Source organism: Streptomyces macrolidinus (assembly GCF_023887685.1).
GTDB lineage: Bacteria > Actinomycetota > Actinomycetes > Streptomycetales > Streptomycetaceae > Streptomyces > Streptomyces macrolidinus.
Map to the genome: position 1 here is coordinate 1 of NZ_JAMWMR010000028.1, position 55,673 is coordinate 55,673.

At 70.8% G+C, this 55,673-nt stretch carries 53 protein-coding genes, 1 tRNA gene, 3 pseudogenes and 1 riboswitch (1 of these 58 running past the window's edge); of the genes and pseudogenes, 21 read left to right on the plus strand and 36 right to left on the minus strand.

What is annotated here, in order from left to right; genetic code table 11:
• Positions 1-115 precede the first annotated feature (115 nt).
• Positions 116-865, plus strand: coding sequence for a transposase family protein (locus tag NGF19_RS24875; protein WP_252427582.1), 750 nt, complete (start codon positions 116-118; stop codon positions 863-865).
• Between the two features lie 6 nt (positions 866-871).
• On the opposite strand, the gene NGF19_RS24880 is transcribed toward NGF19_RS24875, so the two are convergent.
• On the minus strand, positions 872-1,963 hold the full coding sequence (locus tag NGF19_RS24880) for an ISAs1 family transposase (protein ID WP_252427583.1): 1,092 nt from the start codon (positions 1,961-1,963) through the stop codon (positions 872-874).
• A 387-nt stretch (positions 1,964-2,350) separates the two neighbouring features.
• On the opposite strand from NGF19_RS24880, the gene NGF19_RS24885 reads away from it, so the two are divergent.
• Positions 2,351-3,769 carry a sugar porter family MFS transporter gene (locus NGF19_RS24885; protein WP_252427585.1) on the plus strand — a complete coding sequence of 473 codons (1,419 nt, stop codon included), beginning with the start codon at positions 2,351-2,353 and terminating at the stop codon, positions 3,767-3,769.
• Between the two features lie 202 nt (positions 3,770-3,971).
• Here the strand turns inward: NGF19_RS24885 and NGF19_RS24890 are convergent.
• A pseudogene (locus tag NGF19_RS24890) lies at positions 3,972-4,118 on the minus strand (IS1380 family transposase); the annotation flags it as partial.
• A gap of 1,072 nt (positions 4,119-5,190) precedes the next feature.
• On the opposite strand from NGF19_RS24890, the gene NGF19_RS24895 reads away from it, so the two are divergent.
• Together NGF19_RS24895 and NGF19_RS24900 are read left to right on the plus strand one after the other, a co-directional pair.
• Positions 5,191-7,830 carry a discoidin domain-containing protein gene (locus tag NGF19_RS24895; protein ID WP_252427587.1) on the plus strand — a complete coding sequence of 880 codons (2,640 nt, stop codon included), beginning with the start codon at positions 5,191-5,193 and terminating at the stop codon, positions 7,828-7,830.
• A gap of 189 nt (positions 7,831-8,019) precedes the next feature.
• Positions 8,020-8,840 (plus strand): annotated as a pseudogene (locus tag NGF19_RS24900) (ISAzo13 family transposase); the annotation flags it as partial.
• 4 nt (positions 8,841-8,844) lie between these two features.
• On the opposite strand, the gene NGF19_RS24905 reads toward NGF19_RS24900, so the two are convergent.
• From NGF19_RS24905 to thrC, 5 genes are all read right to left on the minus strand, one after another.
• The gene (locus NGF19_RS24905) at positions 8,845-9,969 is read right to left on the minus strand and encodes an NADH:flavin oxidoreductase (RefSeq protein ID WP_252427589.1); all 1,125 of its coding nucleotides are present in this window, start codon (positions 9,967-9,969) and stop codon (positions 8,845-8,847) included.
• A gap of 211 nt (positions 9,970-10,180) precedes the next feature.
• Entirely contained in the window at positions 10,181-11,803 is a 1,623-nt protein-coding gene (gene groL, locus NGF19_RS24910) for a chaperonin GroEL (RefSeq protein WP_252427591.1), read from the minus strand.
• A 323-nt stretch (positions 11,804-12,126) separates the two neighbouring features.
• Positions 12,127-12,330 carry a cold-shock protein gene (locus NGF19_RS24915; RefSeq protein WP_009339379.1) on the minus strand — a complete coding sequence of 68 codons (204 nt, stop codon included), beginning with the start codon at positions 12,328-12,330 and terminating at the stop codon, positions 12,127-12,129.
• Between the two features lie 415 nt (positions 12,331-12,745).
• Positions 12,746-13,021 (minus strand): MoaD/ThiS family protein, encoded by a 276-nt coding sequence (locus NGF19_RS24920; RefSeq protein ID WP_252427592.1) that lies wholly within the window; start codon positions 13,019-13,021, stop codon positions 12,746-12,748.
• Positions 13,022-13,091: 70 nt separating this feature from the next.
• Positions 13,092-14,411, minus strand: a complete 1,320-nt coding sequence (gene thrC, locus NGF19_RS24925) for a threonine synthase (RefSeq protein ID WP_252427594.1) — start codon at positions 14,409-14,411, stop codon at positions 13,092-13,094.
• 18 nt (positions 14,412-14,429) lie between these two features.
• Positions 14,430-14,573, minus strand: a riboswitch (SAM riboswitch).
• A gap of 271 nt (positions 14,574-14,844) precedes the next feature.
• Between thrC and NGF19_RS24930 the strand changes: the two genes are divergently transcribed.
• Together NGF19_RS24930 and NGF19_RS24935 are read left to right on the plus strand one after the other, a co-directional pair.
• Complete coding sequence (locus tag NGF19_RS24930) at positions 14,845-15,816, plus strand: glucosyl-3-phosphoglycerate synthase (RefSeq protein WP_252427667.1); 972 nt, start codon at positions 14,845-14,847, stop codon at positions 15,814-15,816.
• Between the two features lie 98 nt (positions 15,817-15,914).
• On the plus strand, positions 15,915-17,345 hold the full coding sequence (locus NGF19_RS24935) for an alpha,alpha-trehalose-phosphate synthase (UDP-forming) (protein ID WP_252427595.1): 1,431 nt from the start codon (positions 15,915-15,917) through the stop codon (positions 17,343-17,345).
• Between the two features lie 20 nt (positions 17,346-17,365).
• Here the strand turns inward: NGF19_RS24935 and otsB are convergent, their stop codons facing one another.
• Both otsB and NGF19_RS24945 read right to left on the minus strand, forming a co-directional pair.
• Entirely contained in the window at positions 17,366-18,217 is an 852-nt protein-coding gene (gene otsB / locus NGF19_RS24940) for a trehalose-phosphatase (RefSeq protein ID WP_252427596.1), read from the minus strand.
• Positions 18,218-18,312: 95 nt separating this feature from the next.
• On the minus strand, positions 18,313-18,540 hold the full coding sequence (locus NGF19_RS24945) for a DUF3263 domain-containing protein (protein ID WP_252427597.1): 228 nt from the start codon (positions 18,538-18,540) through the stop codon (positions 18,313-18,315).
• Between the two features lie 100 nt (positions 18,541-18,640).
• Between NGF19_RS24945 and NGF19_RS24950 the strand changes: the two genes are divergently transcribed.
• From NGF19_RS24950 to NGF19_RS24960, 3 genes are all read left to right on the plus strand, one after another.
• Positions 18,641-19,615, plus strand: a complete 975-nt coding sequence (locus tag NGF19_RS24950) for an ROK family protein (RefSeq protein ID WP_252427599.1) — start codon at positions 18,641-18,643, stop codon at positions 19,613-19,615.
• Complete coding sequence (nagA, locus tag NGF19_RS24955; RefSeq protein ID WP_252427600.1) at positions 19,605-20,747, plus strand: N-acetylglucosamine-6-phosphate deacetylase; 1,143 nt, start codon at positions 19,605-19,607, stop codon at positions 20,745-20,747. Before NGF19_RS24950 ends, nagA begins: the two co-directional genes overlap by 11 nt.
• A 126-nt stretch (positions 20,748-20,873) precedes the next feature.
• Positions 20,874-21,803 carry a 1-phosphofructokinase family hexose kinase gene (locus NGF19_RS24960; RefSeq protein WP_252427601.1) on the plus strand — a complete coding sequence of 310 codons (930 nt, stop codon included), beginning with the start codon at positions 20,874-20,876 and terminating at the stop codon, positions 21,801-21,803.
• Positions 21,804-21,816: 13 nt separating this feature from the next.
• Here the strand turns inward: NGF19_RS24960 and NGF19_RS24965 are convergent, their stop codons facing one another.
• Together NGF19_RS24965 and cdgB are read right to left on the minus strand one after the other, a co-directional pair.
• Positions 21,817-22,755 (minus strand): carbohydrate-binding protein, encoded by a 939-nt coding sequence (locus tag NGF19_RS24965; protein ID WP_252427602.1) that lies wholly within the window; start codon positions 22,753-22,755, stop codon positions 21,817-21,819.
• A 117-nt stretch (positions 22,756-22,872) separates the two neighbouring features.
• The gene (gene cdgB / locus NGF19_RS24970; RefSeq protein ID WP_252427603.1) at positions 22,873-24,633 is read right to left on the minus strand and encodes a diguanylate cyclase CdgB; all 1,761 of its coding nucleotides are present in this window, start codon (positions 24,631-24,633) and stop codon (positions 22,873-22,875) included.
• Between the two features lie 421 nt (positions 24,634-25,054).
• On the opposite strand from cdgB, the gene NGF19_RS24975 reads away from it, so the two are divergent.
• Complete coding sequence (locus NGF19_RS24975) at positions 25,055-25,630, plus strand: flavin reductase family protein (RefSeq protein ID WP_252427604.1); 576 nt, start codon at positions 25,055-25,057, stop codon at positions 25,628-25,630.
• Positions 25,631-25,690: 60 nt separating this feature from the next.
• Positions 25,691-26,206 carry a GNAT family N-acetyltransferase gene (locus NGF19_RS24980; protein ID WP_252427605.1) on the plus strand — a complete coding sequence of 172 codons (516 nt, stop codon included), beginning with the start codon at positions 25,691-25,693 and terminating at the stop codon, positions 26,204-26,206.
• Here the strand turns inward: NGF19_RS24980 and arfB are convergent.
• Positions 26,203-26,631, minus strand: a complete 429-nt coding sequence (arfB, locus tag NGF19_RS24985; RefSeq protein ID WP_252427607.1) for an alternative ribosome rescue aminoacyl-tRNA hydrolase ArfB — start codon at positions 26,629-26,631, stop codon at positions 26,203-26,205. The two genes, NGF19_RS24980 and arfB, sit on opposite strands and share 4 nt — an antisense overlap.
• A gap of 185 nt (positions 26,632-26,816) precedes the next feature.
• Here arfB and NGF19_RS24990 point away from each other — a divergent pair, with 185 nt between their 5' ends.
• Positions 26,817-27,392 (plus strand): TerD family protein, encoded by a 576-nt coding sequence (locus tag NGF19_RS24990; RefSeq protein WP_252427608.1) that lies wholly within the window; start codon positions 26,817-26,819, stop codon positions 27,390-27,392.
• A gap of 59 nt (positions 27,393-27,451) precedes the next feature.
• Here the strand turns inward: NGF19_RS24990 and NGF19_RS24995 are convergent, their stop codons facing one another.
• The 3 genes from NGF19_RS24995 to NGF19_RS25005 all read right to left on the minus strand — a co-directional run bounded on the left by NGF19_RS24995 (position 27,452) and on the right by NGF19_RS25005 (position 29,154).
• Positions 27,452-27,952 carry a hypothetical protein gene (locus NGF19_RS24995; RefSeq protein ID WP_252427611.1) on the minus strand — a complete coding sequence of 167 codons (501 nt, stop codon included), beginning with the start codon at positions 27,950-27,952 and terminating at the stop codon, positions 27,452-27,454.
• Positions 27,953-28,042: 90 nt separating this feature from the next.
• The gene (locus tag NGF19_RS25000; RefSeq protein ID WP_252427613.1) at positions 28,043-28,330 is read right to left on the minus strand and encodes a DUF397 domain-containing protein; all 288 of its coding nucleotides are present in this window, start codon (positions 28,328-28,330) and stop codon (positions 28,043-28,045) included.
• A complete protein-coding gene (locus tag NGF19_RS25005; RefSeq protein ID WP_252427669.1) occupies positions 28,312-29,154 on the minus strand; it encodes a helix-turn-helix domain-containing protein in 843 nt (280 codons plus the stop codon). The genes NGF19_RS25000 and NGF19_RS25005 overlap by 19 nt, the downstream gene beginning before the upstream one ends.
• Before the next feature lie 129 nt (positions 29,155-29,283).
• Between NGF19_RS25005 and NGF19_RS25010 the strand changes: the two genes are divergently transcribed.
• Entirely contained in the window at positions 29,284-30,228 is a 945-nt protein-coding gene (locus NGF19_RS25010; protein ID WP_252427614.1) for a bifunctional GNAT family N-acetyltransferase/NUDIX hydrolase, read from the plus strand.
• Positions 30,229-30,240: 12 nt separating this feature from the next.
• Positions 30,241-30,738 carry a hypothetical protein gene (locus NGF19_RS25015; RefSeq protein WP_252427616.1) on the plus strand — a complete coding sequence of 166 codons (498 nt, stop codon included), beginning with the start codon at positions 30,241-30,243 and terminating at the stop codon, positions 30,736-30,738.
• Positions 30,739-30,956: 218 nt separating this feature from the next.
• Here NGF19_RS25015 and NGF19_RS25020 read toward each other — a convergent pair whose 3' ends face one another.
• Positions 30,957-32,381 (minus strand): MFS transporter, encoded by a 1,425-nt coding sequence (locus NGF19_RS25020; RefSeq protein WP_289737840.1) that lies wholly within the window; start codon positions 32,379-32,381, stop codon positions 30,957-30,959.
• A gap of 194 nt (positions 32,382-32,575) precedes the next feature.
• Between NGF19_RS25020 and NGF19_RS25025 the strand changes: the two genes are divergently transcribed.
• A complete protein-coding gene (locus tag NGF19_RS25025; RefSeq protein WP_252427619.1) occupies positions 32,576-33,256 on the plus strand; it encodes a pentapeptide repeat-containing protein in 681 nt (226 codons plus the stop codon).
• Position 33,257: 1 nt separating this feature from the next.
• Here NGF19_RS25025 and NGF19_RS25030 read toward each other — a convergent pair whose 3' ends face one another.
• From NGF19_RS25030 to NGF19_RS25040, 3 genes are all read right to left on the minus strand, one after another.
• On the minus strand, positions 33,258-33,740 hold the full coding sequence (locus tag NGF19_RS25030) for a GNAT family N-acetyltransferase (RefSeq protein WP_252427620.1): 483 nt from the start codon (positions 33,738-33,740) through the stop codon (positions 33,258-33,260).
• A 72-nt stretch (positions 33,741-33,812) separates the two neighbouring features.
• Positions 33,813-35,219, minus strand: coding sequence for an NAD(P)/FAD-dependent oxidoreductase (locus NGF19_RS25035; protein ID WP_252427622.1), 1,407 nt, complete (start codon positions 35,217-35,219; stop codon positions 33,813-33,815).
• A gap of 10 nt (positions 35,220-35,229) precedes the next feature.
• Positions 35,230-35,895 carry a rhomboid-like protein gene (locus NGF19_RS25040; RefSeq protein ID WP_252427623.1) on the minus strand — a complete coding sequence of 222 codons (666 nt, stop codon included), beginning with the start codon at positions 35,893-35,895 and terminating at the stop codon, positions 35,230-35,232.
• Between NGF19_RS25040 and NGF19_RS25045 the strand changes: the two genes are divergently transcribed.
• Positions 35,882-36,796, plus strand: a complete 915-nt coding sequence (locus NGF19_RS25045) for an aminoglycoside phosphotransferase family protein (RefSeq protein ID WP_252427625.1) — start codon at positions 35,882-35,884, stop codon at positions 36,794-36,796. The two genes, NGF19_RS25040 and NGF19_RS25045, sit on opposite strands and share 14 nt — an antisense overlap.
• 57 nt (positions 36,797-36,853) lie before the next feature.
• Here the strand turns inward: NGF19_RS25045 and NGF19_RS25050 are convergent, their stop codons facing one another.
• The 7 genes from NGF19_RS25050 to NGF19_RS25080 all read right to left on the minus strand — a co-directional run bounded on the left by NGF19_RS25050 (position 36,854) and on the right by NGF19_RS25080 (position 42,247).
• On the minus strand, positions 36,854-37,186 hold the full coding sequence (locus NGF19_RS25050) for a TcmI family type II polyketide cyclase (RefSeq protein ID WP_252427627.1): 333 nt from the start codon (positions 37,184-37,186) through the stop codon (positions 36,854-36,856).
• A 32-nt stretch (positions 37,187-37,218) separates the two neighbouring features.
• Positions 37,219-37,698 carry an SRPBCC family protein gene (locus tag NGF19_RS25055; protein WP_252427628.1) on the minus strand — a complete coding sequence of 160 codons (480 nt, stop codon included), beginning with the start codon at positions 37,696-37,698 and terminating at the stop codon, positions 37,219-37,221.
• Between the two features lie 2 nt (positions 37,699-37,700).
• Positions 37,701-37,958: a phosphopantetheine-binding protein gene (locus NGF19_RS25060; RefSeq protein ID WP_252427629.1), complete on the minus strand. Its 258-nt coding sequence runs from the start codon at positions 37,956-37,958 to the stop codon at positions 37,701-37,703.
• Between the two features lie 97 nt (positions 37,959-38,055).
• A complete protein-coding gene (locus tag NGF19_RS25065; RefSeq protein ID WP_252427630.1) occupies positions 38,056-39,294 on the minus strand; it encodes a ketosynthase chain-length factor in 1,239 nt (412 codons plus the stop codon).
• Complete coding sequence (locus NGF19_RS25070; RefSeq protein ID WP_252427632.1) at positions 39,291-40,559, minus strand: beta-ketoacyl-[acyl-carrier-protein] synthase family protein; 1,269 nt, start codon at positions 40,557-40,559, stop codon at positions 39,291-39,293. The genes NGF19_RS25065 and NGF19_RS25070 overlap by 4 nt, the downstream gene beginning before the upstream one ends.
• Positions 40,556-41,005 (minus strand): cupin domain-containing protein, encoded by a 450-nt coding sequence (locus tag NGF19_RS25075; RefSeq protein ID WP_252427633.1) that lies wholly within the window; start codon positions 41,003-41,005, stop codon positions 40,556-40,558. The genes NGF19_RS25070 and NGF19_RS25075 overlap by 4 nt, the downstream gene beginning before the upstream one ends.
• A gap of 90 nt (positions 41,006-41,095) precedes the next feature.
• Positions 41,096-42,247 carry a SchA/CurD-like domain-containing protein gene (locus tag NGF19_RS25080; RefSeq protein ID WP_252427634.1) on the minus strand — a complete coding sequence of 384 codons (1,152 nt, stop codon included), beginning with the start codon at positions 42,245-42,247 and terminating at the stop codon, positions 41,096-41,098.
• Positions 42,248-42,489: 242 nt separating this feature from the next.
• Here NGF19_RS25080 and NGF19_RS25085 point away from each other — a divergent pair.
• Positions 42,490-42,870, plus strand: a pseudogene (locus NGF19_RS25085) (MerR family transcriptional regulator); the annotation flags it as partial.
• A 143-nt stretch (positions 42,871-43,013) separates the two neighbouring features.
• Here NGF19_RS25085 and NGF19_RS25090 read toward each other — a convergent pair.
• Positions 43,014-43,087, minus strand: a tRNA-Thr gene (locus NGF19_RS25090).
• Positions 43,088-43,313: 226 nt separating this feature from the next.
• Here NGF19_RS25090 and NGF19_RS25095 point away from each other — a divergent pair.
• The 3 genes from NGF19_RS25095 (at position 43,314) to NGF19_RS25105 (ending at position 45,923) form a co-directional block, all read left to right on the plus strand.
• Positions 43,314-44,438, plus strand: coding sequence for an ABC transporter ATP-binding protein (locus NGF19_RS25095; RefSeq protein ID WP_252427635.1), 1,125 nt, complete (start codon positions 43,314-43,316; stop codon positions 44,436-44,438).
• A 235-nt stretch (positions 44,439-44,673) separates the two neighbouring features.
• Entirely contained in the window at positions 44,674-45,126 is a 453-nt protein-coding gene (locus NGF19_RS25100) for a hypothetical protein (protein ID WP_252427636.1), read from the plus strand.
• 65 nt (positions 45,127-45,191) lie between these two features.
• Positions 45,192-45,923, plus strand: a complete 732-nt coding sequence (locus NGF19_RS25105; protein WP_252427637.1) for a nucleotidyltransferase family protein — start codon at positions 45,192-45,194, stop codon at positions 45,921-45,923.
• Positions 45,924-46,008: 85 nt separating this feature from the next.
• On the opposite strand, the gene NGF19_RS25110 is transcribed toward NGF19_RS25105, so the two are convergent.
• From NGF19_RS25110 to NGF19_RS25140, 7 genes are all read right to left on the minus strand, one after another.
• Positions 46,009-47,715: a DoxX family protein gene (locus tag NGF19_RS25110; protein WP_252427638.1), complete on the minus strand. Its 1,707-nt coding sequence runs from the start codon at positions 47,713-47,715 to the stop codon at positions 46,009-46,011.
• 149 nt (positions 47,716-47,864) lie between these two features.
• A complete protein-coding gene (rlmB, locus tag NGF19_RS25115; protein ID WP_252427639.1) occupies positions 47,865-48,806 on the minus strand; it encodes a 23S rRNA (guanosine(2251)-2'-O)-methyltransferase RlmB in 942 nt (313 codons plus the stop codon).
• 158 nt (positions 48,807-48,964) lie between these two features.
• Entirely contained in the window at positions 48,965-50,365 is a 1,401-nt protein-coding gene (gene cysS / locus NGF19_RS25120) for a cysteine--tRNA ligase (RefSeq protein ID WP_252427640.1), read from the minus strand.
• A gap of 42 nt (positions 50,366-50,407) precedes the next feature.
• Positions 50,408-50,815: a PPOX class F420-dependent oxidoreductase gene (locus NGF19_RS25125; protein WP_252427641.1), complete on the minus strand. Its 408-nt coding sequence runs from the start codon at positions 50,813-50,815 to the stop codon at positions 50,408-50,410.
• Positions 50,816-50,869: 54 nt separating this feature from the next.
• Positions 50,870-51,364, minus strand: a complete 495-nt coding sequence (gene ispF / locus NGF19_RS25130; RefSeq protein WP_252427642.1) for a 2-C-methyl-D-erythritol 2,4-cyclodiphosphate synthase — start codon at positions 51,362-51,364, stop codon at positions 50,870-50,872.
• Complete coding sequence (gene ispD, locus NGF19_RS25135; RefSeq protein WP_252427643.1) at positions 51,354-52,106, minus strand: 2-C-methyl-D-erythritol 4-phosphate cytidylyltransferase; 753 nt, start codon at positions 52,104-52,106, stop codon at positions 51,354-51,356. The genes ispF and ispD overlap by 11 nt, the downstream gene beginning before the upstream one ends.
• A gap of 389 nt (positions 52,107-52,495) precedes the next feature.
• Positions 52,496-52,978 carry a CarD family transcriptional regulator gene (locus NGF19_RS25140; RefSeq protein ID WP_003953493.1) on the minus strand — a complete coding sequence of 161 codons (483 nt, stop codon included), beginning with the start codon at positions 52,976-52,978 and terminating at the stop codon, positions 52,496-52,498.
• Positions 52,979-53,679: 701 nt separating this feature from the next.
• Between NGF19_RS25140 and NGF19_RS25145 the strand changes: the two genes are divergently transcribed.
• Entirely contained in the window at positions 53,680-54,288 is a 609-nt protein-coding gene (locus tag NGF19_RS25145; protein ID WP_252427644.1) for a copper chaperone PCu(A)C domain-containing protein, read from the plus strand.
• A gap of 86 nt (positions 54,289-54,374) precedes the next feature.
• Here NGF19_RS25145 and phoP read toward each other — a convergent pair whose 3' ends face one another.
• Together phoP and phoR are read right to left on the minus strand one after the other, a co-directional pair.
• On the minus strand, positions 54,375-55,046 hold the full coding sequence (gene phoP, locus NGF19_RS25150; RefSeq protein ID WP_469668354.1) for a two-component system response regulator PhoP: 672 nt from the start codon (positions 55,044-55,046) through the stop codon (positions 54,375-54,377).
• Between the two features lie 5 nt (positions 55,047-55,051).
• Positions 55,052-55,673, minus strand: partial view of a two-component system sensor histidine kinase PhoR gene (phoR, locus tag NGF19_RS25155; protein ID WP_252427646.1) — the 3' portion only. The gene runs 695 nt beyond the window's last position; the window shows 622 of its 1,317 coding nt (coding positions 696-1,317); its start codon lies off the right edge, out of view — the gene reads right to left on this strand; its stop codon occupies positions 55,052-55,054.

Here is a 55,673-nt window from a genome sequence, read left to right on the forward strand (position 1 = left end):
GAGCTTCTTCGAGTTGGCCACCGGTCGGGTGATGGACTGTGAAGCGCAACGAGCGAGGCCCCCGGACTGTTGATCGAGATGTCTGAAGTCTCAATCACGTTGCTCGGGGGCCTCGTTGGTCGTCCATCCTGCCGCACTCGACCTGCCTCACGCACTGGTGGAGTGGGTCACCATGCTGATCGTCACCCGTGAGGGCGACCGGCGCTGCAAGCTCCGTCCGTCCCAGCGCGCGATGGTGGCACTGGTGTACCTGCGCGAACACATCACTCTCGCGAAGATCGCCGCCGGGTTCGGGATCAGCGAGTCCACCGCTCACGCCTACACCAGCGCGGTCGTCGACCTGCTCGCCGAACGTGCACCGGGCCTGCTGAAGACGCTGCGCGAACACGAACCCGGCTTCGTCCTGCTCGACGGGACCCTCGCCGAGTGCGACCGGGTCGGCGACGGTCGGGCCGACCACTCCCACAAGCACCGGCGCCACGGTGTGAACGTGCAGGTCGTCACCGACCCCGAAGGCCGGCTGCTGTGGCTCTCGCCCGCCCTGCCGGGCCGCACCCATGACCTGACCGCCGCTCGCACGCACAAGATCATCCGAATCTGCGAGCGTCAGGGCGTTCCCATCCCGGCCGACCTCGCCTGCCAGGGCGCCGGCCCGTGGCTGACCACCGGCATCAAGCGCAGGCCCCTGCAGGGACTCAGCCCTACCGAAAAGTCCCGCAATCGGGCACTGGCCGCAGCGCGAGCGCCCGTCGAGCACGGCGTGGCGAGACTGAAGTCCTGGCGCATCTTCCGCAGGTCCCGATGCAGCCCCAACCGCATGACGTCAATCGCCAAAGCCATCCTCACACTGGAGCGGCAACGCTGAAGAAGCTCAGTGAACTTTGCAATCACCCTGGCGCCCCAGTGGCGGTATTCGGGGTAGCACTGGCGGGTGTTGTGCTGCGCCGTCCTGAACGCTTCGATCTTCGGGGATCCACCCTGCAATGCGTAGTGGAGTTCGCGGAAGAAGAAGGCGGTTCTCGATGGTCCACTGCCTACGCACGATCATCGCGAGGTGTTCGGGGGACGCCTGGCGGCTGGTGAGGTCGGTCAGCACGTAGACCGTCTCGCGGGTGCGTTTGCCGGTCTTCACGCAGGTCCGGTGACGGACGATCCTCGCGACCTGCGCGGCGTACGGGAAGTCGATGCCGAGGCCGGTGACGGTCAGGGCCTGCACCACCCGGGTCTCCAACCGCCCGTGACCGTGGGAACGGTCGTAGAACTTCGCCGTCGCCTCGTGCCAGGGCAGGGTCTTGAGCTGCGCATGCAGGGTCGGCTGGTTCTTCTTGACGGTGAAGGCGTAGTGCGCCTGCTTCTGCTCGATGAGGAAGTGGGCATGAGCGCGCTGGGTGTGCAGAGCATCGGCGGTCACCGTCACGCCGGTCAGGTCGTAGGGCTCCAGCAGGGCGGCGAAGCAGGTGATTTCGTTGGTCTTGTCCGGCACCCGCAGCTGGGTGACGGTCCGGCCGCCGCCGGTCATGGCGGCCAGCAGATGGGCGGCAGGGCTGTCGCCGGCGCGCGAGCCACGGACGCTCTTGCCGTCCACGGCCAGCGTGTCGGCCCCGGCCGGATCGCATCCGAGCAGGTCGGCCAGCCCGCCGGGACAGGTGCGCTGGACGACCCGGCGGATCGTCGCGCTGCTGGGCGCGATCCGCACGGCAAACGCCGTGGTGGTGCGGCCCCCGAGCCGGGCGAGGGTGTCCTGCGGCGCCTGACCGGCCCACTGCCCGATGGCCGCGAAGGACTTCGCTCCGGTGAGCACTGCCGAGCAGGCCACCAGCATGACGGCCACGAACGGGTGACGCCTCCCGCGCCGGCACTGCGGATCGGCCAGTGTCCGCAGCCGATCGGCCAGCGGGCCGATCACACGATGCTGACGGGTGGGCGACTTGACCAGACAGACAGTGGCAGACTGGCGGCACATCGAAGCTCCGTTGGGCGAAGGTGACTTGGGAAGGTCACCTGCACAACGGAGCTTCGTTGCGTACGTCGTGCCCCCACCGGACATCGTCACACCGTCGTGACCTGCACGCCTACAAGATCACCCGGACTTTGAAATCACCCTGACCCATTGGTGGGACGGCCGGGCCCAAGGCTGTCCCATGCTTGCCCAGCCTCGCTACACTCCCCATTGCCAGGCCATTGACCAGCACAAATACAAAAGTCCGGCTGGAGTATCAGGCCATCAATCGGAAATGCACTCGACATCCGAATCGGAGCTAATCGGCGTGAACCGGCACCGAATCGGCAAGCGGCACGTATTCCGCCCAGTCGGTGCTGTCAGTGCTGTCGGTGTGTCCGAGGAGTGCACGTGACGAGCAAAGGGCGGGCACCCCGGCCGGGGTCTGGAGCAGCTCGCCCCGATCACCTGGGGCCCCTCGTCTTCGCCTCCGCCGTGGCTGCCATGGGTGGATTCCTCTCCGGTTACGACAGTGCCGTGATCAACGGCGCGGTGGTGGCCATCCGGAGCCACTACGCCATCGGCTCCGTCACGCTTGCTCACGTCATGGCCATCGCCTTGATCGGTGCCGCAGCCGGTGCCGTGGTTGCCGGCCGCCTCGCCGACCGCGTCGGCCGCGTTCGCTGCATGCAGATCGCCGCGGCCGTGTTCACCGTCAGCGTCATCGGCTCGGCCTTGCCGTTCTCCCTGTGGGAACTCGCCTTCTGGCGCATCGTCGGCGGCTTCGCCATAGGGATGGCTCTGGTCAGCGGCGCCGCCTATATCGCGGAGGTCGCCCCGTCGGCGTACCGGGGTCGTCTCGGGAGCTTCCAGCCGGCCGCGGCCGTTGTCGGCTTCGCCGTCTCGCAACTGGTGAACTGGGGTCTGCTCAAGGCCGTCGGTGGCAATCAGCGAGGCAGACTGCTGGGCTTGGAGGCGTGGCAGGTCATGCTCGTCGTGACGATCGTACCGACCGCGGTGTACGGCCTGCTCACCTTCGCCATTCCCGAGTCCCCGCGCTTTCTACTCTCCGTAGGCCGCCGTGACCGGGCACGTGAGATCCTCGCCATGGTCGAGGGGAAGAACGTCGACCTCGACGCCAGGGTGGCCGAGATCGAGGCCGCGATGAAGCACGAGTACGGATCCACCTTCAAGGACCTGCTCGGCGGTGCCTTTCTCCTCAAGCCGATCGTCTGGACCGGCATCGGCCTGGCGGTCCTACAGCAGTTCGTCGGCATCACTCCCTCGTTCTACTACTGTTCGCTCCTGTGGCAGTCGGTCGGTGTCTGCGCGGAGGAGGCCTTCTTCTACTCGTTTCTGATCTCGATCGCCAACATCCTCGGCGTCGTGATCGCGATGTTCTTCGTGGATCGCATCGGCCGTAAGCCACTTACCACCATCGGATCCGTCGGCATGGTCGTCGGCCTGGCACTCAAGGCCTGGACGTTCTCCCATCCCCTGGTCGGCGGCATGCTGCCTGCCCCCCACGGCCTGATCGGCCTCATCGCCGCCCACGCCTTCGTCTTCTTCTTCTCCCTGTCCTGGGGTCCGGTCGTGTGGGTCCTGCTCAGCGAGATGTTCCCCGACAACATCCGCGCCGCTGCCCTGGGCACCGCCCTGTGCATCCATTGGCTCGCCGCCTGGGTCGTCACCTCGAGCTTTCCGACACTGGCCGAATGGGACCTCTCCATGACCTATGTCATCTACGCGATCTTCGCCGCGTTCTCTCTCCTGTTCGTCCTGAAGTTCGTCAAGGAGACGAAGGGCAAGACGCTGGAGGAGATGACCTGATACTCCAGCAGAAAGAAACAAGTCCGGCTGGAGTGCCGAGCGTCGATCTTGCATGCCGGTCCGTCGACGGAGTCGGCGGACCGTTTCGCCTTCTGTGGCTGATGGCGGGCAGGCCAGCGGCCCGGATGCCGCATCGGGTGGGCGCCGGGTGCGACTTCTCCAGGTCGGATGGTGCTGTTGTCGGGATAGAGAGCGCTGCTGGTCAGCCTGGGCTCGGCAATTGAGCGAGCCGGTCGACGGCGGCTGTCATGTCGTGGGTCCCGGGCCAGTGCTTCGCGAGGCGGAGGATGCGGCGGCTGGTGGTCACCAACTGGACAGCGGCGGAGAACAGCCGCAGTCGCTGGGAGCGGTACATGCCGTGAAGCCGCGGCTTCACCGCCGGGAGAGTGTATTAGGCCTAGCCGGCGAGTGATTTGTTCGCGGCAGTAGTGGCCCGCTCCAGAAGTCTTGGTGCACTGATGCCTATATATGCCTATCCAATCGATACGTCGAGCGGATAGAGGCGTGCGTTCAGGTACCCGGTAACCATCACAGCTGGAGGGCTGAGTGAAGAAACGAAAAGGCTGGACGACGGTAGGCCGATGGGCGGCAGTCACCGCAGCAGCGCTGACGCTCGCCGGAACGGCATCGACGACCGCGGCAGCTGATCAGGCACACGACCACATCGGCAGGCCGCCCTACTTCCGGTGCACGACGCTGGAGACCCAGCGCTTCGCCTCCGCGAAAAAACGAGGCTTCGCCTTCGCGGTAGGGCGACACTGCAGGGCCTTCAACGGGGCAACCCGAGAAGGGGTCATCTCCCGTGAGTTCCGCGTCGTGGGCCCTGTGAGAGCCGTACTCTGCACGCGCCCGTTCATCCCCCGCCAGGTCTTCGGCTTTGCGCAACTCCCGGATGGCGTCGTAGGCCTGAACTGCCGCAGCGCAAGGTAACGTCGCTGCGGAACGCCACGGCAACAGTCGAAGCATCATCCGCTCGCCGCTCCTCATGCAGGCGGGCCATGGCAGATCACCCGCTATAGGGGCCGCGCAATATTCGGACCCGTTCCACCTCGGAATGGATCCCCGAAGAACCGCGTTGGGGCGGCAGCGGCGTCCTGGACGACGGGCGCCGCCTGCTGGCGGCGGTCGGCCACAGGACGGACCGCGACGTCGTCGTCCCCCTGTGCGGAGCGCGCCTCACAACCGACCGCGCATTGAGGAGGGTGGCCCACGTCCCGGCCCCTTCTCTCGCCCCGCCGCCCCACGCGTTTCGACCACCGCCGTACCCCCCCCCCCCGGGCCCGCCCCCTCCCCGCCCTTATCTCCTCCCGACAGCCGGCCCCCGCCAGCCCACCGATCCGCCGCCGGTACATCGCCCCACCGACCCGCCGTTCAGCCGCGCGCCGCGCATCGGTTTGCGGCGCGCGCGTCCCTACGGTCGTATGGTGCGCCTCTCCCGAGTCTGCCTCCTCGCCGCGTCCCTGGTGTTCATGACGTCCCTGCTCGCGGGCACCCTGCTCGCGCCGCCACCCATCTCCTCCACGGTCGCCGCCGACCCGCCCGCCGCCGGCGACTGCGGCCACGACACCGACCCCGCCTGGGCCCTGACCTCCACCCGTCTCGGCGCGGCCGCCGGCTACGACCCGTACGTCGGCAACGGCTACCTGACCCACCGGGTACCGCCTGCGGGCGCCGGATACGCGGCAACGGGCGAGCGGACCGGCTGGCCCCTGTTCACCCCACGCTATGACGGCGCGTTCGTCTCCGGCCTCTACGGGCGCGAGAAGAACCTCGCCGGCGGCCGCGAGGTGATCGCCGCTCTGCCGAGCTGGACCACCCTCGACGTACGCGTCGGCAACGAGACCTACGGCTCCGAGACTCCCCCCGGCCGGATCTCGCACTACCGACAGACCCTCTTCCTCCGCTGCGGCCTGGTACGCACGTCGGTGCGCTGGACCACGTCCGACGGGCGCGCCACCGACCTCGTGTACGAGGTGCTGACCGACCGGTCCGACATGCACACCGGTGCAGTACGGCTGCGCATGACCCCGCACTGGAACGGAACCGCGACCGTTACCGCCCGCCTGGACCCCCGGGGCGCGCGCCGCATCGACCTCGGGCCCGACGGCACGTTCCGCACCCGGGGCACCGGAACGGCGGGGGCGATCGCCCAGACACTGCGCACCAGCGGACCCGGGGCACCCCGCGAGACCGGCGCCGAAGCACTCCGCGGCACGCGCCCAGTCCGCGCCGGGCGCACGTACACCTTCGAGAAGTATGTCGGCGTCGACACCGCACTCACCTCGTCCGCCCCGCGCACCACGGCGCGCGCCGCGTCCAGGCGCGCGGCCCGGCGCGGCTGGCCGGCCGTCCTCGCCGCGAACGCCACCGCCTGGCGGCGGGCGTGGGCGGCCGACATCTCCGTCCCCAACAGCCCCGACCTGCAGACATGGCTGCGTTCCGCGCAGTACGGCCTGCTCACCGCCACCCGGGCCGACTCCCGCGACAGCATCCCCCCGGCTGGCCTGACCAGCGACGACTACGCCGGCCTGGTGTTCTGGGACGCCGAGATCTGGATGCATCCCGGGCTGCTCGCCACCCGCCCGGAACTGGCCCGTCCGGTTGCGGAGTACCGCTACCGGACCCGCACCAGCGCCCGCGCCAACGCCCGCAAGCTCGGGTACCGGGGCCTGTTCTACCCGTGGACCAGCGCGAGCCGGGGTGACCTGTGGTCCGAGTGCCATAGCTGGAACCCGCCGCACTGCCTCACTCAGATCCACCTCCAGGGCGATATCGCGTTCGCCGCCTGGCAGTACTATCTGGCGACCGGCGACCGCGCTTGGCTGGCCGGACACGGCTGGCCGCTGCTCCGGGGAATCGCCGACTTCTGGGTCTCGCGGGTCACCGCGAACGCCGACGGCAGCTACTCGCTGAAGAACGTCGCGGGCCCCGACGAGTACAGCAACGGCGTCACCGACGGAGCCTTCACCAACGCCGTCGCGGCCACCGCCCTGCGCAACGCGGCCCGCGCCGCGCACCTGCTGGGACACCCCGCACCGGCCGCGTGGACGCGGGTCGCGAACGGCCTGCGCATCCCGTACGACCCGGCGCGGAAGCTGTTCCTCCAGTACGCGGGCTACCGCGGCTCAATGATCAAGCAGGCCGACGCGGTCCTGCTGCTCTACCCGTTGGAATGGCCGATGGAGCCGGGCGCCGCCGCGGCCACACTCGCCTACTACGCCGTCCGCACCGATCCGGACGGCCCGGCGCTGGCCGACTCGATCCACGCCATCACCGCGGCCACGATCGGAGAGGCCGGCTGTGTGACGTACACCTACCTCCAGCGCTCCGTGCGCCCGTTCATGCGCGGCCCGTACGCCCTGTTCAGCGAGGCTCGGGGCACGAAGGCAGGCGCTCTGGACCCGTTGGCCGGGGAACCTGCCCAGGATTTCCTCGCCGGGAAGGGCGGCTTCCTCCAGGTCTTCACCAACGGCCTGACCGGTCTCCGGCTGCGCGAGGACGGGGTACGGCTCGACCCGCTGCTTCCACCACAGCTCGGCCGGGGCGTCACCCTGACCGGCCTGCGCTACCGGGACCGTACGTACGACATCGCGATCGGCCCCCTGACCACGACGGTCCGGCTGACCTCGGGTGCCCCGTTCACCGTCCACACACCCACCGGCCCCCGCCTTCTCACCAGCACCCTCGTCCTCTCTACCCGCCGACCCGACCTCGCCGCGACGACAGACGCCGCGCGTTGCCGCCCGGCCACGGCGACTTCCGAGACCCCCGGTCTGTACGCGGCGGCTGCCGTCGACGGCAGCCCGGTCACCTCCTGGGCCCCTGCTGGCACGTCCGGGGCCCTGACGGTCGACCTGGGGCGCACGGCCCCGGTGACCTCAGTCGAGCCGGAGTGGACGGACGCCCGCTCCGTCCCGTACCGCCTGGAGATCTCGGCGACCGGCACCGACTGGCGGCCCTACCGCCCGGGTGCGACGGCCCGCCTGGTGCGACTGACGGTCACGTCCGAGGACCCGCAGAAGCCGGTGGGGGTACGGGAGTTGAGGGTCACCCAGCCGTGACAAGCGCCGACCGGCCACATCTAGCCTCAAAACCGCCAACTTAAAGGGCTCGCAGAGTATTAACCCGTAGCTTCCCGATATCTGACTCGTTGGCGTGCTATGAGCGCATCAGAGATTCAACGGGCTTCGCTGGCGGCCAAGTTCGAGGCGATCTTCCCGCAACTCGACGAGCGTCAGCGGCGTCTGCTGATAGGGGCGGAAGCCCGGTCGATCGGCCATGGCGGGATCAGGCTGGTCGCTCGCGCTTCCGGCGTCCGGGAGGCCGCCGTGTCGTTGGGAGTGCGTGAACTCGCGCCGGGGACGCGCCGTTGGGCCGTGCACGCCGACCGGGCGGGGGCCGCAAGCGCGTCGTCGACCTCAACCCCGCAGTGCGAAGCGCGTTGCTGGCACTGGTCGAACCCGACATGCGCGGCGACCCCATGTCGCCTCTGCGTTGGACCACCAGGTCGACGCGGAACCTCGCCGACGAGCTGACCCGCCAGGGCCACCGGATCTCAGCGGACACGGTCGGCGACCTCTTGCGTGAGGAGGGCTTCAGCCTGCAGGGCAATGCCAAGACCATTGAGGGCAGGCAACACCCCGACAGGGACAGGCAGTTCCACTACATCAACGAGCGGGCCAAGGGCCACCAGAACACTGGAGACCCGGTGATCAGCGTCGACACGAAGAAGAAGGAACTGGTCGGCGAGTACAAGAACGACGGCCGTGACTGGCGCCCCGCGGGAGAGCCGGTTCCGGTCTCCACCCACGACTTCCCCGACCCGGAACTCGGCAAGGCCGTCCCGTACGGGATCTACGACCTGGCCGCGAACACCGGCTGGGTCAACATCGGAACCGACCACGACACGGCCGCCTTCGCGGTCGAGTCCATCCGCCGCTGGTGGAACGGGGCTGGTCGAGCCGCCTACCCCTACGCGCGGCGACTGCTGATCACCGCCGACGCTGGCGGATCCAACGGCTACCGCACCCGCGCTTGGAAGGCCGAACTCGCCGCCTTGGCGGTCGAAACACGCCCTAGCTCAGCGTCTTCAGGGCCGCCGCGTCGTACGGCTTCAGTTCGTCGAAGCGGCCCCGCAGGACCTTCGCCGCCCACTCGGGGTCATGGAGCAGCGCGCGGCCGACGGCGACCATGTCGAACTCGTCCGACTCCATCCGGTCCAGGAGGTTGTCGATGCCCTTGACCGGGGCGCCCTCGCCCGCGAAGGCGCGGACGAAGTCGCCGTCCAGGCCGACCGAGCCGACCGTGATCGTCGGCTTGCCGGTGAGCTTCTTCGTCCAGCCCGCGAGGTTGAGGTCGGCGCCGTCGAACTCCGGGAGCCAGTAGCGGCGCGTGGAGGCGTGGAAGGCGTCCACACCGGCCGCGGCGAGCGGGGTGAGCAGGGCCTCCAGCTCCTCGGGGGTCCCGGCGAGCCTGGCGTCGTAGTTGTCGGACTTCCACTGCGAGAAGCGGAAGAGCACCGGGAACTCGGGCGAGACCGCCTCCCGTACGGCCGCCACGATCTCGGCGGCGAACTTCGTACGGGCGACGAGGTCGCCACCGTAGGCGTCCGTACGGCGGTTGGTGCCCGCCCACAGGAACTGGTCGATGAGGTAGCCGTGCGCGCCGTGCAGTTCCACGCCGTCGAACCCGATGCGCTCCGCCGCGGCGGCGGCCCCGGCGAACGCCGCGATCACGTCGTCCAGGTCCTGCCGCGTCATGGCCTTGCCCGTGCCCTCGGTGCCGTCGAGGCGGATGCCCGAGGGGCCGACGGCCGGGGCGTCCGGGAACGGCGGGGCACCGGCCTTGCGCACCATGCCGACGTGCCAGAGCTGCGGCACGATCGCGCCGCCCGCCGCGTGCACGGCCTCGGCAACCCGCGCCCAGCCCGCCAGTTGCTCCTCGCCGTGGAAGCGCGGGACGCGGTCGCTCTCACCGGCCGAGGCGTGGTCCACGTAGGTGCCCTCGGTGACGATCAGGCCCACGTCCGCGGCGGCGCGGCGCCCGTAGTACGACGCGACGTCCGCGCCGGGGATGCCGCCGGGCGAGAACTGGCGGGTCATGGGCGCCATCGCGATGCGGTTCCGGACCGTCAGACCGTTGATCGTCGTGGGGCGGGCGAGGATCTCGGCCGCGCGGGACGCGGAGGCGGAGAGGGACACGGGGAACTCCTAGCCGAGGGGAGGGGGTGAGCACGCCGGATACATGCATGCGCATACGGCGTTCGTCCATCCCAACGGCTTCGCGGTTCCCCGCATTCCGCGTCAGCGGGCCCGCGGGGTGTGATTCCGGATACGCCCGAGGGCGGCACCCCCTGTCGCCAGGGAGTGCCGCCCTCGGTCCGTGAAGGACGGGTCCGATCCTTGAGAAGGATCAGAAGTCCATGTCACCGCCCGGCATACCGCCCGGAGCAGCCGCGGCGGCCTTCTCCGGCTTGTCGGCGATGACGGCCTCGGTGGTGAGGAACAGCGCGGCGATGGAGGCGGCGTTCTGCAGCGCGGAACGGGTCACCTTCGCCGGGTCGATGATGCCTTCCTTGACCAGGTCGACGTACTCGCCGGTCGCGGCGTTCAGGCCGTGACCCGGGGTCAGGTTGCGCACCTTCTCCACCACGACGCCGCCCTCGAGACCGGCGTTGACGGCGATCTGCTTCAGCGGGGCCTCGAGCGCCAGCTTGACGGCGGCGGCACCGGTGGCCTCGTCGCCGTCCAGCTCCAGCTTCTCGAAGACCTGGGAGGCCTGGAGCAGGGCCACGCCACCACCGGCGACGATGCCCTCCTCGACGGCCGCCTTCGCGTTGCGAACGGCGTCCTCGATGCGGTGCTTGCGCTCCTTGAGCTCCACCTCGGTGGCGGCACCGGCCTTGATGACGGCCACGCCGCCGGCCAGCTTCGCCAGGCGCTCCTGCAGCTTCTCGCGGTCGTAGTCGGAGTCGCTGTTCTCGATCTCGGCGCGGATCTGGTTCACGCGGCCGTTGACCTGGTCCGAGGAACCGGCACCGTCGACGATGGTGGTCTCGTCCTTGGTGATGACGACCTTGCGGGCGCGGCCCAGGAGGTCCAGGGTCGCGTTCTCCAGCTTGAGGCCGACCTCCTCGGAGATGACCTCGCCGCCCGTGAGGATGGCGATGTCGCCGAGCATGGCCTTGCGGCGGTCGCCGAAGCCCGGGGCCTTGACGGCGACGGACTTGAAGGTGCCGCGGATCTTGTTGACGACCAGGGTCGACAGGGCCTCGCCCTCGACGTCCTCGGCGATGATCAGCAGCGGCTTGCCCGACTGCATGACCTTCTCCAGGAGCGGGAGCAGGTCCTTGACGTTGGAGATCTTGGAGTTGGCGATCAGGATGTACGGGTCGTCGAGGACGGCCTCCATACGCTCCATGTCGGTGGCGAAGTACGCCGAGATGTAGCCCTTGTCGAAGCGCATACCCTCGGTGAGCTCCAGCTCCAGACCGAAGGTCTGGGACTCCTCGACGGTGATGACGCCTTCCTTGCCGACCTTGTCCATGGCCTCGGCGATCAGCTCGCCGATCTGGGTGTCGGCGGCGGAGATGGAGGCCGTGGAAGCGATCTGCTCCTTGGTCTCGACGTCCTTCGCCTGCTCCAGCAGGGCGGCGGAGACGGCCTCGACGGCCTTCTCGATACCGCGCTTCAGGGCCATCGGGTTGGCACCGGCGGCGACGTTGCGCAGGCCCTCGCGGACCAGCGCCTGGGCGAGCACGGTCGCGGTGGTCGTACCGTCACCGGCGACGTCGTCCGTCTTCTTGGCGACTTCCTTGACCAGCTCGGCGCCGATCTTCTCGTACGGGTCCTCGAGCTCGATCTCCTTGGCGATGGAGACGCCGTCGTTGGTGATCGTGGGGGCGCCCCACTTCTTCTCGAGGACGACGTTGCGACCCTTGGGGCCGAGCGTCACCTTGACGGCGTCCGCGAGCTGGTTCATGCCGCGCTCGAGGCCGCGCCGCGCCTCCTCGTCGAACGCGATGATCTTGGCCATGTGAAGTGGTCCTCCCAGGACTGGGGGTGATGACTTCGGACCGCGCCCGCGCCCGCGACGGACGACCCCGGCCTGTGGTTCCTTGCCCCACCCGGCCACGGCCTCACCGACTCGGTCCTTCTTTGTCACTCTCACCTGGAGAGTGCTAACGCCAATGATTAGCACTCGCCCCCTCCGAGTGCAAGGCGCAGTCGCGAAAGCGGACTCGTTGGGGGGTGGTGGTCGGGTGACGGGAGGGCGTCGCGGGACAGACCGAGGGGCCCGTACCCCAGTGGGATACGAGCCCCTCGGCCCATCGAACAGTTCAGTCGTCGGCGCGCACTTCAGCCGGCCAGGCGAACCATGTCCGCCTGCGGACCCTTCTGGCCCTGCGAGATCTCGAACTCGACCCGCTGACCCTCTTCCAGAGTGCGGTAGCCGTCCATCTGGATGGCGCTGTAGTGGACGAAAACATCCGCACCACCGTCGACCGCGATGAAGCCGTACCCCTTCTCCGCGTTGAACCACTTGACGGTGCCCTGAGCCATGCCTAACTCCCCTATTACTGGCCCTTGCACAGATCCACACTTCGCGGATCCGGGTCAGACCTCACCCCCCAACGGTTGGGGGCGTGCGCCGGAACGCGTCGACCGCGGCTGAATGTATCTGTCCAACTGCCCTCTGCAACAGGTCAGTCGGACGAGAAATCCGGGCATGGCCGGTCGGGAATGTACGAAGAATTCGGCCGACTTCAGGGCAAGTCGGGCCCCTCAAACGGAGCGAATGGCGCAAATGGCCTGCCTACTTTGGCTATTTCTTGCCGTACCCGAAGACAGGAACTCAGAACGCCCGGCTGACAGGGTCCGAGCGTGTTCCCCAACTGTACCGTGCTCAATCCCCAAGAATGACCCCCTCCGTTTCGCGTGACGGAGGGGGCGGCATTCGGTGGCGGGAAGTCGACCCTCAGCCGCCGGCGACGGCGGGAATGATGGAGATTCCCGCGCCGTCCGGCGTCTTCGTCTGAAGGCCCTGCTCGAAGCGGACGTCGTCGTCGTTGACGTACACGTTGACGAAGCGGCGCAGCTTGCCCTGGTCGTCCAGGACGCGGGCCGCGATGCCGGTGTGGTTCTTCTCCAGGTCCTCGATGACCTCGGCGAGGGTGGCGCCCTGGGCGGCCACCTCGGACCGGCCGCCGGTGTAGGTGCGCAGGATGGTGGGGATGCGGACGGTGACGCTCATATGGGTGACCTCCGGTCTGGGTACGGCGGGTACGGCGAAGCGGGTCGAACAGGTCGGGTCCGGACCGGGTTCAGACGAGGCCGGACGCCTTGAAGGAGTCGAGGTTCGGACGGATCGTCGCGGTCGCGCCCGTACCGGCCACCGCGTCGAGGGTCTTGAGGCCGTCGCCGGTGTTGAGGACGACCGTCGTCTTCGTCGGGTCGAGGGCGCCGCTGTCGATGAGCTTCCGGGTCACGCCCACTGTGACACCTCCCGCGGTCTCCGCGAAGATGCCCTCGGTGCGGGCGAGCAGCCTGATCGCGTCCACGATCTGCGTGTCCGTCACGTCTTCCACCGCGCCGCCCGTACAGCGCGCGATGTCGAGGACATAGGGGCCGTCCGCCGGGTTGCCGATCGCCAGCGACTTGGCGATCGTGTCCGGCTTCTGCGGCCGTACGACGTCGTGGCCCGCCTTGAACGCGACGGACACCGGCGAGCAGCCCTCGGCCTGCGCACCGAAGATCCGGTACGGCCGGTCCTCGACGAGCCCGAGTTCGATCAGCTCCCGCAGCCCCTTGTCGATCTTCGTGAGCTGTGAGCCGGAGGCGACCGGGACCACGATCTGGTCGGGCAGCCGCCAGCCGAGCTGCTCGGCGATCTCGTACGCCAGGGTCTTGGACCCCTCCGCGTAGTACGGGCGGAGGTTGACGTTGACGAAGCCCCAGCCCTCGCCGGCCGGGTCGCCGATCAGCTCGGAGCAGAAGCGGTTCACGTCGTCGTAGGTGCCCTCGATACCGACGAGGTCGCCGCCGTAGATCGCGGCCATGACGACCTTGCCCTGCTCCAGGTCGTGCGGGATGAAGACGCAGGAGCGCAGGCCCGCCCTGGCCGCGGCGGCGCCGACCGCGCCCGCGAGGTTGCCGGTGGAGGAGCAGGACAGGGTGGTGAAGCCGAAGGCGCGCGCCGCCTCCAGCGCCTGGGCGACGACGCGGTCCTTGAAGGAGTGCGTCGGGTTGCCGGAGTCGTCCTTCACGTAGAGCCCGCCGGTGACGCCCAGTTCGCGCGCCAGGTGGTCGGCCTTGACGAGCTTGGTCCAGCCGGGGTTGAGGTTCGGCTTGGTGGCGACGTCCGCCGGGACCGGCAGGAGCGGCGCGTAGCGCCAGATGTTCGCGGGGCCCGACTCGATCGTGCGGCGCAGTTCCTCGGGCTCGTAGGCCGAGAAGTCGTACGCGATCTCCAGCGGGCCGAAGCACTCCTGGCAGGCGAAGACGGGGCCGAGCGGCACCCGGTGTCCGCACTCGCGGCAGGACAGGGCCGCGGCGGGGCCGAGATCCACGGGATGCGAGGTGTCCGCAGAGGTGGAGGCGGAGGTGGTGTGTGCGGAGGTACTGACAACTGACTGAGCAGCCATGTCCGGCGAGGCCCTTTCTCCTCATCTTCCTCATGACGCACTTCGTCATGAGACGGATTTGGCACCTTCCCTAGCCGGGAGCCTCGCGATCAACGACGAGTACCGACTGGAGGGTTGCCGGGGCTTCACCGGGCCGTTTCCCTCTGCCCCTCTGGATGAGCGGTATGGAGTTGTTTCTCTGATACACGCAGGCGACGACCCCCGGCTTCGGAAGTCCGTCGGCGTTGCCCAAGACTGTAACCGAAGGCCAGGTGGGTTGAGATAGTCGTCCGAAGCGCGAGATGGGTCACGCGGACACTTGTTCGTGGAGACTCTCGATCACCTCTCGATGATCTCTCGATCGCCTCTGCTGACCTTCTCGATGTCCCTGCCGATGTCCCTGCCCATGTCCCTGTCGATGTGCCTGTCGAACGTATGTGAGGAGCCGAAGACCGTGCTGGAAGAAGTCGAGCGCTGGCTGAGGACGCGCTCCTGGTCCGTGGCCGATCGCCCGCTTCACGCGATCATGGCGGCGAAACGGGACTCGGGTTCGTCGGTCAGTGTCGTGCTGCCGGCACTCGACGAGGAGGAGACGGTCGGCGAGATCGTCGCCGTCATTCACCGTGATCTCGTGGAGCGGGTTCCGCTGGTGGACGAGATCGTCGTGGTCGACTCGGGTTCCACGGACCGTACGGCCGAGGTGGCCGCGGCGGCCGGGGCGCGGGTGGTGCACCGCGACACGATCCTGCCGCGTATCCCGGCCGTGCCCGGCAAGGGCGAGGTGCTGTGGCGCTCCCTGCTCGTCACCAGCGGCGACATCGTCTGCTTCGTCGACGCGGACCTGCGGGAGTTCTCGTCGGACTTCGTCGTCGGGATCGTGGGCCCGCTGCTCACGGACCCGGACGTGGACCTGGTGAAGGCGATGTACGACCGCCCGCTGACCCTGCCCGGCGACCGCACCGGCGCCGCGACCGCGGCGGGTCAGGGCGGCCGGGTCACGGAGTTGATGGCGCGCCCGCTGCTCAACATGCACTGGCCGCAGCTCGCCGGGTTCGTCCAGCCGCTCGGCGGCGAGTACGCGGCCCGTCGCTCCCTGCTGGAGCGGCTCCCCTTCCCGGTGGGGTACGGGGTGGAGCTGGGCATGCTGGTCGACGCGCTGCATCTGGTGGGCCTGTACGCTCTCGCGCAGGTCGACGTCGGGGTGCGCATCCACCGCCACCAGGACGGCCAGGCGCTGGGCCGGATGGCCGCCGCGATCTACCGCACCGCGCAGCTCCGCCTGGCCCGCGGCCATCTGATCCGCCCGTCCCTCACCCAGTTCGAGCGGGGCGCGGCGGGCTTCGAGCCGCGCACCTACCCGGTGGACACGGAGGAGCGGCCACCGATGGTGGAGATAGCGGAGTACGTGAAGCGCACGGCGGCCTGAGCCTCGCGCCCGGCGGCCGACGCCCCTTTCCGGCCACGGCTTCGCAGACGGCCGAACCGCGCGTTTGGGCGTTTCGGGGCCGGGCTAGGTTTCCCGGCATGGCTGTCACAGAAGGCGCCCGCATCCTTGTCGCGTCCAATCGCGGCCCCGTCTCGTACACCGTGGAGGAGAGCGGGGCGCTCGTGGCCCGGCGCGGCGGGGGCGGGCTGGTGTCGGGTCTGTCGGCGATCGGTCCGGACGCGGACGCGGTCTGGGTCTGCGCGGCGCTGAGCGAGGGCGACCGCGAGGCCGTACGGCGGACCGGCGGGGCGCTGGACACCGCCGACACGGGCGGGCAGCGCGTCCGGATGCTCGGCATCGACCCGGGGGTGTACGCGGACGCGTACAACGGCGTCGCGAACTCGGTGCTGTGGTTCGTGCACCACATGCTGTACCAGACCCCGCTGGAGCCCGCCTTCGGCCGGGAGTTCCGGCGGCAGTGGGCGTCGTACGAGGCGTACAACCAGGCGTTCGCCAAGGCGCTGGCCGAGGAGGCGGCGCAGGGCGCGGCGGTCCTGGTCCAGGACTACCACCTCGCCCTGACGCCCCGGATGCTCCGCGGTCTGCGCCCCGACCTGCGCATCGGCCACTTCTCGCACACCCCGTGGGCGCCGCCGGAGTACTTCGGTCTGCTGCCGGACGACATCGCGGCGCAGTTGCTCGGCGGGATCCTGGGCGCGGACCGGGCGGCGTTCCTCACCCGGCGCTGGGCGGACGCGTTCACGGACTGCTGTCATGCGGTGCTCGGCCCGGGGATCCCCTCGGGCGAGCGCGTCGGTGTCCACGGGCTCGGCGCGGACGCGGAGTTCCTGCGGGAGCGGGCCCACAGGCCGGACGTGGACGAGTGGTTGGCCGTGCTGCGCGAGCAGATCGGCTCGGCGCCGGACGGGACGCCACGCAGGACGATCGTGCGGGTCGACCGTACGGAGCTGTCGAAGAACATCGTGCGGGGGCTGCTGGCGTACGAGGAGCTGCTGCGGTCGCGTCCGGAGTGGCGCGAGCGGGTCGTCCATGTCGCCTTCGCCTATCCGTCCCGGCAGGATCTGGCCGTCTACCGCGCGTACACGGCGGAGGTCCGGCGGGTCGCGGAGGAGATCAACTCCCGTTACGGCACGCCGGACTGGACCCCGGTGGAGCTGCATGTGAAGGACGACTTCGCGCGCTCCCTGGCCGCGTACCGGATGGCGGACGTGGCCCTGGTCAACCCCATCCGGGACGGGATGAACCTGGTCGCCAAGGAGGTCCCGGTGGTCTCCGACGAGGGCTGTGCGCTGGTGCTGTCACGGGAGGCGGGGGCGCACGAGGAGTTGGGCGAGGACGCGGTGACGGTGAACCCGTACGACGTCGTGGGGACGGCGGCGGCGCTGCACGAGGCCCTGTCGATGCCCGCGCCGGAGCGTGCCGAGCGGTCGAAGGCGCTGGCGGCCCGGGCCACGGCGCTGCCGCCCGGCCAGTGGTTCCTGGACCAGTTGGCGGCGCTGGAGGCGTGAGCCCTCCGAGGCAACTCGGGTCACTCCCGGTTCAGCCGCCGCGTCAGCGCCCGCACGAGGTCGACGATCCCGGCCGGGCCGTCCACCACCAGGTCCGCACGGTCGGCCAGTTCCCTGACCTCGTCGCTGCCGCTGCACACGAGCAGGCCCTCGACGCCGTCGGAGCGGAGCTTGTCGACGGCGGCGAAGGCGGCGAGGTCGCCGAGGTCGTCGCCCGCGTACAGGACCGCTTCGGCGCCCGTCTCGCGGACGTACTCCAGCAGGGCCACGCCCTTGTCCATGCCCGGAGGCCGCAGCTCCAGGACCAGTCGGCCGGGCTCGACGATCAGGCCGTGGCGGGCGGCGAGGTCGGTGAGGGGTCCACGCAGGGCGTCGAAGGCGGCCTGCGGGTCCTCGGCGCGGCGGGTGTGGACGGCGAGCGCGCGTCCCTTCTCCTCGATCCAGGTGCCGCGCCAGGCGCCGATCCGGTCCAGGAATCCGGGCAGTTCGGCGCGGACGGCGGCGACGCCGGGGGGCGGGGCGGGGGCCGTGACGGTGGCGGTGCGGGCGTCCCAGCGTTCGGCGCCGTAGTGGCCGAGGACGACGAGGTGGTCGAGGCCTGGCACGCCCGCGAAGCCGCCCTGGCGGACGGCGACCCCGGCGGGGCGGCCGGTGAGCACCGCGAGCGCGGCGACCTTCGGGGCGAGCGCCGCGAGGGCGGGGACCGCGTCGGGGTGGGGACGGGCCTGGTCGGGGTCGGGGACGATGGGGGCGAGCGTCCCGTCGAAGTCGAACACGAGGGCGGCCCGGTCGGGCCGCGTGAGGATGGCGTCGAGACCGTCACGCCCGGCGGGGGTCGCGGGCGTCGGCAAGGAGTCCGTGTGGCTGCCCATGGGTCGAGGCTAGTGCGCCCGCGCGCGGAGTGGCACCGAGTGCACACCCGTCCGGCGGGAGTCGGCCGGATGTGTGCCGTCCGGTGTGCGCCGCGTCAGCGTTCCTTGCGGCGGGACTCCCGGACGCGGCGCAGGCGGTTGACGGTGACCGGGGCGTGGGCGAGGGCCCTGGGGTCGTCCAGGAGGGCGTTGAGCAACTGGTAGTAGCGGACCGGGGCCAGGCCCAGTTGCTCGCGTATGGCGCGCTCCTTCGCGCCCGGCCCGGCGAAGCCGCGCCCCTCCAGGGCGAGGATGGCCAGTTCGCGCGGGGTGAGGTCGTCCATGAGGGAACGGTAACCGGGAGGGCCGACAGGGTGCTTCCCGCACCGACCGGACTGACCGAGTGGACTAGACCTCTCTCGGCCAAGGCGCCACACTGTCACCGTGAGACATGTCATCGCCCTCGATGTGGGCGGCACCGGGATGAAGGCTGCCCTGGTAGGGGCCGGAGGTGAGCTGCTGCACCAGGCGCGCCGGGCGACCGAACGCGAGCGCGGGCCCGACGCCGTGGTGGAGTCGATCCTCGGCTTCGCCGCCGAGCTGCGCGCCCAGGGCGAGCGGCGGTTCGGCGTGCCCGCGGTGGCCGCGGGCGTCGCCGTCCCCGGCATCGTCGACGCCGACCAGGGCATCGCCGCCTACTCCGCCAACCTCGGCTGGCGCGACGTACCGCTGCGCGCGCTGCTCAGCCGCCGCCTGGGCGGCGCGCCCGTCGCGCTCGGGCACGACGTCCGCACCGGCGGGCTCGCCGAGGGCCGGATCGGCGCGGGCCGGGGGGCGGACCGCTTCCTGTTCGTGCCGCTGGGCACCGGCATCGCGGGCGCCATCGGGATCGGCGGCCGGGTGGAGGCCGGGGCGCACGGCTTCGCGGGCGAGATCGGCCATGTCGTCGTACGGCCCGGCGGCCTCGCCTGTCCGTGCGGCCAGTACGGCTGTCTGGAGCGGTACGGCTCCGCGGCGGCCGTCAGCGACGCCTGGGCCGAGGCCTCCGGCGACCCCGAGGCGGACGCGGCCGACTGCGCCAAGGCCGTGGAGTCCGGGGACCCGCGGGCCCTGAAGGTCTGGCAGGACGCCGTGGACGCACTCGCGGACGGCCTGGTCACCGCGCTCACCCTGCTGGACCCGCGAACGATGATCATCGGCGGTGGGCTCGCCGAGGCGGGCGAGACGCTGTTCACCCCGCTGCGCGCGGCCGTGCGGCGCCGCGTCACCTTCCAGAAGCTGCCGTCCATCGTCCCCGCCGCCCTCGGCGACACGGCCGGCTGCCTGGGCGCGGGACTCCTCGCCTGGGATCTCCTCGACGAATCCGCCGACCCGGACCACACCGCTGACTCCCCGGAGGTACCCCGTGATGGCCGCTAGCAAGGTTCTCTCCGGTGCCCGCGTGGTGCTGCCCACCGGGATCGTGCCCGAGGGCCGCGTCGCCGTGACGGGCACCCGGATCGCCGAGCGCGCCGACGAGGGCGCGGAGACCGTCGATGTCACCGGGCACTGGCTGGTCCCCGGCTTCGTCGATCTGCACAACCACGGGGGCGGCGGCGCGTCCTTCGCGGGCACGGCCGAGGAGGCCCTGACGGTCGTCCGCGCCCACCGGCTGCACGGCACCACCACCGTCGTCGCCTCGACCGTCACCGACGACCTCGACGTGCTCGCCCGCCAGGCCGGGCTGCTGGCCGAACTGGCCGAGCAGGGCGACATCGCCGGGATCCACTTCGAGGGGCCGTTCATCTCCCCGTGCCGCAAGGGCGCGCACTCCGAGTCCCTGCTGCGCGACCCGGACCCGGCGCAGGTGCGCAAGCTGATCGAGGCGGCCCGCGGCCGGGCGAAGATGGTCACGCTCGCCACCGAACTGCCCGGCGGTGTCGACTCCGTGCGGCTGCTCGCCGAGCACGGGGTGATCGCGGCGATCGGGCACACGGACGCGACGTACGAGCAGACGGTGGCGGCGATCGACGCGGGCGCCACCGTCGCGACGCATCTGTTCAACGCGATGCCGCAACTCGGCCACCGCGCGCCCGGTCCCGTCGCCGCGCTCCTCGAAGACGAGCGGGTCACGGTCGAGTTGATCAACGACGGTACGCATCTGCACCCGGCCTCGCTGCAGTTGGCGTTCCATCACGCGGGCGCGGGGCGGGTCGCGTTCATCACGGACGCGATGGACGCGGCCGGGAGCGGCGACGGCCGGTATCTGCTCGGCCCGCTGGAGGTCGAGGTCACCGAGGGCGTGGCGCGGTTGGTGGAGGGCGGCTCGATCGCGGGCTCGACGCTCACCCTGGACCGGGCGTTCCGGCGGGCCGTCACGCTCGACGGGCTTCCGGTCGAGGACGTCGTCGCCGCCCTCAGCGTCAACCCGGCGAAGCTGCTCGGCGTGTACGACCGGGTGGGTTCCCTGGAGCCCGGCAAGGACGCCGATCTGGTGCTGCTGGACGAGGAGTTCGGCCTCAAGGGTGTGATGCGCCGGGGTGAGTGGGTAGTCGATCCGCAACTGGGCTGATTCGTCAGCGTTTTGGCGTACGGCGGTCGCCCGGGGCGGGTGGGACGGCCGCCGAGCCGTTTGGCATGATCGTGCCGCACCGCGCCGCGGCACGCGCCACATCCGCATGCGAGGGAGGTCCACCGGGTGATCCTGACGGTCACGCTGAACACCGCTCTCGATGTCACCTATCACGTACGGGCGTTGAGGCCGCACACCTCGCACCGGGTGACCGAGGTGACCGAACGGCCCGGCGGCAAGGGCCTGAACGTGGCCCGTGTCCTCGCCGCGCTCGGCCACGAGGTGACCGCCACGGGCTTCGCGGGCGGCGCGACCGGCCGCTCCCTCAAGGACCAACTCGCCCACTCGCCGGGCATCGTGGACGCGCTGATCCCGGTCGAGGGCGTGACCCGGCGCACCGTCGCGGTGGTCGACGACAGCACCGGCGACGCCACCCAACTCAACGAGCCGGGACCGGAGATCACCCCCGAGGACTGGTCGGCGTTCCTGACGACGTACGAGGAACTGGTGCGCTCCGCCTCGGCCGTGGCCCTGTGCGGCAGTCTGCCGCCGGGGGTGCCGGTGGGCGCGTACGCCCGACTGGTGCGCACCGCACGCACGTCGGGCCTGCCCGTGCTGCTCGACACCAGTGGTGAACCGCTGCGTCGCGGGGTCGCGGCCCGCCCGGACATCGTCAAGCCGAACGCCGACGAACTGGCCGAACTCACCGGCTCGCACGAGCCGTTGCGGGCCGCGCAGGACGCCCGCCGACGCGGGGCGCACACGGTGGTCGCCTCGTTGGGCGCCGAGGGCCTGCTCGCCGTGACCGCTCAGGGCCGCTGGCGCGCGGCCCCACCGCGCCGCGTCCGGGGCAACCCGACGGGCGCGGGCGACGCGGCGGTCGCGGGCCTGCTGTCGGGCCTGGTGGAACACCTGCCCTGGCCGGACCGCCTGACCCGCGCGGTGGCCCTGTCGACGGCGACGGTACTGGCCCCGGTGGCGGGCGAGTTCGACCGGCGGACGTACGAGGAGCTGCTGGAGCAGGTGACGGTGACGGGCGAGGCGACGGCGGCGTGATCCCGCCGGGGGACTACTGCTTCCAGCCCTCCGCCAGCCACAACTGGTCGAAGTTCGCGTTGCACTGGTTCCCCTGCTCGCAGGAGATCCGGATCGTGTTGGTGCCCTTGTTCAGCTCGATCCAGTTGTACCGGTTCGTCCAGCCCTTCTCCCAGTCGCCTTCGGGCGCCTGCGCGAAGTTCTTCAGCTCCAGGGGCTTGGTCTGCGGTGTGCCGTTGACCGACAGGGTGGCGTTGCCGTCGGTTCCCGGCACGCCGTAGTTGCTGTACAGCGTGTACTTGCCGGTCGTGGGGACGTCCACGGACCAGGTCAGGGCGGCACCGGCCTGGTTGAGCGTCACATAGGACCCGTCCTCGGACCTGGCGCCCTTGACGTCGGACGCCGCCGCCGCGCCGCCGTCCAGCTTCAGCGCCTTCGCGTCCGTCTTCGGCAGGTCCGCGCTCTTCGGCGGGTGCTTGGTCGTCGTGGGCTCGCTCGGCTCGGTGGCCTGTTCGGTCGTCTCGGTGACCGTCGGCCGGTTGTCGGCCTCGTCGTCCTTCGAGTCGCCACCGATCATCGCGACGCTGATGCCGATCACGACCGCGGCCACCACCGCGACCGCGCCGATCAGCAGCACCTTGGTGTTGGGCCCGCGGCCCCGGCCGCCCGCGCCGCCGCCCGGACCCATCGGTGTCTGCCGGGTCGGCGCGCCGCCCGGCATGGTCTCGGGCGCCGCGTAGTGCGCGTTCGGCTGGCCGTACGCCTGCTGGGGCGGCTGGCCGTAGGCGCCCGCGGGGGGCTGCTGCGGCTGGCCGTACTGACGCTGTCCGACCGCACGCACTCTGTTGACGGAGCCCGGGTAGCCGTAGCCACCGGTGGGTGGCTGGGCACCGTTGGCCTGGCCATCGGCGTAGAGGTAGCCGAACGGGTCGTCGTCCTCGGGCGTGCTCGCGCCGTTGTCGCCGGCCGTCATCCCTTGGTCTCCTCAACAGGTGCGGGTCCAGATGCGTATGTGGCTGAATGGCGAGCCTACCTGCTCCCAGGAACCCCTACGGGTGTTCTCCCCGTCACCCATTCGCTGACCTGCGGTTCAGCCCGCGCGCCTGTGCTGTTTGGGACGAGATCGTTTCTCTACGTACATCCGTTCGTCAGCCGACTTCAACACTTCGTCGGCCGTCATGCCGCAATGGGCCCAGCCGATACCGAAGCTGGCGCCGACCCGCATCGCGCGGCCGTCGACCCGGATGGGCTGGATGATCTCGTTGCGCAGCCGCACCGCGAGGTCCTGCGCGTCGGCCTTGCCGAGCCCGTCGGCGAGGACGACGAACTCGTCACCGCCGAGCCGCGCGACCGTGTCCCCGTCGCGCACGCCGTTGCTGAGCCGCCGGGCGACCTCGATCAGGACGGCGTCGCCCGCGTTGTGCCCGAAGCGGTCGTTGATCGACTTGAAGCCGTCGAGGTCGCAGAAGAGCACCGCGAGCCCCTTCGTGCCGTCGTCCATGCCGCCTTCGGGGGTGACGGTGTGCACATGGTGGTCGAAGGCGTCGTACGGTCCGGGCCCTGCATGGAGGTCGAAGGCGTGCCCGCCGCTCTCGTACCCGGCCGGATGCCCCGCGCCCGGCCCCGCGTCGCCTTCGTACACGACCGGATGATCCGCGCGGTGCGCGCCGCCGCCTTCGTACGCCGCCGGATGACCGGCCGCATGGCTCCCGTACGCGGCGTCCAGGGAGTCGGCCGCGCTCGGCGGCAGGGCGTGCGGGCGCTGGCAGAGGCGGGCGGACAACCGGGAGCGCAGCTCGGCCGAGTTGGGCAGGCCGGTGAGGGAGTCATGGGAGGCGCGATGGGCGAGCTGCAGCTCGCGGCGCTTGCGTTCCTCTATGTCCTCGACGTGGGTGAGCAGGAAGCGGGGCCCGTCGGCGGCGTCGGCGACGACGGAGTTGCGCAGCGACACCCATACATACGTGCCGTCCCGGCGCACCAGCCGGAGTTCGGCCCGCCCGCCCTCCGCGGAGGTGCGCAGCAGGGTGCCTATGTCCTCGGGGTGGACGAGGTCGGCGAAGGAGTAGCGGCGCAGGGCGGAGGCGGGGCGGCCGAGCAGTCGGCAGAGCGCGTCGTTGGTCCGCAGGATCCGCCCGTGCTGGTCGCCGCCCAGCTCGGCGATGGCCATGCCGGAGGGCGCGTACTCGAAGGCCTGGCGGAAGGACTCCTCGCTGGCGCGCAGGGCCTGCTGCTCCCGCTCGAGACGGACCAGCGCCCGCTGCATGTTGGCCCGCAGCCGGGCGTTGCTGATGGCGATGGCGGCCTGGAACGCGTACATCTGGAGCGCCTCGCGCCCCCAGGCGCCGGGCCGTCGCCCGTTGCGCGGGCGGTCCACCGAGATGATCCCTATGAGTTCGCCCGCGGCACCGCCCGGGACGTTGGGCGTGCGCATGGGGGCGAAGAGGCGGTCGGAGGGGTGCCACTCGTCCTCGAAGCGGGGATCGGGGCCGCCGGTGTACCACTGCGGTACGTCGTCCTCGTCGAGGATCCAGCCCTCGGTGTGGGGTATGAACCGCAGGTCTCCCCAGGCCTCGCCCATGTCCAGCCGGCGCTCCCAGGAGGCGCGGGAGCCGACGCGGCCGGTGATCAGCGCCTCGGCGGCGGGGTCACCGGCGAACGCGGCCACGACGAGGTCGCCGTCCGAGCGGACGAGGTTGACGGCCGCCAGTTCGTAGCCGAGGCCGCTGACGACGCCTTCGGCGACGGTCTGGAGGGTGTCCGCCAGGCTGCGGGCGGTGTTCATGTCCGCCATCACCTGATGCAACTGTCGCAGGGTCGCAAGACGGACGTACGGCTCGGATTCGGCCTCCACTCGCCCTCCCCTCGAGGTCTCGCAGCAACTCCAGGGACGCGTCGGGTTCCACGGTTCTCTCGGTCTGTCTCGCCGACGCTACTGCGCGTACTCCGTAGGTAGCGTGGTGCAGCGTCACCGCCACTGAATCACAGCGCGCTGCCCACTAGGTACACAGGGTCAACAAATAACGACTCCTGTGACTCAAGTCACAGCTATGTGTGGGTGGTTGAGCGGGGACTCTCGCGCTTCCCGTGCGCTTCCCGAGCACGCCTCGGGCCTGTGGAGACGGTGCGATCATACGCGTCAACTCACGTACGCCCAGGGCGGGTTGAGACGAGGACGAGGACGGGCTCCGACCTGCGGTCCGGCGCTGGTCCTAGGTCCCGATCGGGGCTTTGGTCCGATGTGTCGGCCCGGGGACGGCGACTAGCGTGCTCACGTGCTCAAGACTCCTGCCGCCCCCTGCGTCCCCGCCGTCCCGCCCGCCTCCGGGCATGCTGAGGGGGTGAGCAACGACGAGTTCCGCGCCGCCATGTCCCGGCTGGCCGCGGGTGTGGTCCTGGTGACCGCGCACGAGCCGGCGCTGACCCCGGACGGGCCGCGCGGCGAGGACGTCGGCATGACGGCGACCGCCTTCCTGTCGGTGTCCCTGGACCCGCCGCTGGTCCTGGTGAGTCTGCGCGAGGGGTCCCGGATGGACGATCTGCTCGCCGAGCAGCCGATGTGGGCGGTCTCCGTCCTCGCGGAGAGCCAGCGGCACATCGCGGGCCGCTTCGCGATGAAGGGTCGCATCAGCGACCGGCTGCTGTTCGAGGACATCCCGTACGTGCGCGGCGAGACCAGTGGCGCACCGCTGGTCGGCGGGGCCCTCGCGACCCTGGAGTGCCGTACGGAGCAGCGGGTGCCCGCGGGCGACCACACGCTGGTCATCGGCCGGGTCCTCACGGCCGAGGTCCCGAGCGCGGACGGCGGACCGCTGCTGTACTTCCGGGGGCGCTACCGGCACCTGGGCTGACGCCGGGCGCGAGCGGTAATTCCGTGGCCGACCGGTGATCTTCCCGCCTACCGTGCGCGGATGACCCCGATGACAGCGACAGACCAGAACCAGACGACGACCGCCCCGCGCCTCGAAGAGGTCACACCCCGGAACTTCGACGCCGCGATCGGGATCCAGGTCCGCCCGGACCAGGAGCACGCCGTCTCCCCCGTCGTCCGGTCACTGGCGGAGGCGTACGTCCATCCCGCGGGCGTCGCCTGGCCGCGTCTGATCGTCGACGGCGAGCGTGCGGTGGGCTTCCTCATGGCCTTCTTCGACATCGACTGGCACGGCGACGGCACGGTCTTCCGTTCCGGCCTGTGGCGGTTGAACATCGCGGCGGGTGAACAGGGCCGGGGGTACGGCCGGTTCGCCGTGGAGTCCGTGGCCACCGAGATACAGCGCCGGGGCGGCGACCAGCTCTACGTCACCTGGCATCCCGGACCGGACGGCCCCGAGGAGTTCTATCTGAGGCTCGGCTTCCGGAAGACCGGCGAGACGAGCGAGGACGAGACGGTGGGCGTACTGGACCTGCGCCAGACCGCTACGTGCTAGCCCCAATCGCGCCCTGAACGGCCTCGCTTGGTCTCCGAGCGCTGCTTCTTCTCGCGCAGCCTGCGTTCGTTGATGCCGCGCGGGATACGCGTCGCCCGGCGGGGCCGGGGCGGTGGGGCGCTCGCCTCCGCGAGCAGGGAGGCGAGGCGTACGGCGGCGGCCTCGCGGTTGCGCCACTGCGAGCGGTGCTCGGAGGCGCGCACGCTGACGACGCCGTCCACCAGGCGCCCCGCGAGCCGTTCGAGGGCCCGCTCCTTCCACACTGCGGGCAGCGCCTCGGTGTTCGCGAGGTCGAAGCGCAACTCCACCTGCGTGTCACTGGTGTTGACGTGCTGTCCACCGGGTCCGGACGAGCGCGAGAAACGCCACATCAGCTCGGCCTCGGGGAGCGAGACGGAGCCACGGATGACGTAAGGACCGGACATGCCTCCATGGTCGCGCGCCTGTCCGAGCCGCGTCACCCCGTTTTCGTGCAATCGGGTAAAGAAAGTAAAGGGGGCCGGAACCATGGGGACCCCTCTCGACGTTGCAACCGATAGCGGTAGCTTCGTGACCGTACGAAGCCGCACACAACGCACCGCGTACGCGACCAGGGAAGGAACTCCCCACCATGGCTGTAAGCCTGTCCAAGGGTGGCAACGTCTCGCTCACCAAGGAGGCCCCGGGCCTGACCGCCGTCACCGTGGGCCTGGGCTGGGACGTCCGCACCACCACGGGTACGGACTTCGACCTCGACGCGTCCGCGATCGCGGTCAACCCCGAGGGCAAGGTCTACTCGGACCAGCACTTCGTCTTCTTCAACAACAAGCAGACCCCGGACAACACGATCGTCCACACCGGCGACAACCGCACGGGCGAGGGCGCGGGCGACGACGAGGCGATCAACGTCAACCTGGCGGGGCTCCCGGCCGACATCGACAAGGTCGTCTTCCCGGTCTCCATCTACGACGCGGAGACCCGCTCGCAGAACTTCGGCCAGGTCCGCAACGCGTACATCCGCGTGGTGAACCAGGCGGGCGGCCAGGAGATCGCCCGCTACGACCTCTCGGAGGACGCGGCCACGGAGACGGCCATGGTCTTCGGCGAGCTGTACCGCAACGGCGCGGAGTGGAAGTTCCGCGCGGTGGGCCAGGGTTACGCCTCGGGCCTGGTCGGCATCGCCCAGGACTTCGGCGTCAACGTCTGACGATGATCGGCGCCAAGGCCCCCCGGTGATCCGCGAGTTCGGGGGGCCTTCGCCTTGCGTCAGCCGAGCGGGCAGGTCAGCCCGGGGTGATGCCGGTTCGGGCAGCACACGACGTTGAGCGACACGATGCCGCCCGAGCGGTTGTAGTAGACCCAGCTCACGTCCACGCCGACGGGCAGTACGTCGAGCACGTACGCGCGCTTGGTGTCCAGGTCCACGTACGCCTGACGCCCGTCCTCGCGCTCCATCGGCGGATGGTCGAGGAACTGCCGCGTCAGCCAGTCCAGGACCACGGCCGAGTCGTCCCAGGTCCGTTCGGCCGAGGTCCGGCCGCGCTTCATCAGCCAGTGGCCCGACATCATGGGCGGCAGCTCGGAGGTCGCGAACTCGGCGGCCACCTCGCGATACCGCTGCTGCACGCGGACGGCCACCTTGTCGTCGTCCGAGACGGGCGGCGCCGGGGGGTCGGGGTGGACGGGCCGCCGGTCACCTTCTCGGTGGTACTGGTCGGGCGAACCGATCCAGGGGCCGTAGCCGTGGAAGTGTCCTGTCCAACTCATAGGCGCCGGTGTAGCAGGACCGGAGGGTGGGGCCCCGCTACACGCGGAGCGCCCACCGGAATTCACCCGGAGCGGGAGAGTTGCCCGGATTCAGCCCCGGAGCCCGTCACACTTGACCGCACCGACGAACGACGCCCAGGCGGCGGCCTCGAAGACGAGCGCTCCGCGGGCGGGGTCCTTGCTGTCGCGGACGGGGACGACGGAGGGGAGGTTGTGGGCGACCTCGACGCAGTTGCCACCGTCCGGGTTGCTGTAGCTGCTCTTGCGCCAGGCGGCTGTGCTCAGGAAGTCGTCTGAGACCTCTATGCAGGCGCCGCCGTCCGGATTGCTGTAGCTGCTCTTGCGCCACGTCGCACGGGTCAGGTCGATCGCTCGCACGGCACTTCCTCCACCATCCGCAGGACGAACTTGCGCGACTCGACCGGGTTCAGAGCCACGTCGCGCATCGCATCGTACGCACGCTGCAACCGCTCAACAGAGCTGTTTTCCTCGATGAGTTCACCACGATGGGCGTTCTCTGTGTACGCCACCGTACGCCCGTCCAGCAATCGCAGGAACATCACGTCGGTGCTCACCAGCCCGTGCAGACCAGCATCCTGCGGCAGCACCTGAAGCGTGATGTTCGGGCGCTCCGACGCGTCGAGCAAGAACTCCAACTGCTCTCGCCACTCCCCCGCATTGCCCAGCGGCGTACGGAGAACCGCCTCCGTAAGGAGTGCGCGGAACGGCGACGCTTCCTCCCCCTCCAGCAACTTCCGTCGTCCGGTGCGCGCTTCGACCTGCTGGTCCAACTCCTTGCCCTTGGCTCCGCCCAGCGCAAGCACCTCGCGTGCGTAATCGTCGGTCTGAAGCAGACCATGAATGGTGCTCACCCCGAAGTGCCACAGGCTCATCGCCTCAGCCTCCAGCAACATGTACCGCCGGTACTGCTCCTTGAACTGCGACGGATCCCCCACCGCCAGTTCCCACAACGCCAGCAGCAACCCCGGTGTCCCGTAGTACTGGTCCAGCGCCTGCACCACCTCCGGGCTCCCCAGCGTCTGGCCGCTCTCCATCTTCCCGAACAGCGACCAGTCCCAGCCCAGCGCCTCACCCAGCTTGCGCAGGCTCAGCCCCCGTTCCGTACGCAGCAACCGCAGCTCCTCCGCGAAGCGCCTGCGCGGCTCCTGGCTGCGCCCCGTGATCACCCGTCTCGGCGGCATCGCGTCCTCCACTCGGCGTCGTACCTCTCGGAAGACGCAAGGTAGTTACGCCCTCGCGCCGCGCGCAGGCGTTCGCCGAAAGAACACTCTGACTGCGTACAGCCCCTGCTGTCCCCTACGTTGCAGAGCATGATCCTCACCCCGCTCCTCCTCACCCCTGGCCACGACATCCCGGCCCCGCTGCTCGCCGAACTCACCGCGCTGTACGCCTCCCACCGCGAGTTCCACGCCCTCAGCGGTGACTTCCCGGACCCGGACGACATCCGTCCCGAGCAGGTGCAGGCCGCGCTGGTCGAGGAGTTGGCGAACCCTGACTCGGAGGTTCTCCTCGCCCGCGACGCAGAGCGCCTCGTAGGGATCGCGATCACGCTCGCCCATCACCCCGATCCGGCCGACCCCGACCCGTGGATCGGGCTGCTGATGGTCGACGGCAAGGACCAACGACGCGGGCACGGACGGCAGTTGGCGTCACTGGTCGAGGAACGCTTCCGCCTCGCGAGCCGCACCGCCGTCCGGCTCGCCGTGCTGGCGAACAACCCCAAGGGCCTCGCCTTCTGGACGGCGCTCGGCTACGAGACCCTCGACCACCGCTCGGACCGCAGGCTCGGCCGCCCCTGTGCCGTACTGCGCAAGGAGCTGCGCACCCCGCGCCGGGCGGCCCGCGTCGCCGTGGTCGACCCCGAGGGCTCGGTCTTCCTCTTCCGCTACGACAACGTCGAGGTGGGCGTGTACTGGGCGCTGCCCGGCGGTGGCCTCGACGAGGGCGAGACCCCGCACGAGGCCGCCGTGCGCGAGCTGCGTGAGGAGACCGGCTGGACTGATCTGGAGCCCGGTCCGCTGCTGTGTACGTGGGAACACGACTTCGCCTACGCCGGGACCCCGGTCCACCAGCACGAGCACATCTACGTCACCCACGGCCCGCGCCGCGACCCGAGCGGCACCCACCTGGCCGCCGCCCACGCCGAGGACGGCATCCTCGGGTGGCGCTGGTGGACCCGGCGGGAGCTCGTCGAGACATCGGAGTCCGTATGGCCGCCCCGCCTGGCCGAGCTGCTGAGCACGCTGCGGCCGTGACACCATCAGCCCGTGCTCGACATCGGCTACGCCCTCTCCAACCGCTTCCCCGACCCGCCGCAGACCGACTACCGCCGTGCGGACGTCCGTGCCCTGCGGCACGACCTGTTCTGCGGTGACGTCTATCTCGCCGACACCAAGACGGACCGGGAGTTGTCCACAGCCTGGGGATGGGTGCCGGTGCTCGACTTCGCGTGGGCGCTGTGCGACATCGTCGAGCGGCTCGACCGTGACCCGCTCGGCAGTCGCGCCGCCCGGCCGCAGCAGGCGGAGCTGGACTTCACCGAGTCCACCGACCGCCTGCTCTTCGAGCGCCGCTTCGGCTGGGTGGACATCGAGGCGGAGTGGCTCCCGGCGTCCGAGCCGCCGCTCACCTTCTCCCACACCGAACTGCGCCGCGAGGCACGGGACTTCCTGCACGACCTGATCGCCGACCTGACCGACCTCCACGAGGACCTGCGGGACAACCCGGCGATCTGGACGCTCGAAGCCCGCTTCCCCCGGATCTAGGGCCTGTATCGAGTTGCCCGCCTGCGTCGCGACGCCTGGCACGACACCTCGCCGCGTTGTCGGGCTCGCCCGCGTACGCCCAGTACGCGGGCGACCCTCCGCCTTGCGAGGCTCCCCCACTGCCTGAAGGGCGTGGGAGGTGCCCCCAGCACCAGACGCCGCGACGCCCGCCCTCCGGGCGGACGACGGGCAACTCGACACAGGCCCTAGTAACGCTGTCAGCAGCGGCGCGCGTCCTGCGGCAGGGCCACCGGGGCCGGGCCGTGGGCCGCGGGCTTCGCCTCGACCATCAGGATCGCGGCCAGGCCCGCGAGGAGCATGACGCCCGCCGCCCACCAGAGGGCGACCGTGAAGCCGTGCACCGTGCCCTGCCGGACGACCGTCGCCCGCTCGGCGGGGTCGTGCAGATGCGCGGCGAGGTAGGCCGTGCCGCTGGTCGTCGCCAGGGTGTTCAGCAGGGCCGTCCCGACGGAGCCGCCCACCTGCTGCGAGGTGCTGACGGCGGCCGAGGTCACGCCCGACTCATGGGGCGCGACCCCGGCGGTCGCGGTCGCGTAGATGGGCATGAAGGTGAGGCCCATGCCCAGGCCCATCAGCACGAGACCGGGCAGGATCTCCGTGGCGTACGCGGAGTCCACCGTGATCCGGGTCAGGAGCGCCATCCCGGTCGCCGTCAGCATCGTGCCCGGTGCCATCAGCATGCGCGGCGCCACCCGGGGCAGCAGCCGGGCCGAGATCTGCGTCGAGGCCACGACGCTCGCGAGGGTCATCGGCAGATAGCCGAGGCCCGTCCGCAGGGGCGAGTAGCCGAGGACGACCTGGAGACAGAAGGTCAGCAGCAGAGAGACGCCGAAGACGCTGAAGACGGCCAGGGACATCGTCAGGAAGCACCCGGCCCGGATGCGGTCCTGAAGGATGTGCAGCGGCAGCAGCGGGCGCGGCACCCGCGACTGCCACCACACGAACACCGCGAGCAGCACCGCCCCCACCGCGAACAGGGCCAGCACCACCGGGTCGGCCCACCCCCGCGGCTGCGCCTCGCTGAACCCGTACACGAGTGCGACCAGCCCGCCGCAGCCCAGCAGCACGCCGAGGACGTCGAGGCGGGCACCCGCGTGGCCGGGGCGGTCGCGCAGCACGGTCAGGGCGCCGACGACGGCGACGATCGCGACGGGGACGTTGACATACAGACACCAGCGCCAGTCGAGGTACTGGGTCAGCAGCCCGCCCGCGAGGAACCCGATCGCCGAGCCGCTCCCCGCGACGGCGCCGTAGACGCCGAAGGCCTTCCCGCGTTCCCGCGGATCGGTGAACGTGATCGTGAGCAGGCTGAGCGCGGAGGGGGCGAGGACGGCGGCGAAGGAGCCCTGGAGCGCGCGGGCGCCGAAGAGCATCCCGGACGTGGTGGCCGCGCCGCCTATCGCCGACGCCCCGGCGAAGCCGATCAGCCCGATGACGAACGTCCGCTTGCGGCCCACCAGGTCGGCGACCCGGCCGCCGAGCAGGAGCAGCCCGCCGAAGCCCAGGGTGTACGCGGTGACGACCCACTGGCGGTTGCCGTCGGAGATACCGAGGTCGTGCTGGGCGGACGGCAGCGCGATGTTCACGATCGTCGCGTCCAGGACCACCATCAACTGGGCCATGGCGATGACCACCAGGCCCCACCAGCGGCGGGGATCGGCGTCCTCGGCTGCCGCGGGCTCTCCCGCTCGGAGGGCGATCACCCTGCCAGAAGACCATGGATCACCACGTAACGCACCTTCAGGACAGGTCAGGGAAGGGCCGGTCAGGGAGGCCTGTCGGGGGCGTTGTCAGTGGTGGGGTGCACGATGGGGACATGGTGCACGGCAAGCGGGTCGGGAAGCGGGTGGTGAAGGCGGCGCGCAGGCCTGAGGTGCGGCTGCCGGAGCTGATGGCGTTCGACGAGGGGGAGTTGACGCCGGACGGGGACTACGACGGGCTGGAGTTCCGGGACGCGGACTTCGTCGGGCAGGACGGCGGCGGCGCCCGGTTCATGGACTGCGCGCTGACGGGCTGCGCGGTGGACGAGACCCGGCTGCGCCATGCGCGGTTCCTGGACTCGGTCCTCACGGGCATACGGGGCGTGGGCACGGACCTGGCCGAGGCGACGCTGCGCGATGTGGAGCTGGTGGAGGCCCGGCTCGGCGGCGTGCAGTTGCACGGCGCGGTGCTGGAGCGGGTCCTGGTGCGCGGCGGCAAGATCGACTACCTGAACCTGCGCAAGGCCAGGCTCAAGGACGTCGTCTTCGAGGGCTGTGTCCTCGTCGAGCCGGACTTCGGGGCCGCCCGGCTGGAGCGCGTCGCGTTCACGGACTGCGTCCTGAAGGGCGCGGACCTCACGGCCGCGACCCTGGTGGACGTGGACCTGCGGGGCGCGGCGGAGCTGGACATCGCCCGCGGAGTGGACCGGCTGTCCGGCGCGGTGATCAGCCACGCCCAGCTCCTGGACCTGGCCCCCGTGCTGGCGGCGGAGATGGGGCTGCGGGTCGCCGACTGAGTCAGCCCTGCTCGCCGCCGCCCAGTTCCGCCAGCGCCTCGTCCGTCAGCCGGTACACCGTCCACTCGTCCTGCGGGCGGGCGCCCAGGGACTTGTAGAAGCCGATGGCCGGGGTGTTCCAGTCGAGCACCGACCACTCCAGGCGCTCGTAGCCGCGGGCGACGCAGAGGCGGGCCAGTTCCGTCAGCAGCGCCTTGCCGTACCCGGCGCCGCGGGCCTGCGGGCGGACGTACAGGTCCTCCAGGTAGATGCCGTGCACGCCGCGCCAGGTGGAGAAGTTCAGGAACCACAGCGCGAAGCCGACGACCTCGCCCGTCCCGTCCTCGACGACATGGGCGTAGGCCGCCGGGCGCTCGCCGAACAGGGCCTCGTGGAGCTGCTCCCGCGTCGCCCGCGCCTCGTGCGAGGCCTTCTCGTACTCGGCCAGCTCACGGATCATCGTGTGGATGAGGGGGACGTCGGCGGGGGTCGCGGTGCGGATCATGGCGGCAGTGTCACACAAGGGTGGCGGGTCCCGGCAAGCCCCCGGAACGCGACCGTCCGGTGGTCCGGCGGCTCAGTGCCGTCCCGCCACCCGGTCCGCGATCCGGGCCAGCTTCGAGGACTCGGCGCTGTGCGTGGTCAGTTCGCGCCGGTCGGCCGTGCGGTAGGTGGCGTACATGCCGTGCACCCCGAGCCAGCGCAGCGGCTCCGGCTCCCACTTCCGCACCCGGTGGTTCACCCACGGCAGCGCGGTCAGCTCGGTCGCGCCCGCCTGGCCGGAGTCCTGCTGGACCAGATCGCGCAGCGTGCGCGCGGCGAGGTTCGTGGTGGCCACGCCCGAGCCGACGTAACCGCCCGCCCAGCCGAGCCCCGTGGAGCGGTCCAGGGTCACCGTGGCACACCAGTCGCGCGGCACCCCGAGCACGCCCGACCAGGCGTGGGTCACGTTCACCCCGGCGAGTGACGGGAAGAAGCGGACGAGGATCTCCCGCAGGGCCTCGACGGTGGCCGGCTGGGTGCGGCCGTCGTTGTCCGTGCGCGAGCCGAAGCGGTAGGGCACCCCGCGCCCGCCGAGCGCGATCCGGCCGTCGGCGGTGCGCTGCGCGTACATGTACGCGTGCGCCATGTCGCCGAGCGTCTCGCGGCCCTCCCAGCCGATCTCCGCCCACTGCTCGTCGGTCAGCGGCTCGGTCGCGATCATCGAGGAGTTCATGGGCAGCCAGGTGCGCCGCTGGCCCTTCAGCGACGCCGTGAACCCCTCGGTGCAGCGCAGCACATAGGGCGCTCGGACGGTGCCGTACGGCGTCACCGCGTGCTTCGGGCGGATCTCCGTGACCGGGGTCTGCTCGTGGATGGTCACGCCGAGCGCCTCGACGGCCGCCGCGAGGCCCTTGACCAGCTTCACCGGGTGCAGCCGCGCCCCGTGCGGGGTCCAGGTCGAGCCGACGGCGTCCGCGACACGGATCCGCTCGGCGGTCTCCGTGGCGCCGTACAGCTCGCGGTCCTTCTCGCCGTACGACAGCTCGTGCTCGTGGAACGCCTTCAGCCGGGCCAGTTGCGCGGGCGTGTACGCCACCTCCAGGACACCGCCGACGTATACGTCCGCGTCGATGCCCTCGTCCTCGGTGACCCGTACGACCTCGGCGACCGTCTCGTTCATCGCCTGCTGGAGCCGTACGGCGGCCTCGTGGCCGTGCAGCTTCGCGTACCGGTCGCGGCCCGCGACGCCGTTGTAGAGCCAGCCGCCGTTGCGCCCGGAGGCGCCGTAGCCGCAGAACTTCTGCTCCAGCACCGTGATCCGCAGGAACGGCGCGGCCTTCTTGAGGTAGTACGCGGTCCACAGGCCGGTGTAGCCGCCGCCGACGATCACCACGTCCGCGGACGCGTCCCCGGCGAGGGGCTCCCGCGGGGCGGGGAGGCCGTCGTCCGCGTACCAGTAGGAGACACCGCCGTTGACCACGCTGTTCGCTGCGCTGCTCATGCGCGGGACGTTAATCCCTGAGAGCGGCCAGTGTCTCCTTCGGATTCCATGGTTCTCCCCGCCCCACCACCAGCGGTCGGCAGGCCAGACCGATCACCGCCGAGACGAGATGTCCGAACCTGGTGAAATCGGGTGCGAGGGCGAACGGGGTCCCGCACACCAGCAGGACGCCCGCCAGATACGCGTACCGCCAGGGCGACGCGATCCGGTACGTGAGCACCGCCACCACCCCGACCAGCGCGTAACTCACGCCTATGTCAAGGGCGTTGACCGCCGAGCGTGGGGCGCTGCCGTCCCGGATGGCGAGCAGCAGCGCGCCCTCGCTCGCGAGCGTGGCCAGGACGTGCGCGGCGAGGCACACGGCCAGCCAGCGCACGGTGCCCAGCCAGCGCTCCGCCTGGGCGTGGAAGACGGTGTAGAGCACGGCGTACGGCAGGACGTATCCGCCCTCTGTCCACATCGCGCTGGCGATGAGGGCCCGTACGGGGTGGGACGACAGCTCGTGGAGGTTCGTGGAGCGCTTGCGCAGGAAGTGCTCGGCCACCCCCGGAGGCATATGGCGCAGGGCGACCGTGGTGAGGCACAGGAGCAGCAGCCAGAGGTAGGTCCCCGGGGCGCTGCGGACGTAGGCCGCCGCTGCCCCGGGCAGACGTCGGAAACGTATGCCCCGCTTCACACTCGCCAGTATCGTCGGGGAGGTGATTCCGGTGCCTGGCGAGCTGGCCGCCTCACAGGAGATGTTCAACGGGGACGCGGGGCGCGCGTTCGTCGCGGACCTGCCCAGGCGGGCGGCGGAGTTCCTGGAGCGCTGGCGGCTGCGGGTCGACGGGCCGTCGATGTACGGGGTGTGCGCGCTGGTCCTTCCGGTGCGCCGGGCCGAGGGGACACCGGCCGCGCTGAAGCTCCAGCTCCTGGACGCGGAGAGCGCGGGCGAGCCGCTCGCGCTGCGGGCCTGGGGCGGCGAGGGGGCCGTACGGCTGCTGGAGCACGACGAGGCGACCTGCACGCTCCTGCTGGAACGCCTCGACCACGAGCGCGCGCTCACGGACCTGCCGGACGCCCGCGAGGCCGTCCTCGTCATCGCCGAGCTGCTGGCCCGGCTGACCTCCCGGCCCGCCCCGGCGGGAATACGCCGACTGGGCGACATCGCACAGGGGATGCTGGAGCAGGTGCCCCGGACGCTGGAACGCATCCCGGACCCCGCCGACCGCCGACTGATCGAGGACTGCGCGGCGGCGGTCCGCGAGGTGGTCTCCGAGCCCGGCGACCGCCTTCTGCACTGGGACCTGCACTACGCCAACGTCCTCGCCGCCGACCGCGCCCCCTGGCTGGCCATCGACCCCAAGCCGCTCGCGGGCGACCCCGGCTTCGACCTCATGCCCGCCCTCGACAACCGCTACGACCCCGCCGAGACCCGGTGGCGCTTCGACGCGCTGACAGGCGCCCTCGGCCTGGACCGGGAGCGGGCGCGGGCCTGGACGCTGGGGCGGGTGCTGCAGAACTGCCTGTGGGAGATCGATGACGACCGCCCGCTGGAGACGGTGCAGTTGGAGATCGGACGCACGCTGCGCGGCTGACGTCGCCGGGCCCGCGGAGTCGGGGGCCCGGCGAACGTCGGCCGTGTGGGCGGCTGTTCACGTCGTGGCGTCACGCTCCCAGCGGTAGAAGCAGTGCGCCATGGCGTCCTTGGGCGAGCGCCAGGTCTCCGGGTCGTACGCGCTGACGTACGCCGACAGGCGCTCGCTGATGTCCCGGAACTCCGGGTGCCCGACCACCTTGGCGATGGCGGGGCCGGGGTCCCGCTCGGACTCGACGAGATGCATGTACACGTCCCCGAACTGGAAGAGGCTGCGCCGGGCCACCCCGACGAGGTGCGGCAGCTCCCCCCGGTCGGACTCCGCGAACACCTTGGCGATGTCCGGGGCCGAGCCGGGGGCCATCCGGGCGACGATCAACTCTTGGTACATCGACCTGCTCTCCGTCCCGTACTCCCGCTGGATCAGTCGGCCAGGACCGAGGCCGGGCGGTGCTGGGCCGCCACCTTCTCGATGCGGTCCCGGATGAGCTCCATCTGGATCTTCGAGTTGCGGTTGATGTTGTCGGTCATCCAGGCGTCGTCCACGGGGGCGTCCGGCTTCATCTCGAAGTCCTGCGCCCACACCATCCGGGTGCCCTGGGCCACCTCCTCGTAGCGCCAGCGGATGTCCATGTACGCGAAGGGGCCCGGCTCGACGCGGCGGGCCTTGACGCTGAGCCCGGCGCGGTCCGTCTCCCGCTCCGAGACCCAGCTCCACACCGTGCCCTTCTCATCGGGATGCATGGTCAGCCGGAACGTCGTCTTCGCGCCCTCGCGGGAGAGGATCTCCACGGCCGCGTACTCACTGAACAACTGCGGCCAGTTCTCCAGGTCGTTGGTCATGTCCCACACGAGGTCCAGCGGAGCGGCGATGATGATCTCGTTCTGCGTGTGTCCGGCCATGATCAGGCTCCTGCCATCAGGGTGCTGTTGACGAGGTCGAGGAACTGCCGGGGCGTCTTGCACCGCTCGGCGTCCGGCGGCATCGGCGTGCCGTGGCGGTTCTCCAGTTCGCCCACGATGCCGAGCAGGCCCAGCGAGTCGAGGCCGAGCGAGTCGAAGGCGGAGTCGTACTGCTCCTCGAGGTCCTGCGGGGCCACGGTGATACCGGCGGCCTGCTTCATCAGCTCGGCCAGTTCTTCGAGGGTGATGGATGCGCTCATGCGGTTCCTCTCCTTTGCTCCAGGGCGGCCTCGCTGCGAGGCGTCGCGTGGTCGGTCGTTCGCCCCTCGGTCCTCGGCTGTCGGTCGTTCGGTTCTCTCAGGAGGCGAGCCGCAGTACGAGGGCCGAGTTCGACCCCATGAGTCCCCGGCTGAGGACCAGCGCCGTGCGCGGTTCGGCGGCGCGGGCGCGGCCGGTCACCAGGTCGAGGTCGTGGCAGATGTCGAAGACGTTGGGGGTGGGTGGGATCAGGCCGTGCTCCATCGCGAGCACCGCCGCGGCCGTGTCCAGGACGGGCGCCGCGCAATAGCCGCGCCCCGTACCGGTCTTGGGCGCCGTGACCGGCACCTGTCTGCCGTGCGGGCCCAGGGCGTCGGTGATCGCCAGCGCCTCGGCGCGGTCGGCCTCCGGTACCCCGAGGGCGTCGGCGAAGACGACGTCGACCTCCTCGGGGGCGCAGCGCGCCTCGCGCAGCGCGCCGCGGATCGCCTGGGCGAGCCCGTCGCGGGACAGCTCCCAGCGAGAGGCGCCGGTGAACGTCGCCGCGTGTCCGGCGATGACGGCCCGGACCGGTACGCCCCGCTCCCGGGCCCTGGTCTCCTCCTCCACGACGAGCATGGCGCCGCCCTCGGCGGGCACGAATCCGCGGGCGCCCTCGGTGAAGGGGAGGTAGGCCCGCGCCGGGTCCTCGGCGGTGCTCAACTCCTCGTAGCCGAGCTGGCAGACCATCGAGTACGGGGCCAGCGGCGCCTCGGTGGAACCCGCCATGATCGCGTCGGTGCCCCGCTGAACGGCCCGCGCGGCATGCGCCAGGGCGTCCAGGCCGCCGGCCTCGTCGGCGGCGACGACCGAGCAAGGGCCCTTGAAGCCACGGCGTATGGAGATCTGACCGGTGCTGGCCGCGTAGAACCAGGCGATGGACTGGTACGGGCCGACGAACCGGCTTCCCTTGCCCCACAGCCGCTGCAGCTCGCGCTGCCCGAACTCGCCGCCGCCGGATCCGGCGGCGGTGACCACGCCGAGGGAGAACGGCGCGCCGTCGACATCGGCCTGGCCGAGCCGGGCGTCCGTCAGCGCGAGGTCGGCGGCGGCCATCGCGAAGTGCGTGAACCGGTCCGTCTGGACCAGATAGCGCTCCTCGACGGCCGCCGACGCGTCGAAGGAACGGACCTCACCGGCCACCCGCAACGGCAGATGCTCGCACCCTTCGCGGGTGACCCGGTCGAGGATGCTCACTCCTTCCTGGGTGGCCTTCCAAAACGCGTCGGTGCTCGTTCCGTTGGGCGCGACGACGCCGATTCCGGTGACGGCGGCACGCCTGACGTGCGGTGCGTTCATCGTGTCCTCTCCCTCGGCCGGGTCAGGATCACCGCGGACTGGAATCCGCCGAACCCGCTGCCCACGGAGAGCACGCTGTTCAGTCTCCGTTCGCGGGCCACACGGGGCACGTAGTCCAGATCGCATTCGGGGTCGGGGGTCTCGTAGTTCGCGGTCGGCGGCACGACCTGGTGGGCCAGCGCCAGCACACAGGCCACGACCTCGATCGCCCCGATCGCCCCGAGGGAGTGCCCCACCATGGACTTGATGGAGCTCATGGGCGTGTCGTAGGCGTGGTGGCCGAGGGCCCGCTTCACCGCGGCCGTCTCGTGACGGTCGTTCTGCCGGGTGCCCGAGCCATGGGCGTTGACGTAGTCGATCGCCGAGCCGTCGAGCCGGGCGTGGTCCAGCGCGACGTCGATCGCCCTGGCCATCTCCAGGCCTTCCTTGGTCAGGCCGGTCATGTGGTAGGCGTTGCCGAAGGTGGCGTATCCGCCTATCTCGCAGTACACGTGCGCGCCACGGGCCCGTGCGTGTTCCAGTTCCTCCAGGACGAGCACCGCGCCGCCCTCGCCCATGACGAACCCGTCACGGTCGGCGTCGAAGGGGCGGGAGGCGTGCGCCGGGTCGTCGTTGTTCGGGGACGTGGCCTTGATCGCGTCGAAGCAGGCCATGGTGATCGGTGAGATCGGCGAGTCCGACGCCCCGGTCACACAGATGTCGGCCCGGCCCTCCTCGACGGTGTGAAAGGCGTAGCCGACCGCGTCGAGGCCCGAGGTGCAGCCCGTGGAGACGGTCTGCACCGGCCCGCGGGCCCCGAAGCGCTCCGCCACCATGGAGGCCAGCGTGCTGGGCGAGAACGCACGGTGAAGATGCGGGTCCGCCTCGCGGTGGTCCACGTCCCAGCGTTGGCCGTGATGGCTGACCTGGACGTAGTCGTGTTCCAGCCGGGTGGTGCCGCCCACCGCGGTGCCCAGCGAAACGCCCACCCGCCAGGGGTCCTCCCGGGCCAGGTCGAGCCCGGCGTCCCGGACGGCCTCGTCGCCCGCGGCCAGGGCGAACTGGATGTACCGGTCGGCGCGTTCGACGTCCTCCGGCGCGAGCCCGTGGGCCGCCGGGTCGAAGTCGCACTCGGCGGCGATCCGCGAGCGCAGGCTGCTCGGGTCGAAGAACGTGATGCCCCGCGTCGCGGTGCGGCCCGCCGCGAGCAGGTCCCAGAACGCCGGTACACCGATGCCGCCCGGTGCCACGATGCCTATACCGGTGACCGCCACACGCCGGGTCATGAAGGAACCTGGTCTCGATCGGCCGCCCCTGCTCCCTCGGCGGCGGCGACCGGGACGGCGGCGTCGTCCTCGGTGTCGACATGGCCGAGCTGCGGGCGCGGTGCGAGCGGTCCGAGGTGGAAGACGAGCCGGGCCTCCTCGTCGCCGACGTTGCGGAAGCGGTGGCGCATATAGGCGGGGATCATGAGCCCCTGCTCGGGCCGCAGCGGGGTGGGCTCACCGTCGAGGTCCACTTCCAGTTGTCCGCAGATGACGTACACGAACTCCTCGGAGTACGGGTGATAGTGCTCGCCGATGCGGTCGCCGGGCTGCACGATGGCCACGCCCATGAATCCGCTGGTGGACCCGACCGTGGCCGGGGTGAGCATGGCGCGCAGATCGCCTCCGCGTCTGCGGTTGGGGTCGGTCTCGCTGAGATCCACGATTCTGGGACGGGGTTTGATCACGTCGTTCCTCCGATGGTGTGCGTGCTGCGTCGGCGGGGCTCGGCCGACGGGGCCGGTCAGGCACGAGGGCCCGGTCAGGCACGGGGCCGGTCAGGCCGTCGACGCGTGGCGGTCGGTGACGAGGTCCATGCGGGCGAACTCGAGGAAGCCCTTGAGGTCGCCACTGTCCAGCGCGGACGCGTCCGGTCCGGCGGCGGTGTCGACGAGGGCCGCCAGCTCGGCAGCCTGCTCGGGGTCGCGCAGACCGAGCGAGCGGACGGGGTCGGCGGCGAGGCCGCCGCGTACGTCGATCAGCCGCACCACGATATCGTCGCGCTGGAAGATCGTGCTGCCGCAGATGGGGCCGGCCGGGTTCTCCGCCTGGGCCTCGTCGTGTTCGGAGAGCAGCCGGGCCAGCTTCATCCCGCAGCCGGGGCGGGCCGGGTAGTACAGGGCGTGCCGCTCGGCGTCCGGGTACTCCTGCCCGGCCGTCACATGGTGCACGGCGGGCAGCGCGGCACGGGCGAAGAACATCCGGGCGGCCTCGGGATCCTCGAAGTCGCGCTCCTGCTCCAGATACGGGTTGATGGCCTCCTCGACGGCCCGTACCTGGGGCTGCCGGGCGACATGGCGCAGCGCCGCGAGCAGGTCGCCCTCGACCTCGATGGCCCGCACGACCCGGTTGCCGTGCATGAACAGGGAGGTGCGGCACAGCCGTGTGGTGTCGTCGACCCGCGCCTCGGGCGCCGCGTAGTTCGCGAGGATCTTGGCGACCTTCGGCACACTGTCCGGCTTGACCGTGAAGGTGATCGCGTGGCGGATCACGCCGTCGCCGATGCGGGGAGCGTTCCGCAGCCGCCGGTCCTCGGAGGCGGCCGGAACGCCGACGCCGGTCTCACGCATGATGTGGAAGCGCATCGACCGGGTGTCGCGGATACAGGTGTTCATCGGCCGCACCATCTGTACGTGCTCTTCGCTGTTCACCCAGGCGAGGAAGGGCGGAGCGCTCTCCCACTCACTGGTGATGAGCCACTGGGAGGGGTTGTCGATGGACTGGCAGATCTGGTCGCTGACATGGCCGGGGACCTTCGCGACCTCGCCGCACAGGTGCTCGTACGCCTTCAGGAACTCCGGCTGCATGCCGTCGTGGACGTCCACCAGAAGGACGACCCGAAGACGGGAGCCGTCGAACACGGACTGGGAGACTCGTTTCGTCGCCGGCCGGGTCGTCGGTCCTGAAACACGTTCAGACGTTGTGGTCATTTGAGGGCACATCTCCTTCACCGGGCGGAGGTCGACGCCGAGCGCGGGTGACGCGACGTCAGCGTTCCTCGATCGTGTTCCGGCCACAGGAAGCGCGCGACTCGTATGAACCACGTGGGTGAAGGGGCGTACCTCCCGCGCCCGGACGGCGGAGGACCGGCCGTACGGGAGGAGTGCTTGACCCTCACGTGGCGTGATGCCGCAGCGTCGGGTGCGTGGAACAGCACCTGACCGTGGGACGCGTGGCCGAGCTGGGCGGCGTGAGCGTCCGCACGCTGCATCACTACGACGAGATCGGCCTCGCGCGCCCGTCCGCACGGACCGCGGCAGGCTACCGGGCCTACTCTGCGGCCGACGTGGAGCGCGTACGGGAGGTGCTCGCCTACCGGCGGCTGGGCTTCGGACTGCGCGAGATCGCGGCTCTGGTCGACGACCCGGCCGCCGACGCGGTCGCGCATCTGCACCGGCTGCGCGGCCTGCTGCTGGAACAGCGCGACCGCGCTGCCGCCGTGGTGGCGGCCATCGACAGGGAACTGGAGGCACGGGCGATGGGGATCGACACGCCGCCGGAGGAGCAACTGAAGGTGTTCAGAGCGCAGTTGTACGAATCCATCGGGTCCGCGTAGCCGACGCCCCGGCGCACCGAGCCGCGGATCGCCGTGCGGATCCGGGACGTGCTCGGCGGTTAAGCGGGACTGCCGTCAAGAACTACCGTCAACGCCCTCACGACCATGATCGTGAGGGCGTTGTCCCAGGTAGTTCATAGAGCCCCCTGTCGGATTCGAACCGACGACCTTCGCTTTACAAGAGCGGCGCTCTGACCAGCTGAGCTAAGGAGGCCTGCACGTGTGTGCCCGTGCAGTGTACCCAGGTCCCGCTGTGGCTCCGGCGGGAATTCCCGGGAACTTCGCCCTCCCCCCGGTACTGACAGGGCGAGGTGACGCCGGGTACCGTCCTGAACCAGTTCACTCGTGTGGACTACACCACAACGGAACCCCGTCGTGGCTCACCACCTTTACAACGGATCGTCCGGCACGTTCCTGCCGGTGAAGGGGGCCCATTCACCATGGCCACTGTCTCGTTCGACAAGGCGACCCGGGTCTACCCGGGCTCCGACAAGCCCGCCGTCGACGCGCTCGACATCCAGATCGAGGACGGGGAGTTCCTCGTCCTGGTCGGCCCGTCCGGCTGCGGCAAGTCCACCTCGCTGCGCATGCTGGCGGGGCTGGAGGACGTGAACGCCGGTGCCATCCGGATCGGTGACCGCGATGTCACGCATCTGCCGCCCAAGGACCGGGACATCGCCATGGTGTTCCAGAACTACGCGCTCTACCCGCACATGACCGTCGCGGACAACATGGGCTTCGCGCTCAAGATCGCCGGGGTGCCGAAGGCGGAGATCCGCAAGAAGGTCGAGGAGGCCGCGAAGATCCTCGACCTCACCGAGTACCTGGACCGCAAGCCGAAGGCGCTCTCCGGTGGTCAGCGTCAGCGCGTCGCCATGGGCCGCGCCATCGTGCGCGAGCCGCAGGTGTTCCTCATGGACGAGCCGCTGTCCAACCTCGACGCCAAGCTCCGCGTCTCCACCCGTACGCAGATCGCCTCGCTGCAGCGCCGTCTCGGCATCACCACCGTCTACGTCACCCACGACCAGGTCGAGGCCATGACGATGGGCGACCGGGTGGCCGTGCTCAAGGACGGGCTGCTCCAGCAGATCGACACCCCGCGCAACATGTACGACAAGCCCGCCAACCTGTTCGTCGCCGGGTTCATCGGCTCCCCGGCCATGAACCTGGTCGAGGTCCCGATCACCGACGGCGGGGTGAAGTTCGGCAACAGCGTGGTGCCGGTCAGCCGCGAGGCGCTGAAGGCCGCCACCGACAAGGGGGACCGTACGGTCACGGTCGGCGTCCGGCCCGAGCACTTCGACGTGCAGCAGGGCGACGGCGCCGCGTCCGCGCTCTCCAAGGACGCCCCGGCCGGTCTGGCCGTCTCCGTGAACGTCGTCGAGGAGACGGGCGCCGACGGGTACATCTACGGCTCCGTCGAGGTCGGCGGCGAGCACACGGACCTCGTCGTGCGCGTCAGCAGCCGCGCGGTCCCGGAGAAGGGCGCCACCGTGCACGTCGTACCGCAGCCGGGCGAGACCCATGTGTTCTCGACGTCGACGGGCGAGCGTCTCTCCGACTGACCCGAGCACGAGCACGACACCGAGAGGGTCCCGCGGTCGGCCGCGGGACCCTCTTCGCCGTCAACCGTCGTCTGCGGACACCCACCATCGGCCTCCGCCAACCGCCAAGTCTCCGGCGAACAAGGGCAATTCACGCGGCCCGCGTCAACCCCGTACCCACAATTCACGGGTTCCGTATCCCTCGAACCGGTGACTAAATGTCGCCAAATCACTACCTCGCGCTACGCTCGCTCGCGTGAAGCACTCCACTACTCCACGGGCACGGCGCGGCCGTGGCCCCGCTCTCCGGGTCGGCCGCACCCTCGCCCTCGTCCTGCCTGTCGTCCTGGTGCTGTCCGGGACCCTGGCGGTCGCGCGCGTCAACTGGTCCGGGAACCCTTCGAGTTCGGTGCTCGCCGCCTCGGAGGCGATCCCGGCGAAGGGGGCGGCGCACGGCTCCGCCCGCGCCCCGCAGGACGTGCTGCGCGACCGGCTGCTGCTGGAACTCCAGCAGGAGAACCCGGGCGTCGCGCTCACCCACCTCCAGCAGGCCGTGAACGGCCGCCCGGCGCTGGCCAAGCACTGCACGTCCATCGCCCGCGCCCTCGGCCGCGCCGCGGTCCGTGTCTACGGCGCCTCCCGTGCGCAGTCCTACGCCCGCCCGGTCTGCGACACCTCCTTCGCCTCGGGCGTGGCGCAGCACGGCTGAGGTGCGCCCGGCGCCAGGGCATACCGCCCGAAACGGCTGACGGGGCGCGACGTACAGTGCGGGTCATGACCGATCCGCACGCCGCCTCGCGCCCCGTTCAAGCCGTCATCCTGGCCGGCGGCCAAGGCTCACGGCTGCGTCCCTACACGGACGACCGCCCCAAGCCGATGGTGGAGATCCCGGGCACCGGGACCCCGATCATCGGCCATCAGCTCGCCTGGCTCGCCGAAGAGGGCGTCACGGACGTGGTGGTCTCCTGCGGCCATCTCGCCGACGTCCTGGAGGACTGGCTGGCGTCGGCCGAGCTGCCCGTCCGCGTCACCACGGTCGTCGAGACCGAGCCCCTCGGCCGCGGCGGCGGTCTGCGCCACGCCGCCGCGCGCCTCCCCCACCCCGACCAGCCGTGGTTCGCGACGAACGGCGACATCTGGACCCGGTTCTCGCTGCGCGACATGGCCGACTTCCACACCGAGCGCGACGCGGTCGCCACGCTCGCGCTGGCGCGTCCGCGTATCCCCTGGGGTGCCGTCCAGACGGACGGCTTCGGCCATGTCACGGACTTCATCGAGTCCCCGCCGACGACGTACGAGGTCAACGCGGGCGTCTACGTCTTCTCCGCCGAGTTCGCCGACCTGCTTCCCGAGCGCGGCGACCATGAACGTACGACGTTCCCCCGCCTGGCCCGGGAGCGGCGGCTGGCCGGCTTCCCGATCCCGCAGGGCGCGTACTGGCGGGCCATCGACACCGCGAAGGACCTCACGGAGGCGGCCAGGGAACTGGCGGCGCTCGGGCACTGAGAGCTGCTCCGGTACTGAGAAGCGAGAGAGCAGTGGGCCCCGTGCACGAGCTCGTGCACGGGGCCCACCGTTGCCTGCCGGGGCACTACCCCAGCAGGCCGCCCACCAGGCGGTCCGCGCCTCCGGAGCCGCCGCTGCTGCCACCGCCCGTGCCGCCCGCCGGGCCGCCCGTGCCGCTGCCGCCGGAGGACGACGGGCCCGCGCTGGTGCTCGGGGCCTGCCGCTGCGGTACCGACGGCCGCTGCGGGGCCTGGCCCACCGTGCCCTGGGTCTGGCTCGGCCGACCGCCCGTGGCCGCACCCGTCGCGCCCGTCCGGCCGGGGGTACCCGTCGTACCCGGAGCGCCCGTCGCACCGGCCGTCTCCCGGGCCGTGGCCGCGCCGGACGGCGAGGACGTCGTACCGTGCGTCGTCGGCGGGCGCGAGGCCGAGGGGCTCGCCTTGTGGTGCCGCGCGCCCGGCGTCCGGGGCAGCGGCGAGCCCGGCAGTTCGTTGCGCGGCGCCTCGCCGGGGCCGGGCACGACCACGCGGTTCGCGTCCCGCACCGCCCCGCCGAGCAGCGACCCGACCAGCAGGATCACCCCGGTCACCAGCCCCGCCACCAGCGCGCCGCGGCGCAGCACGTACTGCCGCAGCTCCCAGATGTCCGAGCGCGGCCCGAGCGTGCGCCACGCCCCCGCCGCGAGCCGTCCGTCCACGGAGTACACCGGCGCCCCGGCGATGATCAGCGGGGACCAGGCCGCGAGGTAGAGGATGTCGGCCATCTCGTACGCGGGGGCCGTCCGCCAGCTCACCGTGACGATCAGCGCGGCCGAGAGCAGGGCCCCGAGCACGGCCGCGACGCGCTGCCACAGGCCGAGGACCGTGAGCACGCCCACGATCACCTGGAGGAAGGCCACGGCGAGACCCGTGCCGATGGGGTGCTGGAGCGCGAACTGCCGTAGCGGCTCGGCGACTTGCCAGGGGTGCAGCGTGTGGAGCCACGCGGCCATGGAGCCCTGCTTGCCGCCGTCGAAGTAGACCGGGTCGCAGAGCTTGCTCATGCCCGCGTAGGCGGCGATGGAGCCGAGGACGATGCGCAGGGGCAGCAGCACCACGCCGAGGTTCAACCGGCGGCCGGGGTAGTACGCGTGCCGCGTCTGGTCGCCCGCATGCCGCCGCCCCGGAGGCCGGTCCTCGGCCGCGAACTCCCGCTCGTCGTACGGGGATTCGTACGGATCGCGGCCGGACTCGCCGTACGCGTCGTCGGCGCTGCGCATGTGCGGCAGCAGCCGGGTGCGGCCCAGGTCGTGGCCGTGACCGTGCCCGCCGCCGACGATCGGCGTCGGGACGGTCGCTTCGGTCGGATCGTCGTAGCCGTCGGTCCCCGGCAGGCCGTCGACGCGCGGCAGGACCTGGGTCGCGCCCGCGTCCTCGCCGTAGCCCACGCTGGTGCTCCGCACCGCTTGCAACAGCCGGTGCGCGCCGGTGTCGTCGGGTGCCGACTTCCCGGTCCAGACGACCGGCCGACGGCGGCGGGCGGGAGCAACGGGCGTACCGGGCACGTCGGTTCTGTCCGCCGCACCGGCGTGGGGCATGCGCGCGACGACCTGCGGCGAGGTCGCCTGCCAGACGACGCGCCGGGGCTGGGCGCGGCGCGCCGACGCGCCCAACTGCACGCGAAAGCTGGCGTGATTGACGATGACCTGCGCCGGATCGCTCGGCACCTTCACCATGCTCAGCACGGGGGTGTCGTCGAATCCCGACGATCGGTCCCCCGTGGGTGTGCGGGGTGTTCTGGTCTCCACACTCATCTAACCGAGTGACGTGTGGTTAGGACACTGCCTTGACCGCGCGGATCTGTCCGGACCCCGTCAAGCGCGTCCCCGGCGAGCGGTTCGCCCCCTACGCGTGAAGGGCTGAACGTGTGTTCAGCCCTTCATCGCCTTTACGACACGCGCGATCAGACGCGCCTGCGGGACGCCTCGTAGAGCACGATGCCCGCCGCCACACCGGCGTTGAGCGACTCCGCCCCACCCGGCATCGGGATCCGGACCCGGACGTCGCAGGTCTCGCCGACGAGCCGCGACAGGCCCTTGCCCTCGCTGCCGACGACGATGACGACCGGCCCGTCCAGGGCTTCCAGCGCGCCGAGCTCGGCCTCTCCGTCGGCGGCCAGACCGACGACGGTGATGCCCGCCTTCTTGTACGCCTCCAGGGCGCGCGTGAGGTTGGTGGCGCGCGCGACGGGCGTACGGGCGGCCGTACCGGCGGACGTCTTCCACGCACCCGCGGTCATCCCGGCCGCGCGCCGCTCGGGCACGACGACGCCGTGCCCGCCGAAGGCGGAGACGGAACGGACGACGGCGCCGAGGTTGCGCGGGTCGGTCACCCCGTCGAGGGCGACGATCAGCGGGTCCTCGCCCTCGTCGTAGGCGGCCGAGGCGAGGTCCTCGGGGTGCGCGTACTCGTACGGCGGGACCTGGAGGACCAGGCCCTGGTGGTTCAGCCCGTTCGTCATCCGGTCCAGCTCGGGACGCGGGGCCTCCATGAGGTTGATGCCGCCGCGCTCGGCCGCGAGCTGGAGCGCCTCGCGCACCCGCTCGTCGTTGTCGATGAACTGCTGGACGTAGAGCGTGGAGGCGGGCACCCCTTCACGGAGCGCCTCGACGACGGGGTTGCGCCCGACGACCAGCTCGGACGAGGACTTCCCGCCCGTACGGCGCTGGGGGCGCCCCTGCTGGGCGCGGCGTGCCTTCGCCTGGGCGGCGCGCTGCTTGGCGTGTCCCTTGCGCATCTCGGCGGGCGGGGTCGGCCCCTTGCCCTCGAGGCCCCGGCGCCGCTGGCCGCCGCTGCCGACCTGCGCGCCCTTCTTGCCGGACATGCGGCGGTTGTTCGCGGCCATGACCTACCTGTTCTCTTCGAAGCGTTCATCTGTACGTCGTTCGTACGTCGTCGACGTCTCTGTACGTCGTCTCCGTACGTCCATGACGTCTGTACGTCTATGCAGTGTGCCGCCCGGAGGGCCGGGCGGCACAATCGATCATCGGATCGGTGAACGGCTCAGCTCCGGCCGAGCGTCCAGCGCGGCCCCTCGGGGCTGTCCTCGATGACGAGCCCGGACTGGCCGAGCTGGTCGCGGATGGCGTCCGCGGTGGCCCAGTCCTTGCGGGCACGGGCGGCTTCGCGCTGCTGGAGCACGAGGCCCACGAGGCTGTCCACGACGCCGTGGAGATCCTCGCCGCGGTCGTTCTCCCCGGCCCAGTGCGCGTCGAGCGGGTCGAGGCCGAGGACCCCGAGCATCGCCCGCACCTCGGCGAGCCGGGCCACGGCGGCGTCCTTGTCGTCGGCGGCCAGCGCGCTGTTGCCCTGGCGGACCGTGGTGTGCACCACGGCGAGCGCCTGCGGCACGCCCAGGTCGTCGTCCATCGCCTCGGCGAACGCGGGCGGCACCTCGTCGGCGGGCTCGACGACGCCCCCGGCCTTCTCGACGACGCGCTGCACGAACCCCTCGATGCGCGCGAACGCGGACTCCGCCTCGCGCAGGGCGTCCTCGCTGTACTCGATCATCGAGCGGTAGTGCGGGGTGCCGAGGTAGTAGCGCAGGACGATGGGGCGCCAGTGCTTGACCATCTCGGAGACGAGCACGGAGTTGCCGAGCGACTTCGACATCTTCTCGCCGCTCATGGTGACCCAGGCGTTGTGCACCCAGTACCGCGCGAACTCGTCACCGAAGGCCTGGGCCTGGGCGATCTCGTTCTCGTGGTGCGGGAAGACGAGGTCGAGGCCGCCGCCGTGGATGTCGAAGGCGGAGCCGAGGTACTTGTGCGCCATCGCCGAGCACTCCAGGTGCCAGCCGGGTCGGCCGCGTCCCCACGGCGTCTCCCAGGTCGGCTCACCGGGCTTGGCGGCCTTCCACATCGCGAAGTCGCGCGGGTCCCGCTTGCCCGTCTCCCCGGTCCCGGAGGGCTGCTGAAGGTTCTCCAGTTCCTGGTTGGACAACTGGAGGTAGCCGGGGAAGGAGCGCACGTCGAAGTACACGTTGCCGTCGGCCTCGTAGGCGTGCCCGCGCTCGATGAGCGTGCGCATCATCTCGACCATCTCGGTGATGTGCCCGGTGGCGCGCGGCTCGTAGGTCGGCGGCAGGCAGCCGAGGACGTCGTAGCCCCGAGTGAAGGCGCGCTCGTTCTCGTACCCGATCGCCCACCAAGGGCGGCCCTGGTCGGCGGACTTGGCGATGATCTTGTCGTCGATGTCCGTGACGTTGCGGATGAACGTCACGTCGTAGCCGCGGTAGGCGAACCAGCGGCGCATGATGTCGAAGTCGAGGCCCGAGCGGATGTGCCCGATGTGCGGGGCCGCCTGCACGGTGGCGCCACACAGGTAGATCGAGACACAACCCGGCTTGAGCGGGGAGAAGTCGCGGATCTGCCGGGCGCTGGTGTCGTACAGGCGAATAGTCACGTGTCCAGGGTAGTGGGCCGCGGGCAGTGCCTCGCGCCCCATTCACATACGGCCGACCACCTTTCGCGGCACGACCCTGACCACCACCCGCTCCGCGTCCCGCGCCGACTCCGGGTTGAACTCGGCGTACTTCTTGCCGGTGTACTTCAGCGACAACTCGTCGATGAGGTCCCGGGCGCCCTCCGTCGACAGTTCCGCGGTCCCCCGGATCTCCGCGTACTCGTACGGCGACCGGGGGTCCTGGACCACGATGCTCACTCTGGGATCGCGGTCCAGGTTCAGCTTCTTGCGCCGGTCCGCCGTCGTGGAGAAGAGGATCTCGTCACCGTCCCGCTTGACCCACACCGGGGAGAGCTGCGGACCGCCGTCGGGCTGGAGTGTCCCGACGACGATGAAGACGGGGCTGTCGAGCAGGTTCTTGAGCCGGTCGGACAGTACGGCGGCGGGCATGGGTACCTCCGGGACCTCGTTCTCCGGTCACTCTCCGGGTACCCTCGCACACGCTCAGCCCTCGCGCACCACGAGTGCCGTGGCGATCGCCATCAGCCCTTCGTCGCGCCCGGGGAAGCCGAGGCCGTCCGTCGTCGCGCCGGACACGGACACCGGTGCCCCCGCGGCTTCGGACAGGATCCGCTGCGCCTCCGCACGGCGCTTGCCGATCTTCGGCCGGGGGCCGACGACCTGCACGGCGACGTTCCCGATCCGGAATCCGGCCGCGCGCACGATGCGGGCCGCCTCCGTCAGCAGCGTGATGCCCGCCGCGCCCGACCATTCGGGACGGCCCGTGCCGAAGTGCTGTCCCAGGTCGCCGAGTCCGGCCGCCGAGAAGAGCGCGTTGCAGGCGGCGTGGGCGACCACGTCCGCGTCCGAGTGGCCCGCGAGACCCGGCCCCTCGCCCTCCCACTTCAGACCGGCGCACCACAACTCCCGCCCCTCTTCGAAGGCGTGGATGTCGGTGCCGATGCCCACCTGGGGCAACAGAGGTGCGTCAGAAGCCATCGTTGAGCCTCCTGCGCGCCAGAACGGCCTCCGCGAGCACCAGGTCCAGGGGCCGGGTGACCTTGAATGCCTCCTCGTGGCCGGGCACCACCACGACCCGCAGCCCCAACTGCTCCACCATGCTCGCGTCGTCCGTGACGTCGTTCGTCACCGTCTCGTGGGCCCGGACCAGCGTCGCGCGGTCGAAGCCCTGCGGGGTCTGCACCGCGCGCAGCCGGGCGCGGTCCGGGGTCGCGACCACCGGTTCCGGCGCGCCGGGGGCGGTCGCGGGCGCGACCTCCTTCACGGTGTCGGCGAGCGGCAGCGCGGGGACGACGGCGGGCGCGCCCTCCCGTACCGCGTCGATCACGGCGTCCACCGTGTCCACCGGGACGAGCGGGCGGGCCGCGTCATGGACGAGGACCGTCTCGTACCCGGGCGGCAGCGCGTCGAGGCCGAGCTTCACGGACTCCTGGCGCGTCGCACCGCCGGGGACGACGACGAAGTCCGTCCGCTCGGGCAGCGCGTGCGCGTCGAGCATCGACTTGACCTCGGTGGCGCCCTCGGGCGGGGCCACGACGATCACCAGGGAGACGGCGTTGGAGGCGGCCATCGCGCGCACGGCGTGGATGAGCATGGGCGTGCCGTTCAGCGCGCGCAGCGCCTTCGGGGCGCCCGGACCTAGGCGTACACCCCGGCCGGCGGCCGGAATCACGGCGGCTGTACTGGCTGCGCCGGGCGAGGGGCGTGATTCGTCAGACATCGGATCCTGTCAGGTTTGTGTGCTCGGCAGGTGTGGGTATGGCCAGGATGCCGGGCGCGACGCCTTGACCGGAGACCCTTTCCGTGACTTCTGGACTTCTGGTCGAGGCGGTAGCCGCCCGGTTCCGGCGCCGAGTATCGGGGGTGGTCACCGGCGTACGGCGCTCGGGCAGGCATTCGCTCCTGGGGGACCTGGGGACCTCACCGCGGGACTCATGGGTGGGAACACGCCCGTGGGGATGGACACACCCATGGGTATGCACATGCCGCGGCGCCCGGCGACAGCTACTGCGTCATCGGGCACCACGGCATGTGCATGCGTGCTGGGTGCTGGAATGCACCGGTCCGCCCATCGCGTCCTGATCGGGAAGCGAGGGGGCGGCATGAGCGTCAGGACGCGAGGACCTCGTCGAGCAGGGCCTCGGCCTTGTCCTCGTTCGTGTTCTCCGCGAGAGCGAGTTCGCTCACCAGGATCTGGCGGGCCTTGGCGAGCATCCGCTTCTCACCGGCGGACAGTCCGCGCTCACGCTCACGGCGCCACAGGTCACGTACGACTTCCGCGACCTTGATGACGTCGCCGGAGGCGAGCTTCTCCAGGTTTGCCTTGTAGCGACGCGACCAGTTCGTGGGCTCCTCGGCGTACGGCGCGCGCAACACCTCGAAGACCCGGTCCAACCCGTCCTGGCCGACCACATCACGCACGCCGACGAACTCCGCATTGTCCGCTGGCACACGCACTGTCAGGTCGCCCTGGGCGACCTTCAGCACCAAGTAGGTCTTGTCCACGCCTTTGATCTGACGAGTTTCGATGGCTTCGATCAGCGCGGCCCCGTGATGGGGATAGACCACGGTGTCGCCAACCTTGAACGTCATGTGACAGGTACCCCTTCCGTGGCTATCCAGGGTAACACGGAAACCGCGTCTTCTGAATGGCGTTTTCGCAGGTCAGGGCATATCTCGGGGCTTGACAACCGCGACGCGGACGTGCTTCGAGGGGGGAGCGGAAGGAGGTATTCGCAGGTCGGAGCGGCTCCGCGGGCGAAGCGAAACGCGTACGTTACACGCTTCACGAACGCTTGACGAGGGCCCGATCGTCCAGATTTGTCCTCCTCCAGCCGCTCTGCTTCCGCTACTCCGTTCGGTGCCCGGAGCCGGATGCGGTACGAATCCGGAATTGATCAAGCCGTACGGCGATCCGCGCTTGTTGTCCCGTTGATCGATTTTCCCTACCGCCTCGCATTCCTTACCGAAATCCCGGCCCGGACTCAGAGGACGCTTATGTGAATGCGGAACTCCATCAACGTCCGCTCCGTCAACGGCCACTCCCTCAAGGTCCACTTCCGGCAAGGTCAATGTGTCCGGCTGACGAGACCCGCGGGAACTGCGGGAGGCGGAGGACGCGAGGGTCGCCGGGGACGTCGTACGGTCCCCGCGGGGACGAAGTCGAGGTTAGGGGAGGGTCGGGTGCGGGCGCTCCCGGACGGCTCGGTAACCTATGGCCGCTGACAGACACTTAGGGCGGCTTTATCAGGGGGTCGTCCTGCTCCGCCCACGTTCAAGGAGTTGCCGCCGCCGTGAGCAGCAGCCTTCGACGCGGCGCCCTCGCCGCTGCCGCCATCGCGTTCTCGATCACCGCGCTCACCGCGTGCGGTGCCGGCAACGACGCCCAGACGCTGGGAATCAAGCCGGACCACGCGGCGACCGCCGTTGGTGACATCAAGATCCAGAACGCGATCGTCATCACCCAGCCCGACCAGAAGTCGGGTGGCCCGGCCGTGGTCGCCGCGACCGTCTTCAACGACGGGCGCACGCCCCAGACGCTGGACTCGATCGCCGTGGAGGGCGCCGGCACCGCCGACCTCACGCCCGTCAACGGCAGCAAGGTGACCGTCCCGGCCGGGGGATCCGTCGTCATCGGCGGCAAGGGCAACACCTCCGCCGTGCTGAGCAACCCGGGTGAGGCCGTCAAGAGCGGCAGCGCTCACAAGGTGACCTTCTCCTTCAGCAAGACCGGTGACGTGAGCCTTGAGGCCTTCGCCGTCCCGGCCGAGAGCTACTTCACCAAGTGGGGCCCGACGGCCATCCCGTCGCCGGCCGCCCCCGAGGCGCCGTCCGAGAGCGCCACGGCGTCGCCGAGCGAGGGCGCCCCGTCCGGCTCGCCGTCGGCCACCGCCGGGCACTGACACACCCGTACGACAGGGCGGCACCCCTCCTCCGGGAGGGGTGCCGCCCTGTGTCGTGCCGTGCCCGTGTCGGGCTCGTCGTCGGCTTACGGCTCGAACTTGTAGCCGAGGCCGCGGACCGTCACCAGATAGCGCGGGGCGCTCGGGTCCGGCTCGATCTTGGCGCGCAGCCGCTTGACGTGGACGTCGAGGGTCTTGGTGTCGCCCACGTAGTCGGCGCCCCAGACGCGGTCGATGAGCTGCATCCGGGTCAGGACACGGCCCGCGTTGCGCAGCAGCATCTCCAGCAGGTCGAACTCCTTGAGCGGCAGGTCGACCTTGGCACCGGCCACCGTGACCACATGGCGGTCGACGTCCATACGGACCGGACCGGCCTCCAGCGCGGCGGGCGTCACCTCCTCCGGCTCGCCGCGGCGGCGCAGGACGGCCCGGATACGGGCGACCAGCTCCCGGGAGGAGAACGGCTTGGTGACGTAGTCGTCGGCCCCTATCTCCAGCCCGACCACCTTGTCTATCTCGCTGTCCTTGGCGGTCACCATGATCACTGGAACGTTGGAACGGCCCCGGAGCTGACGGCAGACCTCCGTGCCCGGCAGTCCGGGCAGCATCAGGTCGAGCAGGACGAGGTCGGCGCCGTTGCGCTCGAACTCGTCGAGACCGTCGGGCCCGGTGGCCGCGATGGCCACCTCGAAGCCCTCCTTGCGGAGCATGTAGGACAGGGCGTCGGAGAAGGACTCCTCGTCCTCGACGACGAGCACTCGGGTCACTGAAGGACCTCCGGGGAGGGATGCGGTTCGTACGGGGAAGAGACGGTGGTCGTCCCGTCGGGTCGGCCGTCCTCGTCATCGAGTCCGGTCGGATGGCCGGCCGCGCGGTCGCGGGCCACGCCCGCTTCCGGCAGCCGCAGAGTGAAGGTGGAGCCCTGACCCGCGGAACTCCACACGGTGACCTCCCCGCCGTGCGAGGCGGCCACATGCTTGACGATCGCGAGACCGAGGCCCGTACCGCCCGTGGCTCGGGAGCGGGCCGGGTCGACGCGGTAGAAGCGCTCGAAGATGCGCTCCTTGTCCTTGTCGGAGATGCCGATGCCCTGATCGGTCACGGCGATCTCGATCAGATCCCCGCCGGACGCGGACACCCGGCGCGCGGAGATGCCGACGCGAGTGCGCGCGGGCGAGTAGTTGACCGCGTTCTCCACGAGGTTGCCGAGGGCTGCGGCCAGTTGGCCGCGGTTGCCCCACACATACAGACCGGCGCTGCCGCCCGCCCGGCCCCCGCTCTTCGGGTCGCGCCCCGGAGGCGTCCAGATGTTCGAGGCCATGGTGATCTGCTTGGCGCCCGCCTGGTGGCGGCAGCGGTCGACGGCCTCGGCGACCAGTTCGTCC

Bases quoted from the DNA above. Each gene is read 5' to 3' on its own strand.
- NGF19_RS25065 (WP_252427630.1), bottom strand. From the start codon at position 39,294: ATGAACGCACCGCACGTCAGGCGTGCCGCCGTCACCGGAATCGGCGTC.
- NGF19_RS25025 (WP_252427619.1), top strand. From the start codon at position 32,576: ATGGTGCACGGCAAGCGGGTCGGGAAGCGGGTGGTGAAGGCGGCGCGC.
- NGF19_RS25020 (WP_289737840.1), bottom strand. From the start codon at position 32,381: ATGGCCCAGTTGATGGTGGTCCTGGACGCGACGATCGTGAACATCGCG.
- NGF19_RS24935 (WP_252427595.1), top strand. From the start codon at position 15,915: ATGGCTGTCACAGAAGGCGCCCGCATCCTTGTCGCGTCCAATCGCGGC.
- NGF19_RS25050 (WP_252427627.1), bottom strand. From the start codon at position 37,186: ATGTACCAAGAGTTGATCGTCGCCCGGATGGCCCCCGGCTCGGCCCCG.
- NGF19_RS24995 (WP_252427611.1), bottom strand. From the start codon at position 27,952: ATGAGTTGGACAGGACACTTCCACGGCTACGGCCCCTGGATCGGTTCG.
- ispD (WP_252427643.1), bottom strand. From the start codon at position 52,106: ATGTCTGACGAATCACGCCCCTCGCCCGGCGCAGCCAGTACAGCCGCC.
- NGF19_RS24895 (WP_252427587.1), top strand. From the start codon at position 5,191: ATGGTGCGCCTCTCCCGAGTCTGCCTCCTCGCCGCGTCCCTGGTGTTC.
- NGF19_RS25105 (WP_252427637.1), top strand. From the start codon at position 45,192: ATGACCGATCCGCACGCCGCCTCGCGCCCCGTTCAAGCCGTCATCCTG.
- groL (WP_252427591.1), bottom strand. From the start codon at position 11,803: ATGGCCAAGATCATCGCGTTCGACGAGGAGGCGCGGCGCGGCCTCGAG.
- NGF19_RS24980 (WP_252427605.1), top strand. From the start codon at position 25,691: ATGACCCCGATGACAGCGACAGACCAGAACCAGACGACGACCGCCCCG.
- NGF19_RS24945 (WP_252427597.1), bottom strand. From the start codon at position 18,540: ATGGACGACCTCACCCCGCGCGAACTGGCCATCCTCGCCCTGGAGGGG.
- nagA (WP_252427600.1), top strand. From the start codon at position 19,605: ATGGCCGCTAGCAAGGTTCTCTCCGGTGCCCGCGTGGTGCTGCCCACC.
- otsB (WP_252427596.1), bottom strand. From the start codon at position 18,217: ATGGGCAGCCACACGGACTCCTTGCCGACGCCCGCGACCCCCGCCGGG.
- NGF19_RS25095 (WP_252427635.1), top strand. From the start codon at position 43,314: ATGGCCACTGTCTCGTTCGACAAGGCGACCCGGGTCTACCCGGGCTCC.
- NGF19_RS24990 (WP_252427608.1), top strand. From the start codon at position 26,817: ATGGCTGTAAGCCTGTCCAAGGGTGGCAACGTCTCGCTCACCAAGGAG.
- NGF19_RS25070 (WP_252427632.1), bottom strand. From the start codon at position 40,559: ATGACCCGGCGTGTGGCGGTCACCGGTATAGGCATCGTGGCACCGGGC.
- NGF19_RS25125 (WP_252427641.1), bottom strand. From the start codon at position 50,815: ATGCCCGCCGCCGTACTGTCCGACCGGCTCAAGAACCTGCTCGACAGC.
- NGF19_RS25035 (WP_252427622.1), bottom strand. From the start codon at position 35,219: ATGAGCAGCGCAGCGAACAGCGTGGTCAACGGCGGTGTCTCCTACTGG.
- ispF (WP_252427642.1), bottom strand. From the start codon at position 51,364: ATGGCTTCTGACGCACCTCTGTTGCCCCAGGTGGGCATCGGCACCGAC.
- NGF19_RS25080 (WP_252427634.1), bottom strand. From the start codon at position 42,247: ATGACCACAACGTCTGAACGTGTTTCAGGACCGACGACCCGGCCGGCG.
- NGF19_RS25110 (WP_252427638.1), bottom strand. From the start codon at position 47,715: ATGAGTGTGGAGACCAGAACACCCCGCACACCCACGGGGGACCGATCG.
- thrC (WP_252427594.1), bottom strand. From the start codon at position 14,411: ATGGCTGCTCAGTCAGTTGTCAGTACCTCCGCACACACCACCTCCGCC.
- NGF19_RS24915 (WP_009339379.1), bottom strand. From the start codon at position 12,330: ATGGCTCAGGGCACCGTCAAGTGGTTCAACGCGGAGAAGGGGTACGGC.
- rlmB (WP_252427639.1), bottom strand. From the start codon at position 48,806: ATGGCCGCGAACAACCGCCGCATGTCCGGCAAGAAGGGCGCGCAGGTC.
- NGF19_RS25030 (WP_252427620.1), bottom strand. From the start codon at position 33,740: ATGATCCGCACCGCGACCCCCGCCGACGTCCCCCTCATCCACACGATG.
- NGF19_RS24880 (WP_252427583.1), bottom strand. From the start codon at position 1,963: ATGTGCCGCCAGTCTGCCACTGTCTGTCTGGTCAAGTCGCCCACCCGT.
- arfB (WP_252427607.1), bottom strand. From the start codon at position 26,631: ATGTCCGGTCCTTACGTCATCCGTGGCTCCGTCTCGCTCCCCGAGGCC.
- NGF19_RS25055 (WP_252427628.1), bottom strand. From the start codon at position 37,698: ATGGCCGGACACACGCAGAACGAGATCATCATCGCCGCTCCGCTGGAC.
- NGF19_RS25010 (WP_252427614.1), top strand. From the start codon at position 29,284: ATGATCCTCACCCCGCTCCTCCTCACCCCTGGCCACGACATCCCGGCC.
- NGF19_RS25060 (WP_252427629.1), bottom strand. From the start codon at position 37,958: ATGAGCGCATCCATCACCCTCGAAGAACTGGCCGAGCTGATGAAGCAG.
- NGF19_RS25045 (WP_252427625.1), top strand. From the start codon at position 35,882: ATGCCCCGCTTCACACTCGCCAGTATCGTCGGGGAGGTGATTCCGGTG.
- NGF19_RS25005 (WP_252427669.1), bottom strand. From the start codon at position 29,154: ATGCCGCCGAGACGGGTGATCACGGGGCGCAGCCAGGAGCCGCGCAGG.
- NGF19_RS25140 (WP_003953493.1), bottom strand. From the start codon at position 52,978: ATGACGTTCAAGGTTGGCGACACCGTGGTCTATCCCCATCACGGGGCC.
- NGF19_RS24965 (WP_252427602.1), bottom strand. From the start codon at position 22,755: ATGACGGCCGGCGACAACGGCGCGAGCACGCCCGAGGACGACGACCCG.
- NGF19_RS24920 (WP_252427592.1), bottom strand. From the start codon at position 13,021: ATGAGCGTCACCGTCCGCATCCCCACCATCCTGCGCACCTACACCGGC.